The sequence below is a fragment of the Tepidicaulis marinus genome (genome assembly GCF_000739695.1).
Classification (GTDB): domain Bacteria; phylum Pseudomonadota; class Alphaproteobacteria; order Parvibaculales; family Parvibaculaceae; genus Tepidicaulis; species Tepidicaulis marinus.
Genome location: NZ_BBIO01000020.1, coordinates 1 through 56,410, shown reverse-complemented (window position 1 = coordinate 56,410; position 56,410 = coordinate 1). Strand labels below are relative to the sequence as shown.

At 60.4% G+C, this 56,410-nt stretch carries 53 protein-coding genes, 3 tRNA genes and 1 riboswitch; of the genes, 24 read left to right on the top strand and 32 right to left on the bottom strand.

What is annotated here, in order from left to right; translation table 11 throughout:
* The 5 genes from M2A_RS17870 to M2A_RS15215 form a co-directional block, all read right to left on the bottom strand.
* Positions 1-730 (bottom strand): restriction endonuclease subunit S (locus tag M2A_RS17870; protein ID WP_197052965.1); only part of this gene is annotated, 730 nt, incomplete at its 3' end.
* Positions 730-1,821: a Fic family protein gene (locus tag M2A_RS15230; RefSeq protein ID WP_045449248.1), complete on the bottom strand. Its 1,092-nt coding sequence runs from the start codon at positions 1,819-1,821 to the stop codon at positions 730-732. The genes M2A_RS17870 and M2A_RS15230, both read right to left, overlap by 1 nt.
* Positions 1,822-1,903: 82 nt before the next feature.
* Positions 1,904-3,484, bottom strand: a complete 1,581-nt coding sequence (locus M2A_RS15225) for a class I SAM-dependent DNA methyltransferase (RefSeq protein ID WP_045449246.1) — start codon at positions 3,482-3,484, stop codon at positions 1,904-1,906.
* 474 nt (positions 3,485-3,958) lie between these two features.
* Positions 3,959-4,035, bottom strand: a tRNA-His gene (locus M2A_RS15220).
* Positions 4,036-4,169: 134 nt separating this feature from the next.
* The gene (locus tag M2A_RS15215; RefSeq protein WP_045449243.1) at positions 4,170-5,579 is read right to left on the bottom strand and encodes a sodium-dependent transporter; all 1,410 of its coding nucleotides are present in this window, start codon (positions 5,577-5,579) and stop codon (positions 4,170-4,172) included.
* Positions 5,580-5,765: 186 nt separating this feature from the next.
* Between M2A_RS15215 and M2A_RS15210 the strand changes: the two genes are divergently transcribed.
* From M2A_RS15210 to M2A_RS15195, 4 genes are all read left to right on the top strand, one after another.
* Positions 5,766-6,695, top strand: a complete 930-nt coding sequence (locus M2A_RS15210) for an alpha/beta fold hydrolase (protein ID WP_045449241.1) — start codon at positions 5,766-5,768, stop codon at positions 6,693-6,695.
* Between the two features lie 28 nt (positions 6,696-6,723).
* The gene (locus M2A_RS15205) at positions 6,724-6,960 is read left to right on the top strand and encodes a DUF6324 family protein (RefSeq protein WP_045449239.1); all 237 of its coding nucleotides are present in this window, start codon (positions 6,724-6,726) and stop codon (positions 6,958-6,960) included.
* 228 nt (positions 6,961-7,188) lie between these two features.
* Positions 7,189-8,769, top strand: a complete 1,581-nt coding sequence (locus M2A_RS15200; RefSeq protein ID WP_045449237.1) for a PAS domain-containing protein — start codon at positions 7,189-7,191, stop codon at positions 8,767-8,769.
* Complete coding sequence (locus M2A_RS15195) at positions 8,733-9,470, top strand: sensor histidine kinase (RefSeq protein ID WP_045449234.1); 738 nt, start codon at positions 8,733-8,735, stop codon at positions 9,468-9,470. The genes M2A_RS15200 and M2A_RS15195 overlap by 37 nt, the downstream gene beginning before the upstream one ends.
* On the opposite strand, the gene M2A_RS15190 is transcribed toward M2A_RS15195, so the two are convergent.
* Positions 9,467-11,410 carry an acetoacetate--CoA ligase gene (locus M2A_RS15190; protein ID WP_045449232.1) on the bottom strand — a complete coding sequence of 648 codons (1,944 nt, stop codon included), beginning with the start codon at positions 11,408-11,410 and terminating at the stop codon, positions 9,467-9,469. The genes M2A_RS15195 and M2A_RS15190 overlap by 4 nt on opposite strands.
* Before the next feature lie 71 nt (positions 11,411-11,481).
* Positions 11,482-13,200: an ABC transporter ATP-binding protein gene (locus M2A_RS15185; protein ID WP_081875674.1), complete on the bottom strand. Its 1,719-nt coding sequence runs from the start codon at positions 13,198-13,200 to the stop codon at positions 11,482-11,484.
* Positions 13,201-13,767: 567 nt separating this feature from the next.
* Here M2A_RS15185 and M2A_RS15180 point away from each other — a divergent pair.
* Complete coding sequence (locus M2A_RS15180; RefSeq protein ID WP_045449227.1) at positions 13,768-15,852, top strand: AsmA family protein; 2,085 nt, start codon at positions 13,768-13,770, stop codon at positions 15,850-15,852.
* 22 nt (positions 15,853-15,874) lie between these two features.
* Here the strand turns inward: M2A_RS15180 and M2A_RS15175 are convergent, their stop codons facing one another.
* Entirely contained in the window at positions 15,875-16,366 is a 492-nt protein-coding gene (locus tag M2A_RS15175; protein WP_244444473.1) for a cupin domain-containing protein, read from the bottom strand.
* Positions 16,367-16,549: 183 nt separating this feature from the next.
* On the opposite strand from M2A_RS15175, the gene M2A_RS15170 reads away from it, so the two are divergent.
* From M2A_RS15170 to M2A_RS15145, 6 genes are all read left to right on the top strand, one after another.
* Positions 16,550-16,801: a DUF6460 domain-containing protein gene (locus M2A_RS15170; RefSeq protein WP_045449225.1), complete on the top strand. Its 252-nt coding sequence runs from the start codon at positions 16,550-16,552 to the stop codon at positions 16,799-16,801.
* Positions 16,802-16,956: 155 nt separating this feature from the next.
* Entirely contained in the window at positions 16,957-17,307 is a 351-nt protein-coding gene (locus M2A_RS15165) for a hypothetical protein (RefSeq protein WP_045449222.1), read from the top strand.
* A 173-nt stretch (positions 17,308-17,480) separates the two neighbouring features.
* Positions 17,481-18,275 (top strand): SDR family NAD(P)-dependent oxidoreductase, encoded by a 795-nt coding sequence (locus M2A_RS15160; protein ID WP_045449220.1) that lies wholly within the window; start codon positions 17,481-17,483, stop codon positions 18,273-18,275.
* Position 18,276: 1 nt separating this feature from the next.
* Positions 18,277-20,262: a bifunctional tRNA (5-methylaminomethyl-2-thiouridine)(34)-methyltransferase MnmC2/FAD-dependent 5-carboxymethylaminomethyl-2-thiouridine(34) oxidoreductase MnmC1 gene (gene mnmC / locus M2A_RS15155; RefSeq protein WP_052379537.1), complete on the top strand. Its 1,986-nt coding sequence runs from the start codon at positions 18,277-18,279 to the stop codon at positions 20,260-20,262.
* A 253-nt stretch (positions 20,263-20,515) separates the two neighbouring features.
* Positions 20,516-22,135: a protoglobin domain-containing protein gene (locus tag M2A_RS15150; protein WP_052379536.1), complete on the top strand. Its 1,620-nt coding sequence runs from the start codon at positions 20,516-20,518 to the stop codon at positions 22,133-22,135.
* A 174-nt stretch (positions 22,136-22,309) separates the two neighbouring features.
* Complete coding sequence (locus M2A_RS15145; protein ID WP_052379535.1) at positions 22,310-23,944, top strand: globin-coupled sensor protein; 1,635 nt, start codon at positions 22,310-22,312, stop codon at positions 23,942-23,944.
* Between the two features lie 74 nt (positions 23,945-24,018).
* Here the strand turns inward: M2A_RS15145 and M2A_RS15140 are convergent, their stop codons facing one another.
* Positions 24,019-25,503 carry a methyl-accepting chemotaxis protein gene (locus M2A_RS15140; protein ID WP_045449218.1) on the bottom strand — a complete coding sequence of 495 codons (1,485 nt, stop codon included), beginning with the start codon at positions 25,501-25,503 and terminating at the stop codon, positions 24,019-24,021.
* Between the two features lie 288 nt (positions 25,504-25,791).
* Between M2A_RS15140 and M2A_RS15135 the strand changes: the two genes are divergently transcribed.
* Together M2A_RS15135 and M2A_RS18480 are read left to right on the top strand one after the other, a co-directional pair.
* Complete coding sequence (locus M2A_RS15135) at positions 25,792-26,577, top strand: EAL domain-containing protein (RefSeq protein WP_052379534.1); 786 nt, start codon at positions 25,792-25,794, stop codon at positions 26,575-26,577.
* A gap of 268 nt (positions 26,578-26,845) precedes the next feature.
* Positions 26,846-27,076, top strand: a complete 231-nt coding sequence (locus M2A_RS18480) for a DUF4167 domain-containing protein (protein ID WP_081875671.1) — start codon at positions 26,846-26,848, stop codon at positions 27,074-27,076.
* Positions 27,077-27,172: 96 nt separating this feature from the next.
* Here M2A_RS18480 and M2A_RS15130 read toward each other — a convergent pair whose 3' ends face one another.
* The 13 genes from M2A_RS15130 to M2A_RS18230 all read right to left on the bottom strand — a co-directional run bounded on the left by M2A_RS15130 (position 27,173) and on the right by M2A_RS18230 (position 37,583).
* The gene (locus M2A_RS15130) at positions 27,173-28,915 is read right to left on the bottom strand and encodes a methyl-accepting chemotaxis protein (protein ID WP_052379533.1); all 1,743 of its coding nucleotides are present in this window, start codon (positions 28,913-28,915) and stop codon (positions 27,173-27,175) included.
* 257 nt (positions 28,916-29,172) lie between these two features.
* Positions 29,173-29,248 (bottom strand) — tRNA-Phe (locus M2A_RS15125).
* A 125-nt stretch (positions 29,249-29,373) separates the two neighbouring features.
* Positions 29,374-29,604, bottom strand: a complete 231-nt coding sequence (locus M2A_RS15120) for a DNA gyrase inhibitor YacG (RefSeq protein ID WP_045449216.1) — start codon at positions 29,602-29,604, stop codon at positions 29,374-29,376.
* Entirely contained in the window at positions 29,601-31,121 is a 1,521-nt protein-coding gene (locus M2A_RS15115) for an Rne/Rng family ribonuclease (RefSeq protein WP_045449215.1), read from the bottom strand. The genes M2A_RS15120 and M2A_RS15115 overlap by 4 nt, the downstream gene beginning before the upstream one ends.
* A 108-nt stretch (positions 31,122-31,229) precedes the next feature.
* Positions 31,230-31,868 carry a Maf family nucleotide pyrophosphatase gene (locus tag M2A_RS15110; protein WP_045449213.1) on the bottom strand — a complete coding sequence of 213 codons (639 nt, stop codon included), beginning with the start codon at positions 31,866-31,868 and terminating at the stop codon, positions 31,230-31,232.
* Between the two features lie 56 nt (positions 31,869-31,924).
* On the bottom strand, positions 31,925-32,143 hold the full coding sequence (gene infA / locus M2A_RS15105) for a translation initiation factor IF-1 (protein WP_045449210.1): 219 nt from the start codon (positions 32,141-32,143) through the stop codon (positions 31,925-31,927).
* A gap of 109 nt (positions 32,144-32,252) precedes the next feature.
* Positions 32,253-32,981 (bottom strand): SIMPL domain-containing protein, encoded by a 729-nt coding sequence (locus tag M2A_RS15100; protein ID WP_081875670.1) that lies wholly within the window; start codon positions 32,979-32,981, stop codon positions 32,253-32,255.
* A 71-nt stretch (positions 32,982-33,052) separates the two neighbouring features.
* The gene (locus M2A_RS15095) at positions 33,053-33,502 is read right to left on the bottom strand and encodes an arsenate-mycothiol transferase ArsC (RefSeq protein WP_045449208.1); all 450 of its coding nucleotides are present in this window, start codon (positions 33,500-33,502) and stop codon (positions 33,053-33,055) included.
* A gap of 6 nt (positions 33,503-33,508) precedes the next feature.
* The gene (locus M2A_RS15090) at positions 33,509-33,994 is read right to left on the bottom strand and encodes a UPF0262 family protein (protein ID WP_045449206.1); all 486 of its coding nucleotides are present in this window, start codon (positions 33,992-33,994) and stop codon (positions 33,509-33,511) included.
* Between the two features lie 106 nt (positions 33,995-34,100).
* Positions 34,101-35,396: a histidinol dehydrogenase gene (gene hisD / locus M2A_RS15085; RefSeq protein WP_045449203.1), complete on the bottom strand. Its 1,296-nt coding sequence runs from the start codon at positions 35,394-35,396 to the stop codon at positions 34,101-34,103.
* Between the two features lie 76 nt (positions 35,397-35,472).
* On the bottom strand, positions 35,473-35,919 hold the full coding sequence (locus M2A_RS15080; RefSeq protein WP_045449201.1) for a DUF2948 family protein: 447 nt from the start codon (positions 35,917-35,919) through the stop codon (positions 35,473-35,475).
* Between the two features lie 33 nt (positions 35,920-35,952).
* Positions 35,953-37,242: a UDP-N-acetylglucosamine 1-carboxyvinyltransferase gene (gene murA, locus M2A_RS15075; RefSeq protein WP_045449199.1), complete on the bottom strand. Its 1,290-nt coding sequence runs from the start codon at positions 37,240-37,242 to the stop codon at positions 35,953-35,955.
* Positions 37,243-37,427: 185 nt separating this feature from the next.
* Positions 37,428-37,583 (bottom strand): hypothetical protein, encoded by a 156-nt coding sequence (locus M2A_RS18230; protein WP_197052964.1) that lies wholly within the window; start codon positions 37,581-37,583, stop codon positions 37,428-37,430.
* Positions 37,584-37,739: 156 nt separating this feature from the next.
* On the opposite strand from M2A_RS18230, the gene M2A_RS15070 reads away from it, so the two are divergent.
* From M2A_RS15070 to M2A_RS15060, 3 genes are all read left to right on the top strand, one after another.
* Positions 37,740-37,814 (top strand) — tRNA-Thr (locus M2A_RS15070).
* Between the two features lie 140 nt (positions 37,815-37,954).
* Positions 37,955-39,445 (top strand): SulP family inorganic anion transporter, encoded by a 1,491-nt coding sequence (locus M2A_RS15065; protein WP_210164856.1) that lies wholly within the window; start codon positions 37,955-37,957, stop codon positions 39,443-39,445.
* Positions 39,446-39,453: 8 nt separating this feature from the next.
* Positions 39,454-40,308: a universal stress protein gene (locus M2A_RS15060; protein ID WP_045449197.1), complete on the top strand. Its 855-nt coding sequence runs from the start codon at positions 39,454-39,456 to the stop codon at positions 40,306-40,308.
* Positions 40,309-40,369: 61 nt separating this feature from the next.
* Here the strand turns inward: M2A_RS15060 and M2A_RS15055 are convergent, their stop codons facing one another.
* Both M2A_RS15055 and M2A_RS15050 read right to left on the bottom strand, forming a co-directional pair.
* A complete protein-coding gene (locus M2A_RS15055; RefSeq protein ID WP_045449195.1) occupies positions 40,370-41,275 on the bottom strand; it encodes a haloalkane dehalogenase in 906 nt (301 codons plus the stop codon).
* A 138-nt stretch (positions 41,276-41,413) separates the two neighbouring features.
* Positions 41,414-41,779 carry an HPF/RaiA family ribosome-associated protein gene (locus tag M2A_RS15050; RefSeq protein ID WP_052379532.1) on the bottom strand — a complete coding sequence of 122 codons (366 nt, stop codon included), beginning with the start codon at positions 41,777-41,779 and terminating at the stop codon, positions 41,414-41,416.
* 181 nt (positions 41,780-41,960) lie between these two features.
* Here M2A_RS15050 and M2A_RS15045 point away from each other — a divergent pair, with 181 nt between their 5' ends.
* Positions 41,961-42,689, top strand: a complete 729-nt coding sequence (locus tag M2A_RS15045; RefSeq protein ID WP_045449193.1) for a DUF6134 family protein — start codon at positions 41,961-41,963, stop codon at positions 42,687-42,689.
* On the top strand, positions 42,686-43,519 hold the full coding sequence (locus tag M2A_RS15040; RefSeq protein ID WP_045449191.1) for an SDR family NAD(P)-dependent oxidoreductase: 834 nt from the start codon (positions 42,686-42,688) through the stop codon (positions 43,517-43,519). Before M2A_RS15045 ends, M2A_RS15040 begins: the two co-directional genes overlap by 4 nt.
* On the opposite strand, the gene M2A_RS15035 is transcribed toward M2A_RS15040, so the two are convergent.
* Positions 43,503-44,963 (bottom strand): cryptochrome/photolyase family protein, encoded by a 1,461-nt coding sequence (locus M2A_RS15035; protein ID WP_045449189.1) that lies wholly within the window; start codon positions 44,961-44,963, stop codon positions 43,503-43,505. The genes M2A_RS15040 and M2A_RS15035 overlap by 17 nt on opposite strands.
* A gap of 88 nt (positions 44,964-45,051) precedes the next feature.
* Positions 45,052-45,894, bottom strand: coding sequence for a taurine dioxygenase (tauD, locus tag M2A_RS15030; RefSeq protein ID WP_045449251.1), 843 nt, complete (start codon positions 45,892-45,894; stop codon positions 45,052-45,054).
* Between the two features lie 89 nt (positions 45,895-45,983).
* Between tauD and M2A_RS15025 the strand changes: the two genes are divergently transcribed.
* Positions 45,984-46,904: a LysR substrate-binding domain-containing protein gene (locus M2A_RS15025; RefSeq protein WP_045449187.1), complete on the top strand. Its 921-nt coding sequence runs from the start codon at positions 45,984-45,986 to the stop codon at positions 46,902-46,904.
* Here the strand turns inward: M2A_RS15025 and M2A_RS15020 are convergent.
* A complete protein-coding gene (locus M2A_RS15020) occupies positions 46,889-47,713 on the bottom strand; it encodes an LOG family protein (RefSeq protein ID WP_197052963.1) in 825 nt (274 codons plus the stop codon). The two genes, M2A_RS15025 and M2A_RS15020, sit on opposite strands and share 16 nt — an antisense overlap.
* A gap of 127 nt (positions 47,714-47,840) precedes the next feature.
* On the opposite strand from M2A_RS15020, the gene M2A_RS15015 reads away from it, so the two are divergent.
* Genes M2A_RS15015 through M2A_RS15005 form a run of 3 tightly spaced genes read left to right on the top strand, consistent with a single transcriptional unit; the run spans position 47,841 to position 50,273 of the window.
* Positions 47,841-48,128: a DUF4212 domain-containing protein gene (locus M2A_RS15015; RefSeq protein WP_045449182.1), complete on the top strand. Its 288-nt coding sequence runs from the start codon at positions 47,841-47,843 to the stop codon at positions 48,126-48,128.
* Entirely contained in the window at positions 48,128-49,954 is a 1,827-nt protein-coding gene (locus M2A_RS15010) for a sodium:solute symporter family protein (RefSeq protein ID WP_045449180.1), read from the top strand. Before M2A_RS15015 ends, M2A_RS15010 begins: the two co-directional genes overlap by 1 nt.
* A 4-nt stretch (positions 49,955-49,958) precedes the next feature.
* Positions 49,959-50,273, top strand: a complete 315-nt coding sequence (locus M2A_RS15005; protein ID WP_045449179.1) for a hypothetical protein — start codon at positions 49,959-49,961, stop codon at positions 50,271-50,273.
* A 66-nt stretch (positions 50,274-50,339) separates the two neighbouring features.
* Here M2A_RS15005 and M2A_RS15000 read toward each other — a convergent pair whose 3' ends face one another.
* From M2A_RS15000 to M2A_RS14985, 4 genes are all read right to left on the bottom strand, one after another.
* On the bottom strand, positions 50,340-51,680 hold the full coding sequence (locus M2A_RS15000; RefSeq protein WP_045449177.1) for a cation:proton antiporter: 1,341 nt from the start codon (positions 51,678-51,680) through the stop codon (positions 50,340-50,342).
* Positions 51,681-51,752: 72 nt separating this feature from the next.
* The gene (locus M2A_RS14995) at positions 51,753-52,526 is read right to left on the bottom strand and encodes an ABC transporter ATP-binding protein (RefSeq protein WP_045449174.1); all 774 of its coding nucleotides are present in this window, start codon (positions 52,524-52,526) and stop codon (positions 51,753-51,755) included.
* Positions 52,520-53,515 carry a FecCD family ABC transporter permease gene (locus M2A_RS14990; RefSeq protein WP_045449170.1) on the bottom strand — a complete coding sequence of 332 codons (996 nt, stop codon included), beginning with the start codon at positions 53,513-53,515 and terminating at the stop codon, positions 52,520-52,522. The genes M2A_RS14995 and M2A_RS14990 overlap by 7 nt, the downstream gene beginning before the upstream one ends.
* On the bottom strand, positions 53,512-54,384 hold the full coding sequence (locus M2A_RS14985) for an ABC transporter substrate-binding protein (protein WP_081875675.1): 873 nt from the start codon (positions 54,382-54,384) through the stop codon (positions 53,512-53,514). Before M2A_RS14985 ends, M2A_RS14990 begins: the two co-directional genes overlap by 4 nt.
* A 66-nt stretch (positions 54,385-54,450) precedes the next feature.
* Positions 54,451-54,631, bottom strand: a riboswitch (cobalamin riboswitch).
* Between the two features lie 134 nt (positions 54,632-54,765).
* Here M2A_RS14985 and M2A_RS14980 point away from each other — a divergent pair.
* Together M2A_RS14980 and M2A_RS14975 are read left to right on the top strand one after the other, a co-directional pair.
* Positions 54,766-55,059 carry a dATP/dGTP pyrophosphohydrolase domain-containing protein gene (locus M2A_RS14980; protein WP_045449164.1) on the top strand — a complete coding sequence of 98 codons (294 nt, stop codon included), beginning with the start codon at positions 54,766-54,768 and terminating at the stop codon, positions 55,057-55,059.
* Between the two features lie 100 nt (positions 55,060-55,159).
* Positions 55,160-55,576, top strand: coding sequence for a globin family protein (locus M2A_RS14975; RefSeq protein WP_045449161.1), 417 nt, complete (start codon positions 55,160-55,162; stop codon positions 55,574-55,576).
* A gap of 38 nt (positions 55,577-55,614) precedes the next feature.
* Here M2A_RS14975 and M2A_RS14970 read toward each other — a convergent pair.
* Positions 55,615-56,410: hypothetical protein (locus tag M2A_RS14970; protein ID WP_045449157.1), on the bottom strand; the 796-nt coding region annotated here is incomplete at its 5' end.

The window sequence follows — 56,410 nt, the reverse complement described above, 5'->3', positions numbered from 1 at the left end:
TTGACACATCAAATAACGAGCCAAGAGTCTCTCTCCCCCATCCCTCCGGTTTGCCTTCTTCGTCGAGGCGGTCGGGGAAGAGGGACCAGAGGTCCGGGGCGAGATAGGGGGCGCGGCCTTCCATCTTGGCGCGGGTGGGGCCGAAATCGACGAACCAGTCCTTGAAGAGCGCCTGCGCCATCGCCTCCAGCGTTTCGTTCATCCGCCGGTTGAGTTCGATCTTGTCATCAAGCGCGCCTAGAGTTTCGGCAATGACTTTGCGTTCCCGTTCTGGAGGTATAGGAATGGGTACATCAGCCAAGTCTCTCAGATTTAAAGTTGCCTGAACCGTAGTATTTAGACACGTAGAAATATGATCGAGGGCTTGTTTGGATTGGAGGCAAAGACGTACCCAGTAAGCGCCAATCTGTCTTGAAACAGGTATAACGGCTATTGCGCGAGCAACATTCCATCCAATCACTCTTTCATCAGCGATGGCAGTTTGACCAACCGTCCCAACGATACTTACTAACAGTTCACCACTTCTTAGGCGCGTACGTTTATACTTACTTTCCACATCCCTGCTTACTTTCAAGGGTTGCGTGGTGTCCAAGTAGCTCCCTCGCAGATTTGTAACGCGCACAATTGGAATCCCATCTTCGCAATCGTCGCCAGGCTGAACGATTCCATACGAAATTCCGCGATCAGCACATACTAGATCACCGAGGCGTTTTGTAACCCACTCAGCCATCACCGCCCCCCCGACACATCAAGGAAGAGCCGCACCAGCGCGGTGTTGATGTAGTAATTGCTGCGGCCGGCCTGGTGTTTTTCCACGAAGCCTTTGTCGGCCAGCGTGTCGAGATATTTCGCTGCCGTTTGCCGCGTGACGTGAAGGTCGTTCATGACGAATTCAATGCGTGTGTAAGGGTGGCGGAAGAGATTGTTCAAGAGGTCCTGGCTGTAGAGCTTGGGCAGCTCCCCGCGCATGCGGTGTTTGACGGCGGCCATTTGCCCGCGGATACCTTCCACAAGCTCCAGCGTCGTTTTGGCGGTCTCCGCCACCGCTTCGAGCATATAGAGCACCCAGGCTTCCCAGGCGCCCTCGTCCCTCACCGCCTGGAGGAGGCGGTAATAATCCCCCTTCGTGCCGGTGATGTGGCGGCTGAGATAAAGCACGGGAATGTCGAGCAGGCCGCTGCGGGTGAGGTAAAGCACATTCAGGATGCGGCCGATGCGGCCATTGCCATCGGGAAAGGGATGGATGCTTTCGAACTGATGGTGGATGAGCGCCATCTTGATGAGCGGGTCTAGGAGGCAGGCTTCGTCCTCATGAATGAAGCGTTCGAGCGCTGCCATGAGAGAGATAATTTCCTGCGCCTCCTGCGGGGGGACATAAACCGTCTCTCCCGTCGCTTCGTTCTTCAGCGCAGTACCCGGCCCCGTGCGGAAGCCGCCCTGATGCCCCTTCAGGAGCTGAAAAATGTCGATCAACGTCTTGTTGGTGATGAGGCCGCTTTCATACAGCCGGTCGAAGCCGAGCTTCAAGGCGTCGCGGTAACGCGCCACTTCCTTGGCGGCGGGGCTGTCCGGCCCTTCGGGAAAGAGTTCGGCCTGGAAAAGCTCGTCCTGGGTGGTGACGATGTTTTCGATCTCCGAACTTGCCTTTGCTTCCTGCAAGGAGAGCGTGTCGATCAGGATGCCCTGGTTGGGAATGGTGGCGGCGCGGCCCTTGAGCTCGGCAAGGGCGCGGCCTGCCTTGGCCAGCGCTTTTAAAACCGCAACGGTTTCCAGCTCGGCAGCGGGGGGCAGGTCCGGTATTTTATATGTCGGCTTTAACATGTGCCGCCTGAAATGTTAAATAAACAGGATTTTTTTAACATATTTGGGCGGCCTGTTCAAAAACCCGCCCTTTATTGACAAGTTAGCCGGGGCGGACGGCCGCCAGCCGCTCGCGGATCACGCCGGCGAGGCGGTCTGCCTCCTGGAACTGATCCTCCAGCTTTTGCTGGAGAGCGGTGAAGCGCTCTTCAAAAGGCGTGTCGTCTTCCTCCACCGCCTCCGCGCCGACATAGCGGCCGGGGGTCAGCACGTAATTATGGGCGGCGATCTCTTCCCGGGAGGCGGCCTTGCAGAAGCCGGGGACATCTTCGTAGCCCTCGCCTTCCCGCCAGCGGTGATAGGTCTCGGCGATCCTCGCCACATCTTCATCCGCAAATTCGCGGCGGGTGCGGTCCACCATGTGGCCGAGCTTGCGCGCATCGATGAAAAGGATTTCGCCGCGCCGGTCGCGCAGCTTCTTGTCTTTGGCAATACCGTTCGACTTGTCCTTGGCGAGAAACCAGAGACAGGCGGGGATCTGTGTCGAGTAGAAGAGCTGGCCGGGCAGCGCGACCATGCAGTCCACCACCTCGCCCTCGATCATGGCTTTGCGGATTTCGCCCTCACCCGACTGGCTGGAGGACATGGACCCGTTGGCCAGCACCACACCGGCAACGCCCGACGGGCTCAAATGATGGAGAATGTGCTGCAGCCAGCCGAAATTCGCGTTGCCCGCGGGCGGGATGCCGAATTTCCAGCGCTGATCTTCGCGCAGGCGCTCACCGCCCCAATCGGAAATATTGAAAGGCGGGTTGGCGAGCACAAAGTCCGCTCTTAGGTCCTGCAGCTCATCCTTATGGAAAGAGCCGTCCGAATTCCATTTGATGTCGCCTTCAATGCCCCGCACGGCGAGGTTCATCTTGCAAAGGCGCCAGGTCGTGTAGTTCGATTCCTGACCGTAAACGGCAATATCGCCGATGCGCCCGCCGTGACTTTCCACGAATTTTTCCGACTGGACAAACATGCCGCCCGAGCCGCAGCAGGGGTCGTAAACACGGCCCTTATAGGGTTCCAGCATTTCGACCATAAGACGGACAACAGAGCGCGGGGTGTAGAACTCACCGCCGCGCTTGCCTTCGGAGCCGGCAAACTGGCCGAGGAAATACTCATAGACCCGGCCGAGCAGGTCCGTCGCCTCGCCCTTTTTCTGCTTGAGCGTGATGCCGGAGATCAGGTCGATCAGCTCGCCCAGCATGACGGCATTGAGAGCGGGACGGGCATAGTCTTTCGGCAGCACGCCTTTGAGGCTGGCATTTTCCTTTTCGATGGCGAGCATCGCTTCATCGATGAGCTTGCCGATACCGGACTGTTTTGCATTGGCCTGCAGATGCGACCAGCGCGCCTCCTTCGGCACCCAGAAGATGTTTTCCGCCATGTATTCGTCGCGGTCTTCTGCTGCGTCCGGCGCCTCTTCGAGAAGCTCTTCACGCTTCGCCTCGAAGCTGTCCGAAATGTGTTTGAGGAAGATCAGGCCGAGCGCGACATGCTTATAGTCGGACGGCTCCATATTGCCGCGCAGCTTGTCGGCGGTTTTGAAAAGCTCGGCCTCGAACCCCAGATTGGCGCCATTGCCGTTCTTCTCCGCTTGCGCCTTCTTTGCGCCTTTGGCCGCCCGCTTCGCCATGCTCTCCCCCGAACTCACTTACTATTGCTAACTTCCGCGCGTCCCGAGAATCATTCCCGCATCCCGCCCAAGTATGCGCAGCCACGCCCTCGAATAAAGGACGATGGACAGACTGTGTCTGCCCACACCGGCGCCCATTTGGCATATCATGAACGGATAATTTCGTGAAATGCGAGAAACTTGGATGGCGCCGGAAAAGCTGGCCGCTTCTTGATACTGCAGCCGGGTGATGCGCCCCACCCTGTGCTTGCGCACCTCCTCTCGCCGCGGCTGCTTCGTTGCTATGGGACCCGCGGCGGGGTGGATGGGACCCAAAGACCCCGGGGGGCCTTGAAGACACATTCTCGACGCGTGGGGAACGGAGCTGGAACGAAGCAGGAAGGAAGCGCGGCCACTGCTTTAGAGTCCGTGGTACCTATTTGGTACCTGGCCTCTCGACGCGATTCCCGGGTTCGGCTAAGTTATTGAAGATAATGGTACAGCCGCCCCGGCTCGAACGGGGGACCTCCTGATCCACAATCAGGCGCTCTAACCTACTGAGCTACGGCTGCACACCATAGGAAAACCGGCGAAATCCGCCAAAACGGCAGAGGGGCAAGGCCCCTTGCGCCGGTCGGGCGGACCATAATTCGCCTCCCCGGCCAAAGCAAGAGGCTGATTGCCCCGCAAAAGGCCAAAATATGGCTCAATCCGCCGGTTGGACCATGGAGGCGACGAAATCCGGCCAGACGGCGGAGGCGAAGACTAGCAAGATGGCGAGCGGGCAGACAATGCGGATGGCAAAGAGCCAGAGCCGGAACCAGAGCTCCCCGGCACGGGTGACGCCCAGCGCCGCCATCACATCTTCGCGCGAGAGCACCCAGCCGGCAAAAAGCGCCATCAGAATGCCGACCGTCGGCTGCACCCAGCTTGTCACCGTGAAATCGAAAATATCGAAGACGGTTTTGCCGTCCAAAACACCAAGGCTCGCCAGCGGATAGAATTCCGACCAATCGTTGAAGGAGAGCACCGAGGCAAGCCCGAGCAACCAGCAGGCCCCGCCGACGACCAGCGTGGCCGTGCGCCGGCCCCCGGAAAACTTCTCCTCCGCCCAGGAAACCGCCGGCTCCAAAAGCGAAATGGCCGAGGTGATGGCGGCGACCGAAAGAAGGACGAAGAAGGCCGTGCCCACCAGGACGCCATTATCCATCTGCCCGAAAGCGATGGGCACCGTCACGAAGACGAGGCCGGGCCCGGCCCCGGGGGCGAGCGCATAAGTAAAGACCAGCGGAAAGATGGCAAGCCCCGCCAAGAGCGCGACGCCCGTGTCGGCCAGCGCAATGATAAAGGCGGAACGGGGGATGGAAACCGACTGATCGAGATAGGCCCCATAGGTCATCATCGCGCCGAGAGCGACGGAGACGGAGAAGAATCCCTGACCCACGGCGGTGAGGAACGTCATGGCCGTGACTTTGGAAAAATCGGCTTTGAAGAGAAAGCCGAGCGCCTGATCAAAACCAGGCGTCTGGGCCGCATAAACGACCATGCCGAGCAACAGCAGGAAGAGGAGCGGCATGAGCGTCGTCACCGCCCGCTCGATGCCTTTATGGAGACCGCCAATGACGATGACGATATTGATGCCCATGAAAGCCGTATGCCAGAAAAAGAGCGTGAGCGGCGAGGCGGTGAAATCGGCAAAGAGCGCGCCCGAGCCTTCCCCATCCATGCCGGCAAAGGCATTGGAGACGGCAAGCGTTGTGTATTTCAGCGCCCAGCCGCCGATCACCGAATAATAAGAGAGCACCACAAAAGCGCCAATCGTGCCGCCCCAGCCGATGACGGCCCAAAGCCGCGCTTTCTTGTGCTGGCGGGCAAGGCGGACCATGGAGCCGATGGGACTTTGCCCGCCCATGCGCCCGATCAGAATTTCAGCCATCAAAATTGGCAGCGCGATGCCGAGCGTCGTCATCATATAGATAATGACGAAGGCCGCGCCGCCATTCTCGCCCGCAATGAAGGGGAAGCGCCAGATATTGCCGAGGCCGACGGCGCTGCCGATGGCCGCCATCAAGAAGGCAAAGCGCGAAGACCAATGTTCATGCGCAAAGGTTGTCATAAATCCCCCACTCTAAAATCGTTCTGTCATTGGCCCCTTTGCGCGGAGCCTCCCCATCCCTAAAGTGGGGACCAATCTAGCGGAAAGAAAAACCCCTGTCAGGCCGCTACCTGCGTTGACCCGGCAGGGTCTGACGGCCATATAAAGCCTGCTGAGGACGGGACGCAAAGAGGAGACAAGCCCCCCATGACCGCGCCAATCGAAACGGCTTTCATCGATGCCAACGGGCTGCGCTTCGAAGTGGATATGTGCGGGACGGGGGAGAAATTCGCGCTGCTGCTGCACGGCTTTCCGGAGAGCAAGCATTCCTGGCGCTTTCAATTGCCGCTGCTGGCCGAGCTCGGCTACACGGTCTGGGCGCCCAATTTGCGCGGCTACGGTCACTCCAGCCGCCCGGGCAAGGTCGCCGATTACCGGCTCGATCATCTTCTGGACGATGTGAGCGGGCTGATCGATGCGGCAGCCGCGCGCGGGCACAAAGGCCCCGTCACGCTGATGGCCCATGACTGGGGCGGAGTGATCGGCTGGACTTATGCGCTCACCGCGCCGCGCCCGATCGAGCGTTTCATCGTCATGAACCTGCCCCACCCGCATCTCTTCTTGAAGAACGGGCGCACACTCGCGCAGCTCAAACGCTCCTGGTATGTCTTTTTCTTCCAGATCCCCGGCCTGCCCGAAGCGCTGTTCAAGGCGCGCGGCGCCGATGCGATCGGCAAGGCCTTTTACAATATGGCCGTCGACAAAAGCCGCTTTCCGGAAGAGGTGCTGGCGCATTACCGGAAAAACGCGCTTTTGCCCGGGGCGATGCGCGCCATGATCAATTATTACCGCGCCAATTTCCGCCAGAACCCTTATCAGCATGTCTGGGCCGAGCCGCCGAAGCTCGACATTCCGACCCTGATGATCTGGGGCGAGGAAGATAGCGCGCTCGGCAAGGAGCTGACCTACGGCACCGAAGAGCTTGTCAGCGATCTCACAATCCGCTACTTGCCGGAGGTTTCCCACTGGGTGCAGCAGGAAGCGCCCGAAACCGTCAACGCCATGATCAAAGCCTGGCTCGAAGGAAAGCCCGTGCCGCAAGCCGGCACACGCGGCAAACTGCTAACGGCTGCATAAGCGGGGGCCGCCCCCAAGGACGAGCGCTATGAGCAAAAATAACGGCATCAACCGCGAAACCGCGATGGAAGGCGAGATACAGATCGGCCCGACCTCGCTCGGCATGGTGCGCCTTTATGTGCGCGGCGAGAACTTCGATCTGCCGATGGATTTCACGCCGGACGAAGCGCGCGAGATTGCCGAGGAAATCGTTTCTGCTGCGGAAGAAGCGCAAGGCATGGCGGCTAAAGGTAAAAACAAGGGCGGTAAGGCTCCGCGCCGTTAACCATCTTTCACTCTCATTTGTTTGAAAACACGCACATTGCTGGCCGTTTGGCGCGTGGCGGGGTAAACTTAGAGTAATCCCTCTTCTGCCAGGGGCTCTTGCGCATTATACGCAGGCTGACGTTGCCGTACGCCGCCGGAAGAGGCATCCGTGTGCGGACGGTGCCGGGCAAGAAGAGGGTTTTCGCGCATATGAGCCGGCCCCTTATGGGCCTGATGGGAAAGAGGCGTGGACGTGGAATATGGTGGCAACGGGGCACTGAATGCCGACGACGCTGTGCCCGGCCTTGATGTCTTGCAAGAGGCAAACCATCCCGTTTGGCTGTGGGACCTGCACCGCCAGCGCATTTCCTGGGGCAATGGCGCAGCGCTCACCTTCTGGCAGGAAGAAACGCTGCTCGATCTGATCGAGCACGAGTTCGATCCCGCCGATCCCATGGCCGCGCTCTTTACCGAAATTCAGCAAGCCGGTTCAAGCGAAAGCGCCCTTTATCCCATCACGCTCGACCTTTTGGAGGGGCGCCGGCCCGTTACCTTGCGCTGCCGCCTTTTGATGCTGGATGACGGCCAGCCCGGCATTCTTGCCGAACTGATCGAGGATACCGGACTTGAGGCGGGCCGCTTCACGCGCTTCGGGCAAATGGTCGAGCAGGCCCCACTCGCCCTCTCGCTCTTTAATCTCGAAGGCCGGCTTCTTTATCAGAATCCGAAGGCCGACCGTCTCTTGGGGCGCAGCGCGGCCAATGCCTCTCTCGCCGCCCTTCTCGGCGACAGCGAGCTTGCCGAAATCCTGCTTGGCAAAGCCGCCCGCTCCGGCACGGCGAGTCGGCTTGTGGAGGTAAAGGGAAGCGAGACGAAAGACGCCGTTCCTTTTCTCTGCCGCCTTACCTTGCGCAAAGTCGAAGATCCGGAAACCGGGGCAGGCGCCGTGGTTGCCCTGTGGCGCGACGCGGCGATGCGCAATGCCGCGCTTGAAACGGCGGCGGGCGAGAAAGCCGAGCTGAAGGCACTGCTCGATGCGGTTTCCGATTTTCAGTGGCGCATGGCTTACCGCGACGGCGCGATGCGCTTTACGTCTATGTCCGATGGTTTCGAGGCGCTGACGGGGGTGAAAGCCGAAACCCTTGAGGGGCTTTCCTTCGAGGAACTGGCGCTGCGCGAGAATGTGGAGCTTTCCCCGGCGCTGCGCCAAGCGCTTGCCGGCGGCAGCCCCTGGCGGGATATCGGCCTTGCCTGGAGCAAAGGGGGCGGAGCGGAGAATAAAGACGCGCTGCATCTTTCCTTTTCCGCCGTGCCCTTGCGCACCCGCGAGGGGCGGCAGACGGGCTGGGCCGGGATCGGCAAGCGCATTGCCGCGCCGCTGGAGAAAACACCCGCCGCGCCTTCCTCTTCGCTCAGCGAAGATATCGCGCTGTTCGAAACGCTGAAATTCGGCGTGTTGCTGCTCGATGCCAAAGGCACGGTGACGGGCGCCAATGCCTACGCGCGGCAGATTTTCAATATTCCGCTCCATGGCATGGCCGTGAGCGATGGGTTCAGCCTGCAGGATAAAAACATCATCGAGCGCGAGCTTGACGCGCTTTGCGGCGGCAACGGGCTTATGCCCGAAAAAGACGATACGGGCCTTTCCGTGTTACTGCCCGCAGCGCGCACGCGCACCGGCACGGACCAGCCCTTGCGGCTCTTCCTCTTCGACCGGGCGGCGGAAGGCACGCCTCGCCCGCTGGCGGTTTTTTTAAAACCTCAAGCGAAGAGCTTAGCCGCGCGGAGACCATGCGCTCCTCCCTCGCGCAAGCCGAGCACGCGCTGAAGCGCAAATCGGATGTCACGGCAAATATCGCTCATGAGCTGCGCACACCGCTCAATGCCATTCTCGGCTTTTCCGAGATCATGCGCGATGAACGCTTCGGGCCGGTGGAGAACGAAAAATACAAAGGCTATATCGCCAATATCCACAAGAGCGGGCAGTATCTGCTCAGCCTGATCAACGATTTCCTCGATCTGTCGAAAGTCGAGGCGGGCGGTTTTACGCCGAATTTCGAACAGGTGGAATTGCGCCCGCTCCTGGAAGACTGCCTGGAGCTTATCCGGCCCGCCGCCAACGAGCAGAACGTCATCGTGCGCTTCGGCGATCAGGAAGACCTGCCGCCCGTCGTTGCCGACCGCCGCTCGCTGCGCCAGGTGATTTTGAACCTGCTGTCCAACGCGGTGAAATTCACGCCCGAAGGCGGCCAGGTGAGCCTTAACGCGGAAACGGATGAAGCCGGCAATCTTCTCATCACCGTCAAGGATACGGGCGTCGGAATGGACGAGGCGGACTTGCGCCGCGCGATGGAACCTTACGGGCAAGGCCGCCTCGGCGCGGCGCGCAGCGGCGGCACGGGGCTCGGCCTGCCGCTTTCCCGCGCGCTTTGCGAGGCGAACCATGCAAGCTTCGCCATTTCTTCCGTCCCGGGCGAGGGCACGGAAATCGTCATCACCTTCCCCAGCACGCAGGTGCTTTTAGGTTAGGCCTGAAGCTCGGCAATATTCTCGAACAGTTTCAGCGCCTCGGGATTGGCCAGCGCTTCCTTATTCTTTATCGCACGTCCATGCACCACATCGCGCACGGCAAGCTCGGTGATCTTGCCCGATTTCGTGCGCGGAATATCGGCAACGGCAATCACCTTGGCCGGCACATGGCGCGGGGAGGCGCCGGTGCGGATCTTCGTCTTGATGCGCTTGATAAGATCATCCGTCAGCTCTTCACCGGCCCGCAGCACGACGAACAGCACGACGCGCACATCCCCGTCCCTGTCCTGGCCGATGGCGACGCTTTCCATCACTTCTTCAAGCTGCTCGACCTGGGCATAGATTTCCGCCGTGCCGATGCGCACACCGCCCGGATTGAGCGTCGCATCGGAGCGGCCGTGAATGATCATGCCGCCTTCAGCCGTCGGCTCGGCAAAGTCGCCGTGGCACCAGACATTCTCGAAACGCTCGAAATAAGCCGCGCGGTATTTCTTACCCTCTTCATCGTTCCAGAAGCCGATGGGCATGGAAGGAAAAGGTTTGGTGCAGACAAGCTCGCCTTTTCCGCTGGAAAGGGGCCTGCCCTCCTCGTCCCAAACCTCCACTGCCATGCCGAGGCCTTTCGCCTGAATCTGGCCGCGATAGACGGGGCCGATGGGATTGCCGAGCACGAAGCAGGAGACGATGTCCGTGCCGCCCGAAATCGAGCAAAGCGCCACGTCTTTCTTCACCGCGTCATAAACATAATCGAACCCTTCCGGCACGAGCGGCGAGCCGGTGGAAAGGATCATGCGCATGGCACCGAGATCATGAGTGTCCGCGGGGCGGAAATGATCGTTCTTCAAGGCATCGATGAATTTCGCCGACGCGCCGAAGACATTGACGCGCAGCGCATCGGCATAATCGAAAAGCACATTGCCCGAGGGGTAAAAAGGCGAGCCGTCATAAAGCGCGAGCGTTGCCCCGGCGGCAAGGCCCGAGACGAGCCAGTTCCACATCATCCAGCCGCAAGTTGTGAAGTAGAAAAGCGTTTCACCCGGCTTGATGTCGCAGTGCAGCCGGTGCTCTTTCAAATGCTGGAGAAGCGTGCCGCCTGCCGAATGGACGATGCATTTGGGCGCGCCCGTCGTGCCGCTCGAAAACATGATGTAAAGGGGGTGCGCGAAAGGCAGCGGCTCGAAGGCGATCTCACCGGCTTCATAGGGCGCCGCCGCCTCTTCCCAGGAGACCTGATTTTTGACCGCGCTCACATCCGCGCCGATAAGCGGCACGGTGATGCATTTTTCAAGCGTCGGCAGCGCCGCCACGATCTCGGCAAGCTTCTCGCCGCAGGGCAGTTCCTTGCCATTATAGCGGTAGCCGTCACAAGCGATGAGCAGCTTGGGCTCGATTTGGCCGAACCGGTCGAGCACGCCCTTCACCCCGAAGTCGGGCGAGCAAGAAGACCAGATGGCGCCGATGCTGGCAGCGGCAAGCATCGCAATCACCGTCTCAGGCATGTTGGGCATGAAAGCCGCCACGCGGTCGCCGGGCACAAGGCCGTAGGCGCGAAAGGCCTGCGCCATTTTGGAGACTTCATCGTAAAGTTCCTGCCAGCTCCAGCTGCGCCCGCGCGCGCCTTCCTGATTGAAGTGGAGCGCGGGGCTCTCATCTTTCAGGCGCAGGAAATTTTCGGCGAAGTTCAGCCGGGCCTCGGGGAAGAATTTTGCGCCCGGCATCTTGCCGCCATCCACAAGAACCTTATCGCCCTTCTCGCCGATAACGCCGCATTCGTCCCAAACAAGCTCCCAAAAGGCTTCGGGCTCGGTGACGGACCAGGCATGGAACGCCTCATAGCCCTCTTGCGGGGCACCGAAGCGGGCATGGGCCTTTTTCATGAAAGCGGTCAGATTGGCATCGGCAATTGCCTTTGCCGAGGGGCGCCAGAGCGGCTCGGTCATATCGGTTCCTCCATGGCCCCCTTTTAAGGCGGGCGGGCCCTTTGAACAAGAACCCGCCCGGCCCTCTTTCTTTAGCCGCCGACCCCGGAAAGGCCGGCCACCTGCTCGGCATGGAGCCGGTGAAAGAGCGAACCGCGCGCGCCGGCAAGCTCCTTATAGGTTCCCTGCTCCACCACCGCCCCGTCCCGGAAGACCAGAATGCGGTCCACCGCGCGCACCGTTGAAAGGCGGTGTGCAATAATGATGGTCGTGCGCCCGGCCATCAGTTCCTCGATCGCGGCCTGCACCTCGCTTTCGGTGATCGAATCAAGGCTAGAGGTTGCCTCGTCGAGCACCAGGATCGGGGCATCGGCCAGAAACGCCCGCGCAATCGCCACGCGCTGGCGCTCCCCGCCCGACAGCTTGATCCCCCGCTCGCCCACCAGCGTTTCATAGCCTTGCGGAAACTTGGCGATGAACTCATGGGCGCGGGCCCGCTTTGCCGCCTCGATAATCTCGCGGCGGGAGGCGCCGGGCCGCGCATAGGCGATATTCTCCGCCAATGAGCGGTGAAAGAGGATGGGTTCCTGCGGCACGAGCGCCACGGCCCGGCGCACGGACGTTTGCGCCATGAGGGCGATATTCTGACGGTCGATCAGAATGCGCCCTTCGCCGATATCGTGCAGCCGCTGCAAGAGCTTGACGAAGGTGCTCTTGCCGCTGCCCGACGGGCCGACCAGCGCCACTTTTTCCCCGGCCGCGATTTTCAGAACAAAGCGCCGGTAAAGCGGCGCAGCCTGATTGCGGTAAGAGAAAGTGACATCCTCGAACGCGATTTCGCCCTTGCCGGGCTTTAGATCGGGCGCGCCTTCAGGATCGCTGACGCCGACGGGTAGGCGGGAAAAGGCCACCACATCGTCAAGCTCGTTGATCGCCTTTTGCAGGTGCTGCAAGTGCTGGCCGACATCGCGCAGATAGCCCGATATGAGGAGATAACTCGTCAGCACGAAGGTAACGCCGCCGACATCCGCCTTACCCTCGATCCAGAACCAGATCACCAGCGCGAAAAGCGCGAACTTCATGACATTGAGAATGAGCACCTGAATGATGTTCAAGTTCTCCATCCGCAGCCACGCCCGCAATGCCCGTTCTTTCCAGCTGAGTAGAACATGGGAAAGCCGGGCGTCTTCGCGCGCCTCCGCGCCGAAGGCCTTGACCGCGCTGTCGCAGGTCACGGCATCGGCAAGGGCCGCGCCAATCGCCGAATCCGCTTCATTATGGGCCCGGTTGACGGGGGCCACATAATGTTTGGCAAGCAGAGCCGTCACGGCGATGTAAAGCGCGGAGATCACCGTCACGGTGAGCCCGATCAGCGGCCATTGCCAGGTGAGCAGCGCCGTTACACCGATCAGCACCGCCGCGGTGGGAAAGAGCCCCACATAAACGGTATCGGCGAAAAGATCATAGGCCCACATGCCGCGCGTTATTTTGCGCACGGTTGCACCGGCAAAATTATCGCTATGCCAATCGGCGCTATAGCGCTGCACACGGGCAAAAGCCTCGCTGACAATCGCGTACATGCAGTGCGTGGCAAAGCGCAGCCAGATCCGGAACGCGGCAAAGCGCGCCAGATTGTAGCCGAGGCCTTGCGCCACCAGAAACAGCACGGCGAGGAAGGCCGCCTCGATGGCCGCTTCATCGGGCTTATCGCCCGCGCCCGCCACCGTGTCGATGAGGTAAGCGGAGACGACGGGAAAGAGCACGTCGAGCCCTGCCACCGCCAGCATCGTGACAATCAACCCGGCCAGCATCAGCGGATGACGCCGCCAATGCGACCAGACGAACCCCGCCACATCCCAGGCCGAGACGGAAACGGGGGGCGTATTTTGCGTATTCGTTTTCTATTCCAGGGCCGGGGACATGATCCGCGGCACAGCTCGCCGCTTAAAAGCGGCGTTTGAACCTTCCGGGCTCGCCGATACAGCGGAAAAGGCAAGGCCCCGCACGCAAAGCGCGGGAAACAGAGACAGTTCAGCCGTTAAATCAGAACACTTGAAAAATCGGGGAAGCTTGAGAAGCCCGGTGTGAAAGCGTCATTGACGTCATCCGGGCTATGCATGGGACTTAGAAAGTCACCAAATGCCCGGAGACATATGAGAGGGGGTCACGTGACCTGCCATTTCTGTCTCCTGGCGTGGTTAGCCGGCCGCCGGTGCGGGCCGAATGCGTGCAAGCATAGCAAAGCCGCGCACTCGGCCAAGAACCAATTTTCTTTTCTGCTGAAATAAACGGTGCGCGTTGCAATCATGTGACGGCTATCACGATTTCGCCATATACTTGCGCGACCAATAGCAAAACGCACTTTAGGGAGGCTGAGCATGGCCCGGATCGCTCTTATTGTTTTCGGCATCATCGTTCTTTTGGTCGGCGGGCTGGTTGCCGCGGCCTCTTTCATTCCCGCCGAAACCTATAAGGCGGAGATCGAAAAAGCCGTCAAGCAGCAAACCGGGCGGCAATTGCGCATCGAAGGCGATGTGGGCATCACCTTCCTGCCCGCGCTTGGCGTGGAAGCGGAGGCCGTGCGCTTTGCCAATGCCGAGTGGGGCGGCAAGCCGGACATGGTGTCGATGGACGCCATGCAGGTTTCGCTGAAAATTCTCCCGCTTCTCTCCGGCAATGTAGAGCTCGACCGTTTCGTCCTCGTGCGACCTGAAATTCACTTGGAAGTGAACAGGCAGGGCACACCGAACTGGCAGTTCAAACCGGCGCAAGAAGCAGCCGAAGCCCCCGCCTCTCCTTCTACCGACACCGGCGGCGATGAGACGCCGTCCGAAGGCGGGGCCGCGCTCAACGATATCCGCCTCGGTGAAATTGCCATCGAAAACGGCGTTGCCAGCTACAAGGATGCGCGCAGCGGCGCGGCTTATGAAATCACGGAGATCAACACGGTGCTCAACCTGCCGAGCCTCGACCGGCAAATGGTGTTCGATGGCTCCGCGGTGTGGAATGGCGACACGATCGAGCTCGATTTGACGGCGGACCGCCCGCGCGCGCTGATCGCAGGCGGTGAGACGCCCTTCACGCTTTCTCTTGCCACACCGAAAATCACCTCCGGCTTTGACGGCACGGTGACGCAGGCCGATACGCCCAAGCTTGCCGGCACGATGAATGTCGATATTCCCTCGGTGCGCGCGCTTGCCGCCTGGGCAGGCTCGCCGCTTGCCGAGGGCGACGGTTTCGGCCCCTTCACCATCAAAGGCACTGTCAGCGCGACGCCGGAAGTTTTCGACTTCTCCGATGCCGCGCTCAGCTTCGATGAAATGGAAGGCAAAGGCGCGCTCAACGTCAATCTGAAAGGCCAGCGCCCGAAACTGACCGGCAAGCTCGATCTTGAGACCATCAACACCAATGTCTATATGGCCGGCGGCGCATCCGCTTCAGGCGGGGATGCACCGGCTTCTGGCACACCCGGCGGCAATGCAGGCGGCGGCAGCGCGGCCTCTTCTTCGGCTTCCGGCTGGAGCGATGCGCCCATCGATATGAGCGGGCTGAAAGCGGTCGATGCGGACTTGGCGCTCTCGGCGCAGAAAATTCTCGTCCAGAACATCACAATCGGCGAAAGCGTACTCGGCGTGAAATTGAATGGCGGCGTACTCACCGCCGATCTGAGCAAATTGGCCCTTTATGAAGGGGCCGGCAAAGCCAAGGTGACGCTGAACGGCGCACAGGCAACGCCCGCGCTCAATGCCACGTTCGACATTTCCAATATCGCCGCTTACCCGCTGCTGCGCGATGCCGCCGAATTCGAGCGGCTGGAAGGCACGGGCGCAATGAACGTTTCCGTCCAGACACGCGGCAAGAGCCAGAAACAAATGATCTCCGCGCTGAGCGGCAATGGCTCGGTGAACTTCGCCAATGGCGCGATCAAAGGCATCAATGTCGCCCAGCTTCTGCGCAACGTGCTTTCCGGCGCGCTCAGCGGCTGGAACGCGGGCGGCACACAGGACACGGACTTCTCCGAACTTGGCGGCACGTTCACGATTCAGAACGGCATTCTCTCCAATCAGGACTTCCTGCTTCTCAGCCCGCTTGCCCGGGTGAGCGGGGCCGGCACGGTGAACCTGCCGCAGCAAACCCTTTCCTACCGGGTAGAGCCCAAGCTTGCCGCCACGCTGGAAGGCCAGGGTGGGGACGCAGGCGCCAAGGGCATCGAGGTGCCGATCATCATCGAAGGGCCCTGGGCCAACCCGAAATTCCGCCCGGACTTGAAAGCCATCCTGTCCGACCCGGAAGGCGCGGTGAATACGATCAAGGACCTGAAAGACGGCGGCGGGAAAAAACTCCTGGAAGGGCTGATCGGCAAACCGGCCGGTGACGGAGAAAGCGGCGGTGATAGCGGCGGTGAGACATCCGGCGACAAGCCGAATGTCGAAGACGCGATTAAAGGCCTGTTCGGCCGCTGATCCGGCAAGCTTAAGGGCGCGCCTACACTTTTTTCAGGTGAGGCGCGTCCACATAGCTTTTCTCCCCGTCCACCCGGTACATCACCCGGCCAAGGCGGGGATAAGTGCACACATCGATAGGCGCGCGCGTACCGCCCATCAGATAAACCGCGTCCTCTTCAAAAATATTCTTCATGGAATGAGCTGGGCCGTTTTTCGGGAAGAGCAACACATCCCCCGGCCCCGCCTCGCATTCTTCCTCGCCGATCCGCGCCAGAAGCCGGCCTGAAAGGATCATCACGAATTCCTCGTCCTGGCCGTGAAAATGATGCTCCGTCGTCTCATGGCCGGGCTCGATGCGCACGATATGGAGCCCCATATCTTCCAATCCCGCCAGATCGCCCAAGGTGCGGGTCATACGCACGGCCCCCTCATTGAACTGATGGACATGGGACCGCTCTTCCATCGCCTCGATCCGGGCCTTGGAAAAGAAGCAGCGCTCCAGATCGCCTTTCGCCCCTTTATCTTGCGCCATGTCCATTTCTCCTATTGTTCGCGTGATGCCGGTAAAACCCGGCTTTCCGCCTCTCTTACAGATTTGAGGCATGGGGTGCCAGAACCGGCCTTTCCCCAATGTTTTCAAGGCGGGGCTAGCCTCGCCCCTGCCCCGGCGGATAGACTGGCCTTGTGGGGAATCAGGCTGGCGGTTCACGGGGCCATGTTGCAGAGCACGCTTTCAACGGCGATCAAATTCGCGCTCGCGTCGGTAGCGATCGGGGCAGTGCTTTCCGCGTTCGACATTTCGGCCATCGAAGTCGTCAAGGAAATGGGGCTGACGCCGGAGGCCATCCGCGGGCTGATTTCCCGGGCTTTCGAATGGGCGCTGCCGCATTTTATTCTCGGCGCCATGGTGATTATCCCCATCTGGCTGATCATTTATCTGCTTCGCCCGCCCGGCCTTGGCAAGTAAGACACCTCATAAAACGCAGCGCGAATCTGTAGTTTAGGCGCTTTGGGCGTTGCGCCCGCCGCCTGACCCATTACATTAACCATATTCGTCCGCCTGCGAACAGGCGGCAGGGACCGGCAGGGGCGCCGGTCCTTCAATTTTGGGAGGATATTCAGATGAAAAAAGTTTTGCTCGCGGCAGCGTTTCTCGCCGGTTCGTCCGTTGCAGCGCTGGCCGATGTCGGCGCGGGGCTGGTCGGTAACACCGTCACGCTGACGGGGCCGGAAGGCGCGGTGACGCAGATTTATTATCCTGACGCCAGCACCACGGAAGTGAAACTGCCGGATGGCTCCACCGCCACCGGCACCTGGCGCGTCGACGGCAATAAAATCTGCACCGTGACGGGCGAGAACCCGGAAACCTGCACCGCTGCGATCGAGGAAGCGCCGAGCGTCGGTTCTTCCGGCACGATCGAAGGCGAGCAGGGCAATGTCGAATGGCAGGTCTCCGAAGGCAAAGCCTTCTAAGCTAGGCACTCAGCACAGCGGATCAGGGCAGGCCGAGCGGCCTGCCCTTTTTCGTGGCCCGCGCTTTTTCGTGGTTTGTCCTTTCCAAGTTCGCCGCGGCCTTTGTGCTGGGCGGGCTCTCGGCTAAACTCCGGCCACCGAAATCACTCAAAAGACCCGAGAAAGGAACCCTTATGGGACGTCTTGAAGGAAAACGCGCCATCATCACCGGCGCCGGCAGCGGCATCGGCCGGGCAAGCGCCGTGCTTTTTGCCCGCGAAGGCGCAAAAATCATTGCCGTGGACCGCATGGAAGAAGCGGTGGATGAAACCGCCGCCATGGTGCGGGAGGCAGGCGGTGAAATTTCCTCCGTCGCCGCCGACGCCGGGGACGAGGACGCGGTGAAAGGCATTGTCGAGCACTGCGTGTCGAAATTCGGCGGCGTCGATGCCGTCTATGCCAATGCGGGTGTTTCCGGCGGCCTGGTGCCGATCGAAGAGCAGACGCTGGAATATTGGCAGGAAATCCTGCGCATCAATCTCATCGGCCCCTTCCTTGCCATCAAACACGTCACGCCGCTGATGATCAAACAGGGCCATGGCTCCATCGTCTGTACCGCTTCGGTGGCGGGCCTTAGAGCCAATGCGGGCGGCCTGCCCTATTCGGCCTCCAAGGCCGGGGTCATCAGCCTCGTGCAGACCACGGCGAACGCACTTTACGGCACGAATGTGCGCGTCAATGCGATCTGCCCCGGCCTTATCGAAACCGGCATGACGAAACCGATCTTCGACGGCGCAAGAGCGCGCGGCAAGGAAGACAAGATCGGCCAGCTCAACCCGCTGGCCCGTTATGGCCATCCCGAAGAAATTGCCAATATGGCGCTCTTTCTTGCGAGCGACGAGGCCTCTTATGTGAACGGTCAGGCCATTCCGGTCTGCGGCGGGCTTTCGAGCACGCATCCTTTCGCGGCCAGCCGGCCCGGCACATAAGGTGAGCGGAACGCCGGAAGACCCGCACCGGCTGCCGCAAGCAGCTTTGAGATGGCGGGAAGATGGGACGCCGGAATCTTCGGATTTCGGCGATCTCTATTTCTCGGCCGAGGATGGGCTGGCCGAAACCACCCATGTCTTTCTCAAAGGCAACAACTTGCCCGCCGCCTGGGAAAGATGCGCTAAAGAGGCTTCCGGCACGCCTCTCTTCACCATATGCGAGACGGGCTTCGGCACGGGGCTCAATTTCCTTGCAACCTTGGAGCTTTGGGCAGCGCACCGCCCGCCCGGCGCCAAACTGCATTTCATCTCGCTTGAAGGTTATCCGCTTTCCGCAAGCGATCTTGAAAAAGCACATGCGGCCTGGCCGCGCCTCAAACCCTTCAGCGAAGAACTCCTTAAGCACTATCCCCCGCTCGTGCCGGGCTTTCACCGCTGCGAACTTGCCAATGGTGTCACGCTCACGCTTCTCTTCGGAGAGGCGGCGAAGATGCTGGGATCGCTCGAGCTTTCGGGGAGCAAAGTGGATGCCTGGTTTCTGGACGGGTTCGCCCCTTCCCGAAACGAGACCATGTGGTCACCTGCCGTCTTTCATGAGATGGGCCGGCTTTCAGACCCCGGCACTACGCTTGCGACTTTCACCGTGGCAGGGGCGGTGCGGCGCGGACTTGTCGAGGCAGGTTTCGAGGTCAGCAAGACGCCCGGCTTCGGGCGCAAGCGCGACATGCTGCAAGGCCTTTATAAAGGGGCGCCATCCGCCTCCTCCCTGCCGCTCTGGTACCGCCCGCCTGCCCCGCCCCGCCCGAAACGCGCGCTTATCATCGGCGGCGGGATTGCGGGCGCCGCTGCCGCCCATGCGCTGACGCGGCGCGGCGTGCAGGTCACGCTTATTGAAAAAGGCCCAGGCCTTGGCAGCGGCGCCTCGGGCAATCCTGCCGCGCTCTTCATGCCGCGCCTTGCGCTCGGCAGCGCGCCGACCGGGCTTTTCCACCGCGCCGCTTATCTTTATGCCAGCGCTTTTTATGAGGCGCTGCAAGGGGCAAGCGGCGCGTCCTTTTTCGATCCCTGCGGCGTTCTGCATCTTGGCCGGAGCGAGGGGGAGGAAGAGCGCCTGCGCGCGCTTGCGGAGCGGCAGGTGCTGCCCCCCACCCATATGCGCTTTCTTGAAAGAGAAGACGCCTCCGCACTTGCCGGCATTAAACTGCCAACACCCGCGCTTTACTTTCCAGGCGCCGGCACGCTCAACCCCCAGGCACTGCTCGGCGCGCTTGGCGCCGAAGCGGACTGCCGGTTCAAGACTGAAGCCGCCCATCTTGAGCCGAAAGGAGGCGGCGGCTGGACCGCAAGAAATACGCAAGGCGAGATCCTCGCCGAAGCGGATATCGTGATCGCGGCGGCAGGCGCCAGTACCATGCAGCTCTTCCCTGAAGCGGGTCTGCCCATCACCCCCGTTGCGGGCCAGGTCACGGAATTTGCCCCCCGTGAGGGAAGCGCGCCGCTGAAAACCGCCCTTGCCGCCGGTTCCTATCTTCTTCCTGCGCAGAAGGGAAAACAGCTCACCGGCGCGAGTTTCGACAAGCAGGACCTATCCCTTGCCCCGCTGATGGCAGACAGGGAAAAGAACCTTACTGCGCTTGAAGAATGGCTTGGCGCGGACGCGCGGCCTTCAGAGATTTTTTCGGAGCGGCGTTCCTTACGGGCAACGACGCCAGACCGGATGCCTTTTGCCGGCCCCATGCCGCAGCGTGCCGCCTATGAGCGCGCTTATGAAAGGCTGCGTTACGGCGACCGTTTTGCCGCCTATCCGCCCGCGCCCTCCCCGCCCGGACTTTACACAATAGGCGGGCTCGGCTCGCGCGGCTTCCTCACCGCCCCGCTCCTGGCCGAGCATCTTGCCGCGCAAATATGCGGCGATGCCTCGCCGCTTCCCCGCGAGCTGATCGAGGCCACAGCACCGGCAAGGTTTATCATTCGCTCACTTAAGTAATCCGCATAGGAACATTTTATCTTGCTCGGGATATACATATGTTTACATGACATGCGCAAGCATCATGGAAAGTAAATAATAAATACAACCAAATGTAATTTTAAATATTCGATTCTCCCTCAAGAGTCTTCGGTAGATAAAAACTGATCTACATCAAGTAAAATCACTGTTCTTGGTTATCATAAATTAACCGGTTCCCCTTTAGCTTCTCCGGTCGAAGCCGCCGCGTGCGCACTTGCAAAGGGGATACACCATGAACAGAAATCAGGACATTGAAGGCCGTTTGTCGTTTCTCGGCATCGATGCCGAAAAACGGGCTCTTCTGAAGGAGGTTCTGAAGATCGTCGACCCGCATCTCGACACCATTCTCGATGATTTCTACAAATGGATCATGGCGCGCGAGGAAACCGCCGCCGTTATCGGCTCCCCCGGCCGCATTCCCGCGCTCAAAAACGCTCAGGCGGAACATTGGCGCGGCCTTCTTTCGGGTGAATTCGGCGAGGCTTACACAAAACGCGCGCAGGCCATCGGCGGCGCCCACCACCGTGTCGGCCTGGAGCCGCGCTGGTATATTGCCGGTTATTCCTTCGCCCTTTCGCGGCTGATTGCCAAGCTCAATGCCGCTTACCGCAAAAAGCCCGATCTGCTCGACAAAGCCGTCGATGCCATGACCAGCGCCATTATGCTCGATATGGAACTTGCCATCTCCATCTATCTGGAGCGCGGCGAGATGCAGAAGAAAGAAGAGCTCTTTCAACTTGCCGACCAGCTTGAAAAAACCATTCAGGTGTCCGTCGACCATGTGGAAGAGAACACGGCCCGCACGGCAAAGGTCGCAAAAGACATTCACCATTCCATGGACAGTTTGAACGAGCAGGCGAAAAACGTCGTCGGCTCGTCCGATGAAACCTCCGAGAATATTTCCCGTGTTGCTGCAGCAACCGAAGAACTTGCCGTTGCCGAACGGGAAATCCAGAACCAGGTAAACCGCTGCGCCGATGTGGCGCGCGGCGCGGTGACGGAAGTTTCCAGCACCTCCGAGCGCATGGAAGGCCTCGAAGCGGCAAGCCATGAAATCGGCAAGGTGGCAACGCTCATCTCAGACATTGCAAGCCAGACGAACCTTCTGGCCCTCAATGCCACGATCGAGGCGGCGCGCGCCGGGGAAGCCGGCAAAGGCTTTGCCGTGGTTGCAGCGGAGGTCAAAGCCCTGGCCACGCAGACGACGAAAGCGACGGAAGAGATCACCAATTACGTGAACGCGATCCAGCGTGCTTCCGGCGAAGTATCGACCTCGGTCACGGGCGTTCAAACCACGATCCGCGAGGTGGAAGAAATCGCCGCCGCCATCCGCGTTTCGGCGGAAGAGCAGTCCCGTGCGAACGAGGAAATCGGCGCCAATGTGCATCAAAGCGCCCAAAGCACGCGGAATGTGTCGGGCGCCATGCGCACGGTCTCGACGGAAATCAGCTCCGTGAACGGCCGCACGAACGAACTTTCCGATATTTCGGCAAAACTCAATGAGGAGCTTCAGGACTTGCGCAAGACTGTCGGCAACCTCATCGGTCAGCTGCGCTCTCACGATGTCTTCGATCGCCGCACAACCTACCGCACGAGCTGCCAGATCAGCGCGCAGATCGAAACGAGCGACGGCAAACACCAGACCGAGATTTGCGACCTTTCAGAAAACGGCTGCGCCCTGCGCGGCCAGATCAAGGCGGAAAAGGGAGCCGAGGTTGCTTTACATCTGAGCGGCAGCGCCCCGGTCAAAGCGATCATCGTGGAACAGTCGGACGGCAAGACGCATCTCGCCTTCTCCCGTCCCATCAAGGATGTGCCCGCGCTCGCCGCCGTGCTGAAAAACGCCGCTTGAGCTTGACCGGAAAGCTTTCGGATTTTCCGGAGGCTTATCCCCACTATGAGGCCGGGGCGGGCGCTTTTGACGCCCCGGTTCTCAGAACTCGTTAACTATTGGCATGATAATTCATCCTATGAATTTTCAATACCGGCGGCCTTCGGTCTCCGGGGTCTGCTAAATGGGGAAAATATGACCGGCGGCGCACAAGAACTGGCCAATCGTCTCGAGTTTCTCGGGATCGACAGCGAAAAACGGCAATTCATCGTCAAGTCATTCGACGCGATCAAACCCGAACTGCCCGACATCATTGCACGGTTTTACGAACGCGTGATGGGCAATCCGGAAACGGCTGCCATCATTGGCGGGCCGGGAAACGTTTCCCGTTTGCAGAAAGCCCAGGTCAGTCATTGGACATCGCTCTTCTCGGCGAAATTCGATGCAGATTATGCCCAGCGCGCCGTCGCCATCGGCGCGGCACATTTGCGCGTCGGCCTGGAACCGCGTCTTTACATCGCCGGCTACAGCTTCATTCAGGGCGAGATTTGCGAAGTGCTGGTGCGCGCCCTGCGCAAGAAGCCAGACATGCTTGCCAAATGCCTTTCCGCTGCCCAGGCCGCCATCATGCTCGACATGGAACTTGCGATCAGCGCCTATTTGACGCAAGGCGAGGAGAAACGCCACCGCGAGCTCGGCGAACTTGCCGATCAGCTGGAAGCCACCATCCAGTCCAGCGTCGATCATGTGCTTGAAAACATGAACCGCACGAGCGAAGCGGCACGCTACATTCACGACCACATTGCCAAGGTCAATCAGCGGGCGAACTCCGTTTCCGATTCCACGCAGGAAACGGCCGAAAACATTTCCCGCGTCGCCGCCGCTACCGAGGAACTGACGGTGACGGAACAGGAAATCCAGTCGCAGGTCGGCCGCTGCGCGGAGGTTGCCCGCAGCGCCGTTGCCGAAGTCGCCAATGCTTCCGAGCGCATGACCGGCCTTTCCGAGGCGAGCGATCAGATTTCGAAAGCGGCAACGCTTATCTCCGATATTGCGAGCCAGACGAACCTTCTCGCCCTCAATGCCACGATCGAAGCGGCCCGTGCCGGGGAAGCGGGGAAAGGTTTTGCCGTCGTTGCAGCGGAAGTCAAAGCGCTTGCCACGCAAACGACGAAAGCGACCGAGGAAATCAGCGGTTTCGTTGCCGCGATCCAGCGTTCTTCCGGGGATGTGTCCACCGCCGTCGACGGTATTCAGCAGACGATCCGCACGGTGGAAGAAATTACCGACGCGATCCGCATTTCTTCGGAAGAACAGGCCCGCGCCAATAGCGAAATCGGTGTCAATGTTCACCGCAGCGCTGAAGGCACCCGGCTTGTATCGGGCTCGATGCGGGAAGTAGCGAAAGAAGTTTCCGACGTCAATGGACGCACGGACGAACTCTCGCAGATTTCCACCGCGCTTACGGATGAAATTCAGGAACTGCGCCGCACTGTGCGCACGCTGGTGGGCAAGCTGCGCACCCATGAGGAATTCGACCGGCGCGCGGCCTACCGCGTAGAGTGCCGCCTCTCCGCAGACGCCCGCCTTACAACCGGCAAAACGCAGCCCGTCACGATCACCAACCTCTCGGCCGACGGCTGTGCGGTCAGCGGGACGGACCTTGCCCGGACCGGCGCGCTTCTGACGCTCGAATTCGGCGCCTCCCACAGCCTTTCCTGCGTGGTACTGAATGCGGCAGACGGGCGCACGCATCTGAAGTTCAAGGGCAAGGCGCTCGATATTCCGGCGCTGCGCTCGGCACTTGGCGGAAAATCCGCCGCCGCTTGATAGGCATGCCTCCTTACGAGAAAACCCGGCTGCACCTCCGTGCGGCCGGGTTTTTCAGTTAGGTCGTTAGAAATTCAACGGGCCAGAACTTCCGCCGCCTGGCGCGTGCTCGCAACGGCGCCGCCTACCTGCTCGATCGCCGCCGAGATACCTGCCATGCTCGACGTGATCTCCTCAACGGACCGGGCAGCTTCCTGCATCCCTTCGGAAATATTGCCCGTCACAACGCTTTGCTCTTCCACTGCTGCGGAAGTGGAGGTGACGTGATCGCGCACCACTTCCATGCCATCACGGATCGATTGCAGCGCTTCAACCACTTCGCTGGAAACGGACTGAATTCCCGCGATTTCCTTCGAGATATGATCGGTTGCCTTGGCGGCCTGACTGGCCAGGTTTTTTACTTCGCTTGCAACGACGGCAAAGCCCTTTCCGGCTTCTCCGGCGCGCGCCGCCTCGATGGTCGCGTTGAGCGCCAGAAGATTGATCTGACCTGCAATCTCCTGAATGAGCTCGACAATGCCGGTCATGGCAGAGGCGGCATCGGCCAGGCGCGAAGTCGAGCCATGGGCGGCCTCGACCTTACCCTGCACTTCTTCACCCGCCATTTTGGAACGCACCATGCTCTGGGCGATCTCGCCGATAGAGGCGACGAGCTCTTCCACCGCAGCCGCCACCGTTTGCACATTGGCACTGGTGCGTTCGGCATTCGTGCCTGCATTTGCCGCTTCGCCTTCCGCCCGGTCCACGGCGCCGTCGATCTCGGCGAAATTCGTGTCGATCATCGTCTTCAGATCGGTAAGCAGGGAAACCTGCGAGGTAATGTCCGTCGCATATTTCACGACCTTGAAAGGCCGGCCCGCCGCATCGAGGATGGGGTTATAAGAAGCCTCGATCCAGACCTCCTTGCCGCCCTTGCCATAGCGCTTGAACTGCCCGGCTTCATACTCACCGGCACGCAGCTTCTGCCAGAAGCGCTTATAAGCTTCGCTGCCGCGGTCCTCGGGGCTCACAAACATCGAGTGGTGTTTGCCCTGCACCTCGCCGAGCGAGTAGCCCAAGGTGGAGAGGAAATTCTCGTTCGCCGTCAGGATCTTGCCGTCCAGGTCGAATTCGATGACGGCCTGGGACTTGCCGATCGCATTCACTTGGCCGCGCAGATCACTGAACTCGGCTTTCGTTGCCGTGATATCGGTCGCAAATTTCACGACCTTATAAGCCTTCCCGTCCCGGCCGATCAGCGGGTTATAAGAAGCCTCGATCCAGACTTCCCTGCCGCCTTTACCGAAGCGGCGGTACTGCGCCGATTGATAATGCCCGGCTTTGAGCCGCGCCCAGAAATCCTTATAGGCGGCACTGCTGCGGTCTTCCGGCGCAACAAACATCGAATGATGCTTGCCCTGGACCTCATCCAGCCGATAGCCCATGGTGTTCAAGAAATTCTCGTTCGCCGTCAGGATGTTTCCATCCGTGTCGAATTCGATAACAGCCTGCGATTTGTCCAGCGCAGCAAGGCGGGCTTCCATCTCAACGTCTTTTGACGATCTGCCAATACTCAACATGTCCGTTACTCACATAGCCGATCCATGCCGTTGACGATCCCCCGGAACGCTTTCGGCCACTGTTCAACCTTACGCGCCTGTCCCCGCGCCGGATCACCATGGCGGTTACAGAAGGAGAATTGATTAAAATTCGTAGCGTCTTCCGCAAATCCTTGCAGAAGGTTAGAAAAACGTAAATTCCGCTAAAAAAAATCGTGAGAAACGCGCGCCTTCTCACCTCCCTCTTCACAGAATTTTTCTGTTTCGCGTTCCATACTTTCGACTGGTCAGCGCAAACGGAGTGATGGCGTGAGTAACCTTTCCCAAGGATGCCAGGGCTGCCGGGACGGCAATCCGCTTCCCTTCGATTTTACCGTCGCTTTTCATCCCATCATCGATGCACACACGCATGACGTCTGGGGTTATGAAGCGCTGGTGCGCGGGCTTCAGGGCCAGGGCGCGGCGCACATTCTCTCCCAGGTGGACGACACCACGCGCTATAAGTTCGATCAGGCCGCACGCGTAAAAGCGATCGAGCTTGCCGGGCAGATCTTCCCGAAAGACGGCACGCGCCTTTCCATCAATTTCATGCCGAACGCGGTTTACGAACCGGCCGCCTGCATCCGCGCCTCGCTGGCCGCGGCGGCACGTGTACGCTTCGCGCCCGAACGCATCATGTTCGAGTTCACCGAGGACGAGCGCATGGATGACACAGCGCATATCGAGCGGATCATCGCGGAATATAAAAGGATCGGCTTTTTGACCGCCATAGACGATTTCGGCTCTGGCTATGCCGGGCTCAACCTGCTGGCCAATTTCCAGCCCGATCTCATCAAGATCGATATGGACATCATCCGGAATATCGATACGAGTCCGGCGCGTCAGGCCATTGTCGCCGCGATCGGCCATATCGCCCGCACGCTGGGCATCACGATCATCGCTGAAGGGATCGAAACCCGCGCGGAGTTCGAGATACTGCGCGCCGCCGGGATCCGGCTGTTTCAAGGGTTCTATTTCGCTAAACCAGGCATCGAAACCCTGCCGAAAGTGCCTTTCCTTGCCGGGCCGCCCCTTGAAGAAGCGGCGCAAGCCTGACGCGGGCATGTTTTTTGGGCTCGTTGCCAATATAAAGAGGCACTGCCATTGTAATGACACAAATGGCGCTTATCTCTCTATCAACGCGCAGACATTGATGCGGCTTTAAGCCAAGCAAATCTGTCTGAGGGCGCTCGCGGCCGGATGTACGCCGCAGCGTCCCTTCGCGTTCCCCCCTCTTCTTTGTTTGCGGCCTTTTCGTTCCTTACGGAACCGGTCCGCCTCAATCATACAGAAACGGATAGAGCCTTCACGCAAGGCTTCAACAATGACCATAGAAACAACAAGAAACGGCGCAAGCCGCCGCCCCCGCGCCTCTACCCCAAAACCCACCTCAGGCAATGGGACGCAAGGCACGATGGCCGGCTGGAAAAAGCGCTTCGACCATTACACCGCCCTTGCCAAGGAATACGGCATCTCGAACGACCGTGTCGCTCAGGAAAACAGCTACCAGCACGCCGAACACTATTTCCGCCTGATGAACGCGCAGCCTCACTGAGGCTGTCAAAACGGCGGAATGCACAAAAGATAAGGGCGGCGCTAGGCGCCGCCCTTTCGTGGTTATCCGGCTGGCCCATCGGGCCCTTACAGTGCCCTACGCGGCCTGAATGTCCGCGATGAAACTATCGACCTCTTTGCGCAGCACCTCCGATTGCTCGGAAAGTTCGTCCGACGCCGTGAGGAGCTGCGCCGATGCGGCGCCTGTATGCTGCGCGGCTTCATTCACACCGGACACATTGGAAGCGATTTCGCCGGTTGCATGGGAAACCTCCTGGCAATTCCTAGCGATCTCGCTCGTCGCCCCTCCCTGCTGCTCGACAGAGGCCGAAATGGCAGAAGAAATTTCGCTCAAGCGGCGCACGGTTTCGCTGATCCCTTCGATTGCCGTGACGGAGCTATCCGTTTCCTGCTGAATGGCCGCGATCTGGCCGGCAATGTCCTCCGTCGCCTTGGCCGTCTGATTGGCCAGCTCTTTGACTTCCGCCGCCACAACGGCAAAGCCCTTCCCTGCTTCCCCGGCGCGCGCGGCTTCAATTGTCGCATTGAGCGCGAGAAGGTTTGTCTGAGACGCAATATCGTTGATCAGCGTCATGACCTCATCGATTTTGGCGGCAGCCGCAGAGAGCTTGCGCATCTGGACGCTCGTGCTCTGCGATTGGCTGGCAGCTTGGCTGGTAATCGTGTTCGATTCCGCAATCTGCCGGGCGATTTCGCGGATCGAGGAATCAAGCTCTTCGGCAGCCGTTGCAACCGTCTGCACGTTGGAGCTTGCCTCTTCCGTTGCCGCAGCCACCGCGCCGCTTTGCTGCGTTGCCTGCTCCGCCGTTGCGGTAAGCGACGTTGCGGAATTGCGCAATTCCGTGGAACCGCCCGCGACGGCCTGCACAATCTCGTTGATGCGCGTTGAAAAAGACGTCACGAGATTCTGCATTCGCTCGGCCCGGCGCTCACGCTGGGCGAGGTTTTCTTTTTCCTGCTGCTCGAGACGCGCCTGTTCAATGGCATTGCTTTTGAAGATTGTCAGAGCCCCTGCCATTTCCCGCACCTCATCTTCAAAAGGCGTTTCGGGAATGTCGATTTCAAGATCGCCATTGGCGAGCTTGCCCATGGCACCCGTGAGCGCCTGAACGGGGCGGCTAATTCCTTTCGAAATCCACATTGAGAAAGCAAGCCCACCGCCCAAGGCCAAAACGAACAAACCCGCCATGAAGACTGTCAGGGTTTTGAACAAGGATTCGGAAGCGTTGAAATCACTCAGCGCGACACTCAATTGAAGTTCGATCAGTTCGGCAATTTTTTCCGTCAGCGGATCGATATTCGTATAAAGACCCGCTCCGACAAAACGAACCAGCCCGGGCATGTCATTGCTCGACAAGAGACGCTTGAGATCGGCTTTGACCTTGTCCGCCGCGCCCATCAACGCTTCTGCTTCGGCAACGAGCCGCGCTTCTTTCTCGGTGAGCTTGGTCGCGGTATAAGCAGACCACTCCTGCGCGATCGTCTCTTCGGCGCGGGCGATATTGTCCAGCGCCTGCGCAAAGGTGATGTCACCCGCCCGCGCCTTATGCGCCGTATCGACGACTTGAACCGCATAAGTATCGGAGAGAATTTTCAGCTGGCGCAGCGGCACCACCCGGTCGTTATAGATGCTTGCCATGGAGGTGCGCATTTGCGACATGCCGGTATACCCGGCAAAGCCCACGGCCATCATGGCGGAGAGCAAGACCGCTGCTATCAGCATCAATCTTGCGGAAATTTTCATTTTCCTAAAAACGCCGGAGGCTTTGACCGTGCCCGCCGTCGCGGCAAAGCCGGCATGCGCCTGATCTTTTTTCATCGACTGTCATCCCCAACAATCAGAACGTGGAAGAGAAATCACTACCGGGGATAACTTATCGGTACGGCCACCTTCCAACTTATTAACAGAAGTTCTATTTGAAATGACAGTTTTTATACATAGTGAATATATACGGAACTGAAATGTAGTTCCCGCCCCCGCCATATGTGTGAGACGCGTAACCGCAGATTTACAGACGCGCTCAAGCCGTATGCAAAGCACGCGCTTTCAAAAAACAAGATTCACGAGGAAAGAAGTGGTGCCCAGGGGCGGAATCGAACCACCGACACTGCGATTTTCAGTCGCATGCTCTACCAACTGAGCTACCTGGGCATCTGGCCTGAGTTTAGGCCGGTCCGGGGAGCCCCGGACGCGAGTGGGCGGTTTATAGGAAATCGGGCCGGGCCTGTCCAGTAGAACCTCACGCGTAAAGCCCGGAATCTGCGCCTTTCCCCGCCTTAATCTTCCTCGCCGCCGGAGGGGCGCTGGGCCGCCTCGCGCAAAGCCGCTTCGGCCTCGAACTCGTCCGGCGGCTCGACCGCGGGGATCGCATAGGTGCCTTTCAGCCAGCGGCCGAGATCCACATCCGCGCAATGTTTCGAGCAAAAGGGCCGGTATTTCATCACCATGGGCTCGCCGCAAATCGGGCAGGGCCGGGCCTTTTTGTCGTTGTCGTTCGCCGCGCTCATGTCACCACTCCGATCTCCACCCGCTCCCGATCGAAACGGGGCTCGCGGATCAGCTCGACCTTGGCGGGGAATTTCGCCTGCAGGCGCCGCATCAGGTGCCCTTCCTCGCGCTCCAGCCAGTCGGCGACTTCCGGGGCGACATAGACTTCAAGCGGGCGGCCGGGCGCCGCCGCCCCTTCGCGCACCAGCCGGCGCAGAACCTCATTGCCCATGGTCGCCGCCGTCTTGATGCGCGGGCGGCCTTTATGGCAGGTCGATTCGGTCAGCAATTTATCCAGCGGCTCACGGGTGCGCTTGCGCGTCATTTCCACCAGGCCGAATTCGGACATGCCGGAAATTTGCGTCGGCACGCGGTCCCGCTCAAAGCCGGCATTCAGCGCGTCCAGCACCTTGGCGATGTTTTCCTCACGGCTCATATGAATGAAATCGATGACGATGAGCCCGCCCGTGCCGCGCAGGCGCAGCTGGTGGATGATCGCCTCCACCGCTTCCAGGTTGATACAAACGCTCGTTTCCTCAAGGCCCGTCGCCGCCGTGTATTTACCGGAATTGACGTCGATGGCGGTCAGCGCCTCCGTCGTCTCGATGGTGATCCAGCCGCCCGAAGGCAGTTCGACACGCGGCTCCAGCGCTTTTTCGATTTCCTCTTCAATGCCGAAAAGCTCGAACAGCGCGCCCGGCCCGTTGAAAAGCTCGATCCGGTCCAGCATTTCCGGCATCGCCCGCTCGCAGTAACGCCGCGCCTCGCCATAGGCTTCCGCATCGTCGATGAGAACGCGCGCGGTTTCCAGGCTGGCATAGTCGCGCAAGGTCCGGCTGACGGGATCAAGATCATGGAAGACGACGGCAGGCGGCGCGGATTTCTTTTCCGCCGCGCGCACATCCGCCCAGTCCTGAGCAATGCGTTTGGCGTCTTCGATGATTTCCGCTTCCGTTGCCGCAAGCGCCGCCGTGCGCACGATGAAGCCGGCCGGCTCCCCCGTCACGCCGCAAGCCTGCAGCTTATGGGCAATGCCTTCCACCAGGCCGGTGAGGCGCGCGCGCTGTTCCTCATCTTCGATGCGCCGGGAAAGCGCGATGCCGGACTGGTTCGGCACCAGCACCAGAAGCCGTCCGGGAATGGTCACATTGGCCGAAAGCCGAGCGCCTTTTTCCCCGATCGGGTCTTTGACGACCTGCACCAGAATGGACTGGCCTTCATGGACGCAAGTATTGATGGGCGGCAGGTTTTCCGCGTCATAGGAAGGCAGATAGCAAAGGCAGCGCGCCTCGCGCACACCCAGAAAGCCTGCCCGGTCGAGACCGATATCGACGAAAGCCGCCTGCATACCGGGCAGCACACGCTGCACGCGCCCGAGAAAAATATTCCCGAGCAGGGAATGACCGGCCCGCCCGGTCTTGGCCTTCACATCCTCTTCGTTCGTGCGCTCCAGCACGAAATCGACGGGACGGCCGTTTTCCACCACGGCGACGCGCGTTTCGCCGAGGCCTACATTGATCAACACTTCCTCGGACATACATTCCCCGATGGCAATCCCCGATGGGCGCTTGCCGCTCCCCTTCCATTTCCACAATCCTAGAGCTTTCGGCCCCCCTTGGGAACCGAGCCCGTTTCCGGCTTTCTTTTAGCTTAAAGAATCTGTGAAAAGAGGAAAGCCAAGGCCACTTAAAAGTTTCACGGTTTCCGCAAGAGGAAGCCCGACAACAGAAGAATAGGAGCCGGAAATAGAGGGAATGAAAGCCCCGGCAAGGCCCTGAATGGCATAGCCGCCCGCTTTTCCCCGCCACTCGCCGCTTTTCAGATAGGCCCTCATTTCAAGATCGGAGAGCCGCTTGAAGGTGACACGGGTCATCACCAAACGCTCGGCCTGCCTTGCCCCGCGAACCGCGCAAATGCCGGTATAGACCCGGTGCGAGGTGCCGGAAAGAAGCTCAAGACAGGCGCGCGCCTCCGCCTCCGTTTCCGCCTTGGGCAGGATGCGCCGCCCGCGCGCAACCACCGTGTCGGCGGCCAAAAGAAACGCTGCCTCATCGCCAAAGCGGGCAGCGGCGGCGGCCGCTTTTTCCCGCGCCATGCGCGCGGCATATGCGCGGGGCAATTCGCCTTTCAGCGGACTCTCGTCGATATCCGCGCCTTCTTGCGCATCGGGCACAATGCCGGCCTGCGCCAACAGCGCCAGACGGCGCGGCGAGGCGCTCGCCAGGATCAGCCGCGCGCGCGCGGTGTTGCGGCTTTCAGGCTCTTTAGAAGATGAAGCGGCCATCGATATCGCCCGCCTGTCAAAGGGCTCGCCCATCAGGGCCTCAGCCGGTTCGGCGCTTATTTGAAGCGATAGGTGATGCGCCCTTTGGTCAGATCATAAGGGGTCATTTCGACCTGGACCTTGTCACCCGCCAGCACGCGAATGCGGTTCTTGCGCATTTTGCCGGCCGTATGGGCAATAATCTCATGCCCGTTCTCGAGCTTCACCCGGAACGTTGCATTGGGGAGCAGTTCGGCAACCACGCCCGAAAACTCGATCAGTTCTTCCTTCGCCATTCTCAACCTTTAGTAATTTGCGCTGGAGAATGCGCAGATCGCCGCTGGAAATCAAGCGTTCCGGTGGGTCTTTTTGACGCAAAAACAGGGTTTTAGGCGAAATCGGGCCTTAATCAACCAGGAAATAGTCGATACTGGAGACAACACGCACGGTTTTGGCGATCTGATCGGATTCGGAAATGCCCGGCGCCTGGTCCCGGGCGAGGATCTGGAAGACCCCCTGATTGGCCCTCTTGATGCCGCCGAGCTTGCTGCCCGAATCCTCGGCAAAGCTCTGCGCCGCCTCGCGGGCCCGCGCGGTTGCCTCATCCAGCATTTCCGGCTTCAACTCGGCCAGCGACTTGAAAAGATAGATGGGCTGCGAGGGGCCCATGTCGGAGGAAAGAATCACCCCCCTTTCCACCAGATCGGAGGCGGAACGCGCCGCCTCGGCCACCTTCTCCACATCCTGAGAGCGCAGCATCAAAAGCTGGGAAATGATAAAGCGGTTCTCGATGGGGCCGGAGCGGTAAGGCTGGGCGGCGACATCGGTGACTTGCGGGCTTTGCAGCTCGATATTGGCCGCCTCGAAACCGTAATCCGCCAGGAAATCGCGGATCGTTTTCGCATCGGCGCGGATTTTTCCCTGCACTTGGCCGAGATCGTTGCCGGTCGCCACGAAACGGATCGGCCAGAAGGCAAGGTCCGCCGTCACATTGCGCTCTGAAAGCCCTTTGACCGAGACGACCCGGTTGCCCATATGCGCATCGTAATAACCGGTGCCGATGAAATAGCCGCCGGCGGCAACGCCAAGCCCGATAAGGGCGCCTGCAATGATGGAAAGCGGTGAGCCAGCCATGAACGTCTCCAGTAAATCCCCAAAACCGGAATGAGTTTAGCCGGTAAAATGCGGCGGGACTAAGACAGCGCCTATTCTTCTTTCTCGCCGAAACGGGCTTTGATCTGCGCGGCAAGATCATCGCGCACCTTGCGGTAGGCCTCGATCACCTGATCGCGCGAGCCTTGCACCGCCGTCGGGTCATAGGTCGGCCAATATTCCACCTCAAGCGCCTCGGTGCGGGTCAGCTCCACCGCCTTGTGCTGGGCTTCGGGGGTCAGCGAGATGACGATATCGAAGGAAGTGTCCTGCAATTCCTCGAAGCTCTTGGGCTCATGATCCTCGATGGGCAGGCCGATTTCGGCCATCACCGCCATGGCGAAAGGATCGGGATAGCCGGCGCGCACGCCGACCGAATCCACGAAAATCCGGTCGCCGAAATAATGCTTCATCAGCGCTTCGGCCATGGGCGAGCGGACCGCATTGAGATTGCATGCGAAAAGCACCGCTGTCGGGCGGGTTTTGACAGGTGTTTCCACCATCACCGCCTATCCTTTGATGTGAAGCACACAGATCAGCGTGAAAAGACGCCGGGCCGTGTCGAAATCGACCGACACTTTACCGTCCAACCGGTCCTTCAAAAGCTGCGAGCCTTCATTGTGAAGGCCGCGGCGGCCCATATCGATCGCCTCGATCTGCGCGGGCGCCGCCGTTTTGATAGCGTCGTAATAGCTCTCGCAGATCAGGAAATAGTCCTTGATGATCTTGCGGAAGGGCGTGAGGGAGAGCATGAGGCGGCCATGTTCGCTGCCATCTTCCAGGCGGATATCGAAGACCAGACGGTTCTCCTCGATCGCCAGATGCAGCTTGTAAGGCCCGCCCTCGCTGCCCTCAGGGCGGAATAGGTTTTCTTCCAGAAGATCGTAAATGGCGACCTTGCGCTCATGCTCCACATCCGGGCTGCGGCGCACCACCGTGCGTTCGTCCAGCACAAGATCGACGATGCGGTAACGCGCGCGCTCCGCCTCGCTCATCGTCAGGTCTTCACCCTCTGCCGACTCTCCCGTCATGCGGTCACTCTAAGGCCGATCCGCGCCGATGGCGAGGGGCTGATGCTTCCCCGCGCCGCGGCGGATCGATTTATTTGTTGAGGCGGATGGAAACGGAGCGGCCATGGGCCTCCAGGCCTTCGGCCTCGGCGAGCGCCACGGCGGCCGGGCCGATGCGCCCGAGGGACTGCGCATCGCAGCGCACGTAAGAGGTGCGCTTCATGAAATCGAGCACCGAAAGGCCGGAAGAAAACCGCGCCGAGCGCGCCGTGGGCAGGACGTGGTTGGTGCCGGCGACATAATCGCCCACCGCTTCGGGCGTATAGCGCCCGAGGAAGACGGCACCCGCATTGCGGATGCGTGCCGCCAGCGCGTCGGGGTCGGCCACGGCAAGTTCAAGGTGCTCCGGCGCGAGCCGGTCCACAAGCGCTACCGCATCTTCCAGCTTATCGACCGTGATGATGGTGCCGAATTCCTCCCAGCTCGCGCGGGCAATCTTTTCGCGCGAGAGAAGCTTCAACTGCCCCTCGACCGCTTCTTCCACCGCCTTGGCGAAAGCCGCGTCATCGGTGATCAGAATGCTTTGGGAGGAGGCATCGTGCTCGGCCTGGCTCAAGAGGTCCGCAGCGATCCAGCCCGGATCGTTCTGAGCATCCGCGACGACAAGAATTTCCGAGGGCCCGGCAATCATGTCGATGCCTACCTGGCCGAAGACCTGGCGCTTGGCGGCGGCGACAAAAGCGTTTCCCGGCCCGACGATCTTATCGACGGGCGCGATGCTCTCGGTCCCATAGGCGAGAGCCGCCACGGCCTGCGCCCCGCCGATCCGGTAAACTTCACTGATCCCGGCAATGCGGGCCGCCGCAAGCACCAGCGGATTGACCACGCCGTCCGGCGTCGGCACCACCATGACGATGCGCTCGACCCCGGCGACCTTGGCCGGCACCGCGTTCATCAGCACCGAGCTTGGATAGGCCGCCGTGCCGCCCGGCACATAAAGCCCCGCCGCTTCCACCGCCGTCCAGCGATGGCCGAGCTCGACACCCGCCTCATCCGTAAAGCGGTCTTCGGCAGCGGGAAGCTGGCGGGCATGGAAAGCGCGGATACGCTCGGCGGCAAGCTTCAGTGCCTCCACCGTGGCGCTGTCGCATTTGGCTTCGGCTGCGGCCAAATCTTCCCCGGAAATCCGCAAGCCCGCCGCATCAAGCTCCAGCCGGTCGAACTTGGCCGTCAGCTCCACCAGCGCCGCATCGCCGCGCGCGCGCACATCTTCGATGATGGCGGCAACGGTTTTGTTCACATCTTCGGAGACTTCGCGCTTGGCATGAAGCACGGCTTGAAACGCGGTTTCAAAGTCCGGGGCGCTGGCTGCAAGGCGGAAGGTCATGGAAGCGGTCTTTCAAGTTTCTCTGGCAGGCAAGAATAAGAGGCTAACCGAACAAATAGGGCGGTAGGAACGAGGATCACGCGTCATCCTCATGGGAGGGCAGGTTCGGGGTTTCCCAGACCTCGCCCATGTCCCGAAGCTGGGCTTCCAGAGCCTCAACTTCAAGACGGATTTCCCCGTCGCCGGAAAAGGTGAGCACCACGGTGCCCGAAGGCGCCTCGCCTTCCTCGAAGGCAATGGAGAGGAGATTGAGCACGCCGTCCGGATTGTCTTGGCGGATTTTGCGCGATTTCACCGAAAGCACATTGGAAAAATGAAGGCCGGTGCGCGCCCGCTCAAAAGTCTTGCGCCGCTTTTTGCCCGCCGCCACCTCTTCCCAGCGGAAACGGTTGAAAACGGCCGCGAAAATGCGCGAGCCGGGCAGATAGGTCAGATCACCCACAAGGCCCACCGCGTCCTGCAGATAGGCGGCGATCACTTCCAGATCTTCCTTGTCCTCGGCAATCAGCTTGAGCGCCTGCATGGCTCTTCCTTGTTCCAGTCGTTTAGGTGGCGTTTATTTCAGCCGCTCGATCCGTGCGCCGCAGCGCCCGAGCTTATCCTCGATCCGCTCGAAACCCCGGTCGAGATGATACACCCGGTTGATAATGGTTTCGCCCTCTGCCGCCAATCCTGCAATGACAAGCGCGGCGGAGGCGCGCAGGTCCGAGGCCATGACGGGGGCGCCTTTCAGCTTTTTCACCCCGTGCACGATGGCTTTATCCCCGTGCAGCGAGATATTGGCGCCGAAGCGCGCCAGTTCCTGCACATGCATGAAGCGGTTCTCGAAAATCGTCTCGGTGATTTCCGCTTCCCCTTCCGCGCAGGTCATCAAGGTCATGAACTGGGCCTGGAGGTCGGTCGGAAAGCCGGGATAGACTTGGGTGACGACATCCACCGCCTGAAGGCGCGAGCCATTGCGCCGGACGGTGATTTCATCGTCCTTGACCAGCGCTTCGACACCGGCAGCCCGCATCACGGTCAAAGCCGCCTCGATCGTGTCGGGCCGCGTGCCCGTCAGCGTCACCTCGCCGCCGGTCATGGCGGCGGCCATGGCATAAGAGCCCGTCTCGATCCGGTCCGGCAGCACTTTGTGGGTGGCGCCGTGGAGCCTCTCCACGCCCTCGATACGGATGGACGAAGTCCCTGCCCCTTCGATCTTCGCGCCCATGGCGTTCAGACATTCGGCAAGATCGGCGACTTCGGGCTCGCGGGCAGCGTTTTCCAGCGTGGTGACGCCCTTGGCAAGGGCGGCTGCCATCATCAGCGTATGGGTGGCGCCCACGGAGACGAGAGGTGAGCGGATCACCGCGCCTTGAAGTCCACCTTTGGGCGCGCGGGCAATGACATAACCTTCGTCCAGCTCGATCTCGCAGCCCATTTTCTCAAGGCCCTTGATGTAAAGATCGACGGGGCGCGCGCCGATGGCGCAGCCGCCGGGCAGCGAGACTTTCGCCTCCCCGAAACGGGCAACGAGGGGCCCAAGCACCCAAAAGCTCGCGCGCATCTTCGAGACAAGCTCATAAGAGGCCGTGGTGGAGGTGATATTGGCGGCGTTCAGCGTTAGCCGGTCCCCGCCGCTGCCATCGCCCGCGCGCGGCAGCTCTTCCAGCGCCGTTTCCACGCCAAGCTCGCTCAAAAGCCGGGCGAGCGTGCGCACATCCGTCAAACGCGGCAGGTTTTCCAGCACCAAAGGCTCATCGCTCGCCAGAGCCGCGGTCATCAGCGGCAGGGCGGCGTTCTTTGCCCCAGAAATCGCGATACGCCCCTTTAGCGGCTGGCCGCCTAGAATTCTGATTCTGTCCATTTAGTCCCCAATCGGGCGGGAAGGCCCCTTTCTGTCCTTATAGGAAGCCCGCGAGCGCCCCGCAAGGCGGCCCTCCCGGCATGCTTAAAGCCCGGCGCCCGGTGGACGGGGCCGCAACAGCAAAGAAGCGGAAAATTCGGGCAAGTCTATGGCGGCCTAGTCTTAAGGGATCAGTCTGGAAGGGCTTAGTCTGGGGCGCCCTTCCCGGCCTTACCGGGCGCAGGCTCTTCCGCCGCCTCCTGCTTGCGCCCGCGCGCCTGCGCCTTACGGCGGCGCAGATTGGCCCGCAAGGCTTCTTCCAGGCGGCGCTGCTTTTCATTTTGGTCGGCTTTGCTCGGCATACCCGCTCCGGATAGGGAACCCTATTTAACCCATTTCTCCCCTGATTTGCCGCCAGATTAAGCCTCGGTCAAGAGGTGCGATCCATACTTGCGCTCGGGGCGGCCCTGTGGCAGTTTCCGCCCCGCTGAACGCCCTGCCTTGCAGCGGTTTCCGGCGCCCTCGTAGCTCAGGGGTAGAGCACTCCCTTGGTAAGGGAGAGGTCGAGTGTTCAATTCACTCCGAGGGCACCATCTTTTCCGTTCGGCATCCCACAAATCGGCCTAAAGACCGGCGCGATTTCTGCCCCCGGCAGGCCAGGCAGGCCCGACCCGGTTCGGCGGCGGATCGCCGCTTTTATCATGCGCCCTTTATTCTGCGCCAGGAGCCTTCCTTGACCGACGATTTTGCCTCCCGCCTGAAAACCGAATGGTTCGGCAATATCCGCAATGACGTCCTCGCGGGCCTCGTGGTGGCGCTGGCGCTTATTCCCGAAGCCATCGCCTTTTCCATCATTGCCGGGGTGGACCCCAAGGTCGGGCTCTATGCCTCCTTTTCCATTGCCGTTCTCGTGGCGATCACGGGCGGGCGGCCGGGCATGATTTCAGCGGCAACGGCGGCCACCGCGGTTTTGATGGTGACACTCGTCAAGGATCATGGGCTGCAATATCTCCTCGCCGCCACGGTTCTGGCCGGTGTGCTGCAAATCGGCGCGGGCCTTTTGAAGCTCGGCTATGCCATGCGTTTCGTTTCCAAATCCGTGATGACGGGCTTTGTGAACGCGCTCGCCATTCTGATTTTCATGGCGCAGCTGCCCGAGCTGACCAATGTGCCCTGGCTGACTTATGTGATGGTGGCAGGGGGCCTTGCGATCATCTATCTCCTGCCGCGCCTGACGAAGGCGGTGCCCTCGCCGCTTATCTGCATTCTCGTGCTCACCGCTATCTCGCTTTATTTCGGGCTCGAGCTGCGCACCGTCGGGGATATGGGCGAGCTGCCTTCCACCCTTCCCGTCTTCATGCTGCCGGACGTACCGCTCAATCTTGAAACCTTCATGATCATCCTGCCTTATTCGGCAGCCGTTGCCGTGGTCGGCCTTCTGGAATCGCTGATGACGGCGAGCATCGTCGATGATCTGACCGACACGCGCTCGGACAAGAACCGCGAATGCGTCGGCCAGGGCGTCGCCAATGTCGCGACCGGTTTCATCGGGGGCATGGCGGGCTGCGCGATGATCGGCCAATCGGTGATCAACGTGAAATCGGGCGGGCGCGGGCGGCTCTCCTGTTTCTGTGCCGGCGTTTTTCTGCTCTTCATGATCGTCGTGCTGGGCGACTGGGTGGCCATTATTCCCATGGCAGCCCTTGTGGCGATCATGATCATGGTGTCGATCGGCACGTTCAACTGGGGCTCACTCGCCAATCTCAAAACACATCCGCGTTCCTCGAGTATCGTGATGCTCGCCACCGTCATCTTCGTGGTCGCAACGCATAATCTGGCCATCGGCGTCTTGGTCGGCGTGCTTTTGTCGGGGATTTTCTTTGCCTGGAAAATCTCGCAAATCTTCCGTGTCACCTCCGCGCTTTCCGCTGACGGCACGCATCGCACATACACCGTCGAAGGGCAGGTGTTTTTTGCTTCAGCGGATGATTTTCTGGCCGCCTTCGACTTCAAGGAAGTGCTGGATAAAGTCACGATCGACCTCAGCCGCGCCCATATCTGGGATATTTCCAGCGTGGCGGCCATCGACATGGCCGTGTTGAAGTTCCGCCGCGAAGGGGCGAAAGTCGATCTTATCGGCATGAACGAGGCAAGCGAGACCATCGTCGACAGGCTTGCCCTTCACGACAAGCCCGGCGCGCTCGAGCGCCTGATGGGCCATTAGGGGGAAAAATGAAAAAACTCATGGCCCTGATCGACGGATCGGTCTATTCGCGCAGTGTCTGCGATCACGCCGCCTGGGTTTCCCGGCGCACAGGCGCTGAGGTGGAGCTCTTTCATGTGCTCGGCCGGCGGGATGTGGCCAGCAGCACAGCCGATTTCAGCGGCAGCCTCGATGCCGATGCGCGCGACACATTGCTTGCCGAGCTTGCCGAGCTCGACGAGCAGAAGTCCCGCTTCGCCCAGCGCCGCGGCCGGCTCATCCTCGACGAGGCCCGCAAGCGCCTGGAAGAAGACGGCGTGCGCGAAGCTGCCGTCAAACTGCGCCACGGTGATGTAGTGGAGACGGTTCAGGAATTCGAAAAAGATGCCGATCTCATCGTCATCGGCAAGCGCGGCGAGGCGGCGGATTTTGCCACGCTGCATCTCGGCTCGAACCTGGAACGCGTGGTGCGGGCCAGCCAGAGGCCGGTGCTCGTTGCCGCCCGCGCCTTTCAGCCCATCGGCCGTATTCTCGTGGCTTTCGACGGCGGTCCGAGCGCCCTTAAAGCCATCAATTACATTGCCGAAAGCGATCTTTTCAAAGGTCTCCATTGCACGCTGTTGACCGTGGGCACCGAGACGGACGAGAACCGGCGCCGGCTTGAAGATGCCGCTCATCAATTGCGCGCGGCGGGCCTTGAGACCGAACACGCCATTCTTCCCGGCCAGGCGGACAGCGTGATCGCGGATAAAGTGGCAAGCGACAAGATCGACCTCGTCGTCATGGGCGCCTATGGCCACTCACGTATCCGCAACCTCATTATCGGCAGCACGACGACGGAAATGATCCGCTCCTGCAAAGTGCCGATCCTGCTTTTCCGCTAAGGCAGCAGACATAAAAAAGGCGCCAGGGTTCGGCGCCTTTTTTCTACGAGACAGAAAATGGTCAAGCGGTGCGCTTGATAAACCCGTCGATCAGCTCCACCAGCTCGGCGGGCTTGTCTTCCTGAAGGAAGTGGCCGCCGCCCTCGATCGTGACATGGGGCTGACCTTTGGCGCCCGGCACCCGCTCCTGGAAAATTTTATCCCCGCCTTTCGTCACCGGGTCCTGATCGGAGAACGCCGTCAGGAACGGTTTCTCGAAGGCTTCGAGCACTTTCCAAGCAGCCTTGTTTTCCTCAACCGAGGGATGTTCGGGCGTGATGGGGACAAGCGCCGGGAAGCGCCGCGCGCCCGCCTTGAAACTTTCATCCGGGAACGGCGCGTCATAGGCTTTCTTATCAGCCTCTGAAAAATCGCGCACGCTTCCGCCATTCACGATATCGGCGACCGGCAGGACCGGCGTGCTCTGGCTGAAATCGAGCCACTGTTTGAAGGCTTCGCTCCAGCCCGTGCCGATGGGAAGGCCGGTATTGGCAACGACGACGCGGGCGAAACGCTCAGGAAACGCCGCCACGAGACGCAGGCCGATGAGCCCGCCCCAATCCTGACAGAAAAGCGTGATGTTTTTCAGGTCGAGCCCGGTCAGCCAATCGCTCATCCAGGCGACATGGCGCTCGAACGTATAATCTTCCTGCTCGGCGGGTTTGTCCGACTTGCCAAAACCGATGAGATCGGGCGCGAGCACCCGGTGCCCCTTTTCCGCAAGCCCCCTCACCATATGCCGGTAAAGGAACGACCAGGAGGGCTCGCCATGCATCAGGAGCACGGGGGCGGCGTCTTTCGGTCCTTCTTCCACATAATGCAGACGCAGCGGCGTACCGTCCGCATCCTTGAATTCATGATAATGCGGTGTGAAGGGATAATCCTCCAGCCCCTCGAAACATGCATCCGGCGTTCTGAGAACTTTCACCGGCTCCTCCCTGTTTTCGCTTTTGCGTTTCTTTTCAGCTTGCGCCGGAGATGGCCCGGCAGCAAGTGCCGGCCGCCTTGGGGGCAGACCGGACTTGCATAGAAGTTTAACGTGAAAAGAAGGGAGACTTCATCACGATTATGCCAGAGGTGTCGAAGTCTCGTGGCTTTTGACCTTGCCTTGCATTTTATCGACCGCGTCCTTCATTTGCCGTTTGGCCGCCAGAAAGGCGTGATGCACGGCCACTTGCGGGTCGTCATGGGCTTTTTCGGGCGAATGCGCACCATCGATAATGACTTGCTTGCCGCCGGGGAGATTGATCTGCAACCGGGCGGTGAAAGGACCGGGTTTATGTTTTTGTCCGGGAGGGGTCGCCACCACAACGCGGCAACTCGTGAAGCGCCCGAAAATTTTCTCCAGCGCTTCTACCTCTTCATGAATGCGTTCACGCAACGCTTCGGATGCATCCAGATGATCGAACACAACTTCGACGGTTGCTTGCATGGCGATCTCCTTCCTGGCCTTGATAAGAACCCCTCTATAGGAGCTAAGGGTAGCTTAACCGAAATCAATGGCGGGGCGATTGATCTTTGTCATCTGAACGCCAATTGCGCGGCAAAGGGACCAAAGTGAACCGGAAGGGGGATGGACACGTAAACCTAACATCATGTTCAGGAGCCCCCATATGCGCCGCTTTCCCGCAAGCCCAGGTGCTCAGAAGTTAGTATTAACTTTTCTGACCGTTTTTCTGCTGCAAATTTCCCCTGCGCAGGCGGCAAAGGAGCCCGGCGCCCTTCCCCCTGCCTATGATTTCGCCATCGAGATGGACGGGCGCGATGTCGGCCGTCACACGATCGCCTTTGAAGAGATCGGCGATGAGCTGCACGTCCATATCAATATCGATATCGAGGTTTCATTCGGGCCCATCACTTTTTTCAGATACGCCCATGAAAACCACGAGATCTGGAAAGACGGCCGGCTTATCTCGCTCGAAACGAAAACCGACGATGACGGCACGCTTTACGAAGTAAGCGCCAAAGCGAGCGAAGAAGGCCTTGCCGTTGAAGGTCCATCGGGCTCATTCACCGCCCCTGCCGGCATTTTGCCCACCAGCTATTGGCGCCCCGAGACGACGGAAAAGACGCAGCTGCTCGACACCCAGCGCGGCCGCCTGATCGAGGTGAAAAGCGCAAAGGCGGGGGAAGAGGTGCTGCAATTGCCGCAAGGGGCAAAGAGTGCCGAGCGCTACACAGTGACCGGCGATCTCAAGCTCGATCTTTGGTACGGCGAGGAAGGCACGCTGCTCAACATTGCCTTCAACGCGAAGGGCCGCTCCATAGCTTATGCGGTCAATGCGCTCGACTATCCCAAAATGCAGAAGGTGGCCCGAAATGCAGAAGGTGGCCCGCTATGAATAGCGAAACGCAAAGAAAAATCGCATGGATTACCGGCGCAAGTTCGGGCCTTGGCCGGGAGCTCGCCCTGCTCATGGTACAGGAAGGCTGGAACGTTGCGATCAGCGCGCGGCGCGCCGAGGAGCTTGCAGCCGTTGCCGCCGAAGCGCGCGGTTATCTCGGCCGGATATTACCCGTGCCGCTCGACACCACCGACGCGGCAAGCGTGAAAGCGGGGGTGGAGCGCATCGAAAAGGAATTCGGGCCCATCGATCTTGCCGTCTTCAATGCCGGCACCCATCACCCGATGCTGGCCGAAGAGATTACCGCAGAGGCCGCAGGCACGCTCATTGACGTCAATCTGAAAGGCACCGCCAATTGCCTTGCCGCCGTGCTGCCTTTCTTCCTGGAACGTAAAGCCGGGCATCTTGCTTTTGTTGCCTCGATGTCGAGCTACCGGGGCCTTCCCACCGCCGCCATTTACGGAGCGACGAAAGCCGGCATCGTGAATATGGCCGAAGCCCTGCAGCCGGATCTGAAGCGCAGCGGCATCAAGGTGCAAGTCGTCAATCCGGGTTTCGTAAAAACACCGCTGACGGATAAGAACGAATTTCCCATGCCCTTCCTGATGGAAGCGGACGAGGCGGCGCGCGCTTTTTATAAGGGGCTGCAAAGCGAGAAATTCGAGATCATGTTTCCGAAGATTTTCGGGCGGATCATGAAGGTGCTGCGCCTTCTGCCCGCCTCGCTTGCCTTGAAACTGACGGCGCGCGCTATTCCGAAGGAAAAACCCGGCGCGGCACAAACGCTGCGACCGCCAAAAGCAAAAGCGCTCAGGAAACGCGCTTGACCGCCTGATAGGCTTCGAGCGCCCTGTCCCGCGCCTCGAAATGATCGACGACGGGGGCGGGATAATCGCGCCCGATCTTGATGCCTGCTTTTTCAAGTGCCGCTTCCGGCGCTTCCCAGGGCCGGTGAATGTGTTTGTCATCGAGCCCGGCAAGCTCCGGCACCCATTTGCGGATATAAGCACCCTTGGGATCGAACTTTTCACTCTGAAGCACCGGATTGAAGATGCGGAAATAGGGCGAGGCATCGGCGCCCGAACCTGCCACCCACTGCCAGCTTGCATAATTATTGGCAAGGTCGGCATCGGCCAGCGTATCCCAGAACCAGTCCGCCCCTTCCTTCCAATGCACCAGCAAATCCTTGATTAGAAAAGAAGCGGCAATCATGCGCACACGGTTATGCATCCAGCCCGTGTGCCAAAGCTCGCGCATGCCCGCATCGACAATGGGATAGCCGGTCTTGCCCGCGCACCAGGCTTTGAAGCCTTTCTCATCCTTTGCCCAGGGAAAGGCATCGAAGGCGCTCTTCCAGTTTTCGCTCTCAAGCGAGGGCCAGTGATAGAGAAGATTGTGGGAGAAATCCCGCCAGGCGAGCTCGCGCAGGAATGCCGTGCCCGATTTCGTTTGCATGGCATCGGAGGCAAAAGCCGCCTCCGTCGCCGACCAGACCTGCCTGGGACCGATCTCCCCCCAATGCAGATGCGGCGAAAGACGCGAGGTGGCGGGCTGCGCAGGCAAGTCGCGTTTGGCCGGATACTCCCGCAAATGCTCATCCAGAAAGGCGGCAAGCCGCGCCCGCGCGCCTTCCTCTCCCGGCTGCCAGGCTTCTTTGAGGCCGCCCGCCCAATCGGGCTTTGACGGGAGCAGCGCGAAGGTTTCAAGCGCCTCGTCCTCTACTTTGGGACCCGCCACCAGTTCTTCCGGCGCAGGCAGGGGTGCGGGAATGGTTTTCTGCTGCAGCGCTTTCCAGAAAGGCGTGAAGACTTTGAAAGGCTCACCCGTCTTCGTCGCAATCTCCCACGGCTCGCACAGAAGCGCGGCGTTGAAGCTCTTTACCTCCAAGCCCTTTTCTTTCATCGCGTCTTTTATTTTTTTATCCCGCGCAATGGCGGCGGGCTCATAGCAGCGGTTCCAGTAAAGCGCGCGGGCACCTGTTTCCGCGGCAAGCTCTTCGAGAATGGGACCGGCAGCCCCGCGCTTTAACAGCAGCGGCACGCCGTGCTTTTCAAGCGCCGCGCCAAGCGCGGCAAGGGAATGATGCAGCCACCAGCGCGAGGCGCCGCCCAGCCGCATCACTTCTTCATCCAGAATGAAAATGCAAAGAAGCGGCGTGCCGCTGTGAGCCGCCGCCCGGAGCGCCGGATTGTCTTTCAGGCGCAGGTCCTGCCGGAACCACATAATGGCTGGGGAGGCAGGCCGGGCGGCGGCGTCGGGGGACTTAACCATCGTGTCGGCTCGCAGTTGAAATCACTGCAAGCTTCTACGAAAGGGGCGCCCGCGCGGTTTACCCGTGCGGCGCCCAAAACCCTGGCTCTCAGTAAGGCACATCCCCATTGATGGTGATGCGGTGCATGCGCCGGTATTGCGGATAATAATCCGCCACGGCGTAGTGCTGGGTTGCCCGGTTGTCCCAGATCGCGACCGAGCCCTTTTCCCATTTAAAGCGCACCTGAAATTCCGGCGTTTTGACCTTCTCATAGAGGAATTTGAGAATCGCCGCGCTTTCATCGAGCGGCAGCCCTTCGATATGAGTCGTAAAGGTGGAATTGACGAAGAGCGCCTTCTTGCCGGTCTCCGGGTGCGTGCGGATCACGGGATGGGATTGCGGGGGATAGAGCTTCAGCACGTCCATCATTTTTTCCGCATCCTGCGAGGTCTCGTAATTACCCGAGTTCGCGAAGACCGCGATGGAATGCACGGCGCGCAGGCCTTCCAGCATTTTCTGCATGGAAGGGGAGAGCGCCTCGTAAAGCGCGGTCATGCTTGCCCACATCGTGTCGCCGCCGGAAACGGGAATTTCCGCGCCGTAAAGCACCGAGCCGAGCGGCGGCTTGTCGCGCCAGGTGACATCCGTGTGCCAGATATTCGTTTCCGGCGGCCGGTTCTCGTCATTTTCCAGCACGGCTATTTGCGGATGGCTTTCGATTTTCGGGAAAATCGGATGCGGGGGCTCCAGCTCGCCGAAAATGCCCGCAAGGCGCATATGGCTGTCCGGGTCGAGCTCCTGGCCGCGGAAAAAGATCACCTGATGATCGAGCAGCGCCTGCTTGATCCCGGCAACGGTGCGCTCACCCAGCGGTTTTGACAGGTCCAGCCCGTGAATTTCCGCCCCGATGACGGGGTTCATGGGCACGGTTTCGAATGGGGCGTTTTGCATGATGTCCTCCCGGCTCTCCAACCGGTTTCATGCTGCCTCGTCCAGTTTTATCATTCCAATTGAAGTTTTGTATGAGTATTATTGATTCTATGAATTTAAGATCTGTCGATCTCAATCTCCTGACAATATTCGACGCCATCATGGCCGAGCGCCATATGACGCGGGCGGCCAGCCGCCTCGGCATGACGCAGCCGGCCATTTCCAACGCGCTCTCCCGGCTGCGGGCCCTGACGGGCGACCCGCTTTTCGTGCGCACGGCCCAAGGCATGGCACCGACGCCGCGGGCGAAGAGCCTTGCCCCGCAAATCCATCAGGCGCTGGAGACGATCCGCATGAGCCTGGAGGAGCGCAGCAGCTTCGACCCGGCCACGGCGAGCCGCACTTTTACGCTGGCCGTCGGCGACTATGTGGAAGCGATGCTGATGCCCGCCCTCGTCAAGCGCCTGCGGGACCTTGGCCCCGGCACCCATCTCGTGCTGCAACCGCAGGCCGGCGCGACGCTCGAAAAAGAGCTGAAAGAAGGCACGGTCGATCTCGTCTGGGACAGCATGCCCATCGACCGGCCGGGCTTTGAGAGCGAAGAGATTTTTGCCGACGGGATCACCTGCGTGATGGCGGCAGGGCACCGCCATGCGAAAGACGAATTAACCGCCGAGCTTTATGCCGCGCTCGACCATGTGCGCCTGACGCCCACGCACACTTATGTGCATACATTCGATGAATTTGCCCGCCGCCAGGGCATCAAGCGCAACTTTGCGGTGGAGGTGCCGCGGCTCTTATCCATGCTCTTCATGGTGGCGGAGACGGACCTTGCCGCCACGGTGCCGGCCCGTGTCGCCCGGCGCTTTGCCCCGCTGCTCGATCTTACGCTCAAGCCCGTGCCGATGGACCTGCCGAAATCCTATTTCTATCAAAGCTGGCACAGCTCGCAGAATACCGATCCCGGCCATCAATGGCTGCGCGCGGCGCTGAAGGACATTACAGAGGCCGCTTATCACGCCTCACCGTAAAAGACGCGAATCTGCATCCAGGCTTCTTCCGCGCTTTCCACGTAAGAGACGAGATTGCGCTCGGCCTCCGTGATCATGCCCTCCTCGACCATGACATCGAAATTGAGAACCCGGTCCCAATAATCCCGGCCGAACAGGATGACCGGCATATGCGGCATCTTCTGCGTCTGGATCAGTGTGAGCGCATCGAAAAGCTCGTCCAGCGTGCCGAAACCGCCCGGGAAGATGACAAGCGCCTTGGCCCGCATCAGAAAATGCATCTTGCGCAGCGCGAAATAATGAAAACGGAAGGATAAATCCGGCGGCACATAAGGGTTGGGCACCTGCTCGCGCGGCAGCACGATGTTGAAGCCGATCGAATCGGCATCCGCCTCATGCGCGCCCCTGTTCGCCGCCTCCATGATGCCGGGCCCGCCGCCCGTCGCCATCACATAATCGCTGATCGCCCCTTCCTGGGAAGCCTCGGAGACCATCTGCGCAAAGCGCCGTGCTTCTTCATAATAGCGGCTATTGGCGGCCCGGCGCCGCGCACGGGCAGCTTCCACCGCATCGCCGCTTTCCTCGCATTCGCGGCAATGAGCCTCGGCCTTCTCCGGCGCCGGGACACGCGCAGAACCGAAGACCACGATGGTCGAGCGGATGCCGTGCTCTTCCAAGAGAAGCTCCGGCTTGAGCAGTTCGAGCTGCAAGCGCACAGGACGCAGCTCCTCGCGCATCATGAAATCTGGATCGAGAAATCCGAGCCGGTAAGCCGCCGACCGGGTTTGCGGTGTATCGGGCGGCGGTCCGGGGATATCTTCGCGGCTCACGGCAATACCTCTTTCTTCGTCGGTCATGTCAGAGCGGGATAACCCTCGCGGGTTTCCTCTCCCTGCCCCAATGGTGTTAAACTCGCAGGAATTGGAGGCCGGAGGAAGCCTCAAAGGGAGGGGATCTATGAATGCGGGGGAAAAGGCAGCTGCCAAAAAGGCTGCCGGACATCATGCCGATTACTGGCCGCGCACACGCCGGCTGATGCTCATCACCATCGCTATTTGGGCCGTGCTCGGCTTCGGCATCCATTTCTTCGTCACGGTATTTAACGACATCGTTATTCTGGGCTTTCCGCTCGGCTTTTATCTTGCCGCCCAAGGCGCGCTGATCGGCTTCGTGGTGCTGATCTTCTGGTTCTCGCGCAAGCAGGAAGAGCTTGATAGCCGCTACGGCATGGCGGAGGATGAGTGATGGCCGAGCAAGACACCTCCCGCGACTTCACCAGCAATATCGGCCGCATCTATCTCGTCTATACGGGCGGGTTTGCCGCGTTCGTGCTGTTTCTGGCCGCGCTCGAGCAGTTCGGCGTATCGAACCAGGTGATCGGCTATCTCTTCGTCTTCTTCACCCTCGCCATCTATGCCGGGATCGGCATTCTCTCGCGCACCATGCAGGTGGGCGAATATTATGTAGCGGGAAGGCGCGTACCTGCCGTCTATAACGGCATGGCCACAGCCTCGGACTGGATGAGCGGGGCCTCCTTCGTCGGCATGGCCGGCACGCTTTATGTGCTCGGCTATGACGGGCTTGCCTTCGTCATCGGCTGGACGGGCGGCTATGTGCTCGTCGCCGTGCTCGTTGCCCCTTATTTGCGCAAGTTCGGTGCTTACACGATCCCCGATTTTCTGGGCGCGCGGTACGGCGGGCATATGGCGCGCACGATCGGCATTCTCATTCTTTTCTGCTGCTCTTTTACTTATGTGACCGCGCAGATTTATGCGACGGGCATCATCGCCTCGCGCTTTTTGGGCATGAGTTTCGAGCTTGCGGTCTTTGTCGGCCTTCTCGGCATTCTCGTCTGCTCGATGCTGGGGGGCATGCGGGCCGTGACCTGGACGCAGGTTGCCCAATATATCGTGCTCATCGTCGCTTATCTCGTGCCCGTCATTCTGCTAGCGCAAATGACGACGGGCGTGCCGGTGCCGCAGGTCATGTATGGGGAAATCCTGCAGGAGATCACGGCGCTCGAAACCAGCCTTGTCGAAAAGGGCCTGGCTAGAGCCTCCGAAATCACCCCGCATCTCCAGCCTTATTCCAGCTATGACATGCTGAACTTTTTCGCGCTGGTGCTTTGCCTGATGGTGGGCACAGCCTCGCTGCCGCATATTCTGATGCGCTATTTCACGACGCCCAGCGTCAAGGATGCGCGCCGCTCGGTCGGCTGGAGCCTGCTCTTCATCTTCTTTCTTTATTTCACGGCGCCTGCCTATGCCGCCTTTGCGAAGCTCGAGATTTACCAGAACGTCATCGGCGCGCCGCTCGAAGAGCTGCCGAAATGGATATACACCTATGGCCAGATCGGGCTCGTCAAAATCTGCGGTATCGAAGCGACGACACTGGAAGCGGTGCGCGCCGCCTGCCTTGCCAAGGGCGATACGACGGGCATTCTTTCCTTCTCGGATTTTTCCATCAACCGGGACGTGATCGTCATCGCAACGCCGGAGATTGCAGGCCTGCCTTATGTGGTGGCCGGGCTTGTCGCAGCGGGCGGGCTGGCCGCCGCGCTATCGACCGCCGACGGGCTGCTTCTCGCCATCGCCAATGCACTCAGCCACGACATTTATTACCGCATGGTGGACCCGAAAGCCTCCACGAAGCGGCGGCTCATCATTGCCCGTATCATGCTGGTGGGCGTCGCCGGTCTTGCGGCCTGGGTTGCTTCCACGAAACCTTCCGACATTTTGTCCATGGTGGCCTGGGCGTTCTCGCTCGCCGCGGCCGGGTTCTTTCCTGCCCTCGTGCTCGGCATCTGGTGGAAACGGGCTTCGGCGGCAGGCGCCATTGCCGGCATGGTGAGCGGCTTCGGTCTCACGCTATTTTATCTCATCGCCACGCAATATGGCGGCATGACGCCGTGGCTCGGCATTCAGAACATCTCGGCGGGTATTTTCGGCATGCCGCTCGGCTTTGCCGTGACCTGGGCCGTCAGCCTGATGACAGCCCCGCCCTCGCCCAAAACCGAAGCGATGATCGAAGCGATCCGCGTGCCCAAAGGCGGCACTTATATGGACAAGTGATCCCATGTTCGGCGGTTATGCAGCTTATCATCTGGGCAATTACGCCCTTGCCGTCCTCATGTATATGATGCTGGCACGGCTGCTCCTTTCCTTCTTCTTTGCGGAGGAGAGCCGGCAGGTGATCTGGGTCGCAACGCGCCAGCTCACCCAGCCTTTCATTGCAGCCGTGCGTGTCATCACACCGGGCTTCGTCATCCCTAAAGCCTTGCCGTTCATCGCCATTTTCTGGCTAGCGCTGGCACGCCTTCTTTTCTGGATATTGATGGCAGATGCCGGTCTTGCGCCGAGCCTCTCCGGCATTGCGCCGGCAGCTGGTTGACATCGCGCTTGGCGCGGGCGTTATGCTCAGCCTCGCTGCGCTTTTGCCGCTGCGGACAAGGGCGGCTTAAGGGTCTTTGCGGTCCTCGCCAGCCTCGCTGGGCGTTTCAGGCTCCGCTTCCTCCTGCACCTCCTGCTCATTGCGGCGCAGACGGCGGTTTAGCTGATCGGCACCGGCTCTGATGCGCGCATAAGTGCCGGGGTAGAGACTTTCGAGGGTGGCCGCAAAGCCTTCGAACTGCTGCTGACCCAAATCATGGAAGCGGCGCACCGTGGTCAGCCAGATCGGGCTGAGGATGAGCGAAAGCACGATGACGGACAGAGCAAGCTGATAACTGCCCAGATCAATGGCACCCGCGCTGAGGCCCGCCGCAGCGAGCACGAAGGAGAACTCCCCGATCTGCGCCATGACGACGCCCGCCACGAAAGCCTGCCGCCAGGGCTCGCCCAGCAGATAAAGGAAGGCGACATTCGCCGCCGTCTTGAAGGTCAGAATAAAGAGAACAAGCACGAGAATGATGGCGAGATTGTCCATGAAGAAGGACAGATCGATCAAAAGCCCGATCGAGAGGAAGAAGATCATCAAAAGGATTGCCTGGATCGGGTGCGTGTAATGAATGGCCTCGGAGCGGTCAGCGGAGGCGCCCATGATGAGCCCGGCCAGGAACGCGCCGTAGGAGGCGGAAAGGCCGAGCAGGGCCGCGCCGCTTGCAAAGACGAAACAAAAGGCGATGGCCGCAAGCGGGGCGACATCGGCATGTTTTTGCAAATAAGCGCTCCAAGGAAAGGAAATTCTTTCCCGGCGCGAGAGGAGCACGGCAATCCCCGCCATGATGGCAATGCCCGCCACGATTTTCAGAATGATCGCCCATGCCGGCGCGCCTTCCGCCGCCCCGCCCATGGACTGAATGACGAGCAGCATCGGAATGATGAGAAGGTCCTGGGCGATGAGCACACCGATCGTCGTGCGCCCCACATGGGTGCGCAATTCACCCGTTGCCTCCAGGATTTTGATGCCGACGGCGGTGCTCGAAAGCGAAAGCACGAAACCGATCAGCACGATACGGCTCGTATCCCAGCCGAGCAGCGCGCCGATCCCGTAGGCCAGCAACATGGCGGCGGAAGATTGCAGCACCGCGCAAGTGAGCGCGACTTTGTATATCTGCTTGAAGGTCTTGAGGCTAAGCTCCATGCCGATGGTAAAAAGGAGGAGCAACACGCCCATTTCGGCGAAAAGATGGATACCTTCCGAATTGCCGATCATGCCGAAGCCGGAGGGCCCGAGCACGACGCCCGCAAGGATATAGCCGACAATGGCCGGTTGGCGCAGGCGCATCATCGCAAAGCCGCAGGCAAGCGCGATCAGCGTCAAAAAGGTGATGGAGTTGAGATCGATGCCATGTTCCATGGCGCGCAGTCTAGCGGCGGCGCGCTGCGGTTTCCAGCGCGGGCATGAGGGCGGGAGGGAAAAGCGCTCCTCTCATAGCCGGGCCCAGGGCAGCACAATCTCCCCCCGCTCGCCTTTCTGGCGCCGCGCGCTGATGCGGTAAATCTTTTCAAGGTTCGCATCGCAGAGCACCTCGCCCGGCACGCCGAAAGCGGCAAGATGACCTTCATGTAAAAGCGCCAGGCGGTCGCAAAAGCGCGAGGCAAGCGAGAGATCATGCAGCACGGCGATGACCGAACGGCCCTCATCGGCAAACCCGCGCAGCACTTCCATGATCTGTAATTGATGATAAGGATCGAGCGAGGCGGTCGGCTCATCCACCAGCAGCACCGGCGCTTCCACAGCCAGCGCGCGGGCCAGCATGACGCGGGCCCGCTCCCCGCCTGAAAGCCGCGTGACGGGCCGGTCCTTGAAGGCCATGACATCGGCGCGCTCCATGGCGCGCTGCACGGCGGCATCATCTTCCGCGCCGGGGCGCATGAAAGGTCCGAGATGGGGCAACCGGCCGAGCGCGACAAGCCGCTCGGCCAGAATCGGCCAGCGGCTTTCCGCCCCTTGCGCCAGATAGGAAAGACGGCGCGCCCGCTCCCGCCGGTCAAGGCTTGCCACAGGCTCTTCATCGATGAAGATATCGCCTTCATGGGGAATGAGCCCTGCGACGGCGCGCACGAGCGTCGTCTTGCCCGCCCCGTTCGGCCCGATGAGGCCCAGCACTTCGCCCTTTTGAAGCTCAAGCGACACACCGCGCAGGACGCGGCGCTCGTTCAGGGCGGCTTTCAGATTTTCGGTGCGCAGCGCCCTTACCATGCCGCCTCCCGCCGCGCTTTCAGCACGAGATAGAGAAAGAACGGCGCGCCCAGAAGCGCGGTGATGACGCCGAGTTTGAGCTCAAGCCCCGTCGGCGGCAGACGCACAACAATATCGGCGGCAAGGGTGAGCGCGGCGCCGGCAAGCGCGCTGGGCAGTAAAAGCCGCGCGGGGCTGTGGCCGACAAGCGGGCGCACGAGATGCGGCACGACAAGGCCGATAAAACCGACAACGCCCGTCACCGCCACGGCAGCGCCCACGGCAAGGGCGGTGCCCAGAATGACCCGCGCCTTTACCGAAGCCGGATTGAAGCCGAGGCTCGTTGCCGTATCCTCCCCCAGCGCATAGGCATCGAGGGCGCGGGCGGTGCTTGCAATGATAAGCGCGCCGAGCACCATGAAAGGAGCGGCAAAGAGCACATGTTCCATGGAGCGGTCGGCAAGCGAGCCCAGCATCCAGAAGACGATTTCAAGCGCAGCGTAAGGGCTCGGCGCAAGAGAAAGCGCGAGCGAGGTCAAGGCGCCGGCAAAAGCGGAAATGGCAACACCAGCCAGAATGAGCGTTGTCAGGCTCGGGTTGCGCCCGGCCAGCGCATAAAGAATGCCGAGCGCCAGGGCCGCGCCCGCAATGCCGCCCAGCGGCAGGCCGAGCATTCCCCCGCCGAGCGAGAAATAGAAAACACTGACCGCGCCGAGCGCCGCCCCGCTCGAGGCGCCGATGAGCCCCGGTTCTGCCAGCGGGTTTTGCAAGAGCCCCTGCAAGGCCGCACCGCAAAGCCCGAGGCTTGCCCCGACAAAAAGCCCGAGCAACGCGCGCGGCAGGCGGATGTCATAAAGAATGACGGCGAAGGTTTCCGGATCGAGCGCATAGGCCTCGCGAAAGGCGTCGGTCAAAAACGTACCGCCGCGGCCCATGGCAATGGAGGCGGCAAAGGCGGCGGCGACAAGCAGCGCCAAAGCGAGATTGAGTTTGAGGTTGGAACGGATCATTGCCGCGCCTCCTTCTCAAGCGGCGCGCGCGGCAGCGCGGCAAGCCGCTCTACGACACCTGCAATAAAAGGCGTGCCGCAGCTCCACATATCGGAAGGAATGGCAATACGCGCGCCTTCATGCGTCTTGTCGAAATGGCGCATGGCCGCATGATCGAGCAGCGCGCGGACAAGCGAGCGCTGCTGCAAGGCATCGGCGGAAACGATGATGTAATCGGGATCGGCGAGCAGTACTTCTTCGAGCGGCATATAGGCGCCGAGATCGTCCTTGGCGCCGGAAAGATTGGCGAGCCCCACATGCTCCAGCAATTCTTTCGTCAGCCCGCCATCGCCCGCTGCAAAGCCGCGCGGGCGGTAAACGATGACGCGGGCGCGCGGCGTGCTTTCCGGCCAGCGCGTCCCGGCCAGCACCGCATCGAAGCGGCGGATCGCCTCTTCACCCTCGTCGACACGCCCAAGAGCCTTTGCGATGCGGCGCAGATTGGCGCGGATATCGGCGAAGGATTGCGGGTCGCTCACTTTGACCGTCTTGATGCCCAGCTTTTCGAAAAGGCCGAGCTTCAAGGGCGAGGTAAACTCATGGGCAAGCACCAGATCGGGGTGCATGGCGATCAGCTCTTCAACTTCCCCCGCATTGGCATGGAGGGTCTTTGCTTTGTCGGCGATCGGGGAAAGCGAAGGGTCCTGCGCGAGAAAAGAAATAGAGCGCACCGTGCCGGGCTCTGCCAGCATCAACAGATAAATGTCGGAACAAAGATTGAGCGAGACGATGTTTTGCGGCGCCGGTGCTTCTTGCGCCCTTGCCTCAAACCAAGCAAAGGCGAAAAGCCATGCTGCCGCAACCAATCCTGACGTGAAAATCCGTGCCATATCCGCCTCGACGATGAAACCGGCGTCGCCGCAGCGGAACCCCGCATCCCCAAGCTCACCCGGCCCGGAGCGGACGACATGACGGCAGGTTTCCTGGCTTACGGGTCTGCACCCTTGCGCCTGCCTTCCCGGCCTTTGGCCAGTGGCAATGCGGCGCGGGCTCGCCGTTCACAGTTGCGGGGACAGCTCCGGCATTCCCGGATTCCCTTTTACCCCCTTGCGGGGCACCGTCGCGGCGCAGTCTAGTGCGCGTACCGGCAAGATGCAAAAGAAGCCTGATCCCTCAAATTTGACGGGAGGAAGGCTTCCGCCGCGCCCAAGGCAAAGCTAGGCTGCCACGGCGCCAATGAAGGCCGGACGATAAGAGCGGGCATCGGAGCAATGGAAACACAGGCCACGATCTCAACCTGGGCAGAGGAAACCTTTGGGCCCGTGGCGGCGCCCGAGCGCCTTGCCGAGCGCGCCATGCTGGAGCTTGAAGAGCTGCGCGCGGCATTAAGCTGCGGCAGCAAAGAGGACGCCGCGCATGAAATGGCCGACATCCTCATCCTGCTCTACCGGGCGGCGGAAGAAACGGGCATTGATCTCCACCGGGCCGTGAATGAGAAAATGGCGATCAACCGGGCGCGCAAATGGCGGGCGGCAGGAGACGGCACGGGCAGTCACGTCGCTTGACGTTCACGGGCGATCACGCCGCCTCACGGAGCCTTTAATTGCCCATGCCCCTTCTCCGGGTAGGCTTTTTCAATCACACACGAAAGCCCGGGAGAGCTTCATGACGCCGCAAGAACGCAGCCTCGTTCAAGAGTCCTTTGCCGCCGTGCGGCCGATTTCCGATCAGGCGGCCGCCATGTTTTACGACCGGCTCTTCACCATCGCGCCGGAGGTCAAGCCGCTCTTCAAAGGGGACATGAGCGAGCAGGGCAAGAAGCTGATGCAGATGCTCGCCGTCGCCGTGAACGGGCTGAACAATCTCGAAGCGATATTGCCCGCCGTTCAGGAGCTGGGGCGCAAACATGTGGATTACGGCGTCACCGCCGCCCATTACCAGCCGGTCGGCGAAGCGCTGCTCTGGACGCTGGAACAAGGCCTTGGCGATGCCTTCACCACGGAGACGAAAGCGGCCTGGGAGAAAACCTATGCCCTTCTCGCCGGCGCCATGATCGAGGCCGCGGAAGGCGCGAAGGCGTAAATTACGCGCCTCCGTGCCTTAACTCAGCACATCACTACTTAAGGCAGCAAGCAACACTTGGATGCCGAAGAAGACTTTGCCACCTTCGCCACCCCGCCAAGCTCAATAACGCGTGAAACCATGGCCCCCATTTCACGGGGGCTTGGGCGATGTGGCAACTTGGCTATCGTGTAGTGGTTCGTGCCATCATACCCTTCAACCCAGTATGCTTTTTTGAGCGTGTCTGACTTGGAAAGCTCTTGAAGAGCTTTGTCCTCACGCGGGTTATTCGTCAGGACAACGGAGAAAATTGGGGCTCCCGTCCCCGTCTGACGCAGTACCATTGCATGCATAATTTCAATGCGTCCGGTTCCTTCCTGCTCTGGTCGATAGGGGCGGTTCTTACTTTTTAAATCGAAATACTCGTGCAGGAAGATCGTCACAATCCCCCATTCCGACCGGCGATTGAAAAGGTCTACCAAGAAGTACCTTTGTCCGGTCACTTCCGGATCGGAAGATACAGACCATCCGTCATGTAGCCACGCGCGAACTTGTTCGATTTTCTCTTTGGATTGAAAGGCTTCTCCTTCGTCCGACGGCAGGCTGGCCAGTTCAACCAGCAGCCGCCCGCCCAGATCAATGTTTACGGGCCCTTCCGTCAGCTCCATTGCCGTACCAAGAAGACGTTTCACTTCGTCGTAGCGCTGCTCAAGACTGGCTTTCTGTGCCTGTTCAATGAGAGTGTCATAAGACTCGGCATAGGCAGGCGCGGGAGCAGCTGCCGGCAGCACCCAACATGCACACAACGCAAACGCCAACAACACCTGTTTCACAATTATATTGCTCATCTCTCGA

Bases quoted from the DNA above. Each gene is read 5' to 3' on its own strand.
- M2A_RS15160 (WP_045449220.1), top strand. From the start codon at position 17,481: ATGGGACGTCTTGAAGGAAAACGCGCCATCATCACCGGCGCCGGCAGC.
- M2A_RS15100 (WP_081875670.1), bottom strand. From the start codon at position 32,981: ATGGCTGGCTCACCGCTTTCCATCATTGCAGGCGCCCTTATCGGGCTT.
- M2A_RS15150 (WP_052379536.1), top strand. From the start codon at position 20,516: ATGAACAGAAATCAGGACATTGAAGGCCGTTTGTCGTTTCTCGGCATC.
- M2A_RS15225 (WP_045449246.1), bottom strand. From the start codon at position 3,484: ATGGCGAAGCGGGCGGCCAAAGGCGCAAAGAAGGCGCAAGCGGAGAAG.
- M2A_RS15045 (WP_045449193.1), top strand. From the start codon at position 41,961: ATGCGCCGCTTTCCCGCAAGCCCAGGTGCTCAGAAGTTAGTATTAACT.
- M2A_RS15015 (WP_045449182.1), top strand. From the start codon at position 47,841: ATGAATGCGGGGGAAAAGGCAGCTGCCAAAAAGGCTGCCGGACATCAT.
- M2A_RS14995 (WP_045449174.1), bottom strand. From the start codon at position 52,526: ATGGTAAGGGCGCTGCGCACCGAAAATCTGAAAGCCGCCCTGAACGAG.
- M2A_RS15210 (WP_045449241.1), top strand. From the start codon at position 5,766: ATGACCGCGCCAATCGAAACGGCTTTCATCGATGCCAACGGGCTGCGC.
- M2A_RS15010 (WP_045449180.1), top strand. From the start codon at position 48,128: ATGGCCGAGCAAGACACCTCCCGCGACTTCACCAGCAATATCGGCCGC.
- M2A_RS14985 (WP_081875675.1), bottom strand. From the start codon at position 54,384: ATGGCACGGATTTTCACGTCAGGATTGGTTGCGGCAGCATGGCTTTTC.
- M2A_RS15175 (WP_244444473.1), bottom strand. From the start codon at position 16,366: ATGGCGCAAGATAAAGGGGCGAAAGGCGATCTGGAGCGCTGCTTCTTT.
- M2A_RS15095 (WP_045449208.1), bottom strand. From the start codon at position 33,502: ATGGTGGAAACACCTGTCAAAACCCGCCCGACAGCGGTGCTTTTCGCA.
- M2A_RS15185 (WP_081875674.1), bottom strand. From the start codon at position 13,200: ATGCTGGCCGGGTTGATTGTCACGATGCTGGCGGTGGCAGGGCTCGAC.
- M2A_RS15025 (WP_045449187.1), top strand. From the start codon at position 45,984: ATGAATTTAAGATCTGTCGATCTCAATCTCCTGACAATATTCGACGCC.
- M2A_RS15115 (WP_045449215.1), bottom strand. From the start codon at position 31,121: ATGTCCGAGGAAGTGTTGATCAATGTAGGCCTCGGCGAAACGCGCGTC.
- M2A_RS15190 (WP_045449232.1), bottom strand. From the start codon at position 11,410: ATGACCGAGCCGCTCTGGCGCCCCTCGGCAAAGGCAATTGCCGATGCC.
- M2A_RS18480 (WP_081875671.1), top strand. From the start codon at position 26,846: ATGACCATAGAAACAACAAGAAACGGCGCAAGCCGCCGCCCCCGCGCC.
- infA (WP_045449210.1), bottom strand. From the start codon at position 32,143: ATGGCGAAGGAAGAACTGATCGAGTTTTCGGGCGTGGTTGCCGAACTG.
- M2A_RS15120 (WP_045449216.1), bottom strand. From the start codon at position 29,604: ATGAGCGCGGCGAACGACAACGACAAAAAGGCCCGGCCCTGCCCGATT.
- M2A_RS15205 (WP_045449239.1), top strand. From the start codon at position 6,724: ATGAGCAAAAATAACGGCATCAACCGCGAAACCGCGATGGAAGGCGAG.
- M2A_RS14980 (WP_045449164.1), top strand. From the start codon at position 54,766: ATGGAAACACAGGCCACGATCTCAACCTGGGCAGAGGAAACCTTTGGG.
- M2A_RS15230 (WP_045449248.1), bottom strand. From the start codon at position 1,821: ATGTTAAAGCCGACATATAAAATACCGGACCTGCCCCCCGCTGCCGAG.
- M2A_RS15180 (WP_045449227.1), top strand. From the start codon at position 13,768: ATGGCCCGGATCGCTCTTATTGTTTTCGGCATCATCGTTCTTTTGGTC.
- M2A_RS15040 (WP_045449191.1), top strand. From the start codon at position 42,686: ATGAATAGCGAAACGCAAAGAAAAATCGCATGGATTACCGGCGCAAGT.
- M2A_RS15060 (WP_045449197.1), top strand. From the start codon at position 39,454: ATGAAAAAACTCATGGCCCTGATCGACGGATCGGTCTATTCGCGCAGT.
- M2A_RS14975 (WP_045449161.1), top strand. From the start codon at position 55,160: ATGACGCCGCAAGAACGCAGCCTCGTTCAAGAGTCCTTTGCCGCCGTG.
- M2A_RS15145 (WP_052379535.1), top strand. From the start codon at position 22,310: ATGACCGGCGGCGCACAAGAACTGGCCAATCGTCTCGAGTTTCTCGGG.
- M2A_RS15130 (WP_052379533.1), bottom strand. From the start codon at position 28,915: ATGAAAAAAGATCAGGCGCATGCCGGCTTTGCCGCGACGGCGGGCACG.
- M2A_RS14990 (WP_045449170.1), bottom strand. From the start codon at position 53,515: ATGATCCGTTCCAACCTCAAACTCAATCTCGCTTTGGCGCTGCTTGTC.
- M2A_RS15080 (WP_045449201.1), bottom strand. From the start codon at position 35,919: ATGCAGGCGCTCAAGCTGATTGCCGAGGACAAGGAAGATCTGGAAGTG.
- M2A_RS15000 (WP_045449177.1), bottom strand. From the start codon at position 51,680: ATGGAACATGGCATCGATCTCAACTCCATCACCTTTTTGACGCTGATC.
- hisD (WP_045449203.1), bottom strand. From the start codon at position 35,396: ATGACCTTCCGCCTTGCAGCCAGCGCCCCGGACTTTGAAACCGCGTTT.
- M2A_RS15195 (WP_045449234.1), top strand. From the start codon at position 8,733: ATGCGCTCCTCCCTCGCGCAAGCCGAGCACGCGCTGAAGCGCAAATCG.
- M2A_RS15050 (WP_052379532.1), bottom strand. From the start codon at position 41,779: ATGCAAGCAACCGTCGAAGTTGTGTTCGATCATCTGGATGCATCCGAA.
- M2A_RS15110 (WP_045449213.1), bottom strand. From the start codon at position 31,868: ATGGCCGCTTCATCTTCTAAAGAGCCTGAAAGCCGCAACACCGCGCGC.
- tauD (WP_045449251.1), bottom strand. From the start codon at position 45,894: ATGCAAAACGCCCCATTCGAAACCGTGCCCATGAACCCCGTCATCGGG.
- M2A_RS15140 (WP_045449218.1), bottom strand. From the start codon at position 25,503: ATGTTGAGTATTGGCAGATCGTCAAAAGACGTTGAGATGGAAGCCCGC.
- M2A_RS15090 (WP_045449206.1), bottom strand. From the start codon at position 33,994: ATGAGCGAGGCGGAGCGCGCGCGTTACCGCATCGTCGATCTTGTGCTG.
- M2A_RS15165 (WP_045449222.1), top strand. From the start codon at position 16,957: ATGAAAAAAGTTTTGCTCGCGGCAGCGTTTCTCGCCGGTTCGTCCGTT.
- M2A_RS18230 (WP_197052964.1), bottom strand. From the start codon at position 37,583: ATGCCGAGCAAAGCCGACCAAAATGAAAAGCAGCGCCGCCTGGAAGAA.
- M2A_RS15170 (WP_045449225.1), top strand. From the start codon at position 16,550: ATGTTGCAGAGCACGCTTTCAACGGCGATCAAATTCGCGCTCGCGTCG.
- M2A_RS15215 (WP_045449243.1), bottom strand. From the start codon at position 5,579: ATGACAACCTTTGCGCATGAACATTGGTCTTCGCGCTTTGCCTTCTTG.
- M2A_RS15035 (WP_045449189.1), bottom strand. From the start codon at position 44,963: ATGGTTAAGTCCCCCGACGCCGCCGCCCGGCCTGCCTCCCCAGCCATT.
- M2A_RS15005 (WP_045449179.1), top strand. From the start codon at position 49,959: ATGTTCGGCGGTTATGCAGCTTATCATCTGGGCAATTACGCCCTTGCC.
- murA (WP_045449199.1), bottom strand. From the start codon at position 37,242: ATGGACAGAATCAGAATTCTAGGCGGCCAGCCGCTAAAGGGGCGTATC.